At 38.9% G+C, this 50035-nt stretch carries 43 protein-coding genes; 10 read left to right on the top strand and 33 right to left on the bottom strand.

The window, feature by feature from the left end; genetic code table 11:
• Positions 1-33 precede the first annotated feature (33 nt).
• On the bottom strand, positions 34-222 hold the full coding sequence (locus tag Q0625_RS13495) for a hypothetical protein (protein ID WP_298828332.1): 189 nt from the start codon (positions 220-222) through the stop codon (positions 34-36).
• Between the two features lie 40 nt (positions 223-262).
• Positions 263-1057 (bottom strand): DUF2797 domain-containing protein, encoded by a 795-nt coding sequence (locus Q0625_RS13500; RefSeq protein WP_298828335.1) that lies wholly within the window; start codon positions 1055-1057, stop codon positions 263-265.
• An 82-nt stretch (positions 1058-1139) separates the two neighbouring features.
• On the opposite strand from Q0625_RS13500, the gene Q0625_RS13505 reads away from it, so the two are divergent.
• The 6 genes from Q0625_RS13505 to thrC all read left to right on the top strand — a co-directional run bounded on the left by Q0625_RS13505 (position 1140) and on the right by thrC (position 6873).
• Positions 1140-2660 (top strand): GH3 auxin-responsive promoter family protein, encoded by a 1521-nt coding sequence (locus tag Q0625_RS13505; protein ID WP_298828338.1) that lies wholly within the window; start codon positions 1140-1142, stop codon positions 2658-2660.
• 88 nt (positions 2661-2748) lie between these two features.
• The gene (locus Q0625_RS13510) at positions 2749-3237 is read left to right on the top strand and encodes a hypothetical protein (protein WP_298828341.1); all 489 of its coding nucleotides are present in this window, start codon (positions 2749-2751) and stop codon (positions 3235-3237) included.
• A 303-nt stretch (positions 3238-3540) separates the two neighbouring features.
• Positions 3541-3987, top strand: coding sequence for a hypothetical protein (locus Q0625_RS13515; RefSeq protein ID WP_298828343.1), 447 nt, complete (start codon positions 3541-3543; stop codon positions 3985-3987).
• Positions 3988-4003: 16 nt separating this feature from the next.
• Positions 4004-4768 carry a hypothetical protein gene (locus Q0625_RS13520; protein WP_298828344.1) on the top strand — a complete coding sequence of 255 codons (765 nt, stop codon included), beginning with the start codon at positions 4004-4006 and terminating at the stop codon, positions 4766-4768.
• Between the two features lie 206 nt (positions 4769-4974).
• Positions 4975-5508: a hypothetical protein gene (locus Q0625_RS13525; RefSeq protein WP_298828347.1), complete on the top strand. Its 534-nt coding sequence runs from the start codon at positions 4975-4977 to the stop codon at positions 5506-5508.
• An 87-nt stretch (positions 5509-5595) separates the two neighbouring features.
• Positions 5596-6873 carry a threonine synthase gene (gene thrC, locus Q0625_RS13530; RefSeq protein ID WP_298828350.1) on the top strand — a complete coding sequence of 426 codons (1278 nt, stop codon included), beginning with the start codon at positions 5596-5598 and terminating at the stop codon, positions 6871-6873.
• 3 nt (positions 6874-6876) lie between these two features.
• On the opposite strand, the gene Q0625_RS13535 is transcribed toward thrC, so the two are convergent.
• The 15 genes from Q0625_RS13535 to Q0625_RS13605 all read right to left on the bottom strand — a co-directional run bounded on the left by Q0625_RS13535 (position 6877) and on the right by Q0625_RS13605 (position 23908).
• On the bottom strand, positions 6877-7581 hold the full coding sequence (locus Q0625_RS13535; RefSeq protein WP_298828352.1) for a phosphoribosyltransferase family protein: 705 nt from the start codon (positions 7579-7581) through the stop codon (positions 6877-6879).
• A gap of 77 nt (positions 7582-7658) precedes the next feature.
• Complete coding sequence (gene rplI / locus Q0625_RS13540; RefSeq protein ID WP_298828355.1) at positions 7659-8111, bottom strand: 50S ribosomal protein L9; 453 nt, start codon at positions 8109-8111, stop codon at positions 7659-7661.
• Between the two features lie 16 nt (positions 8112-8127).
• Positions 8128-8421 carry a 30S ribosomal protein S18 gene (rpsR, locus tag Q0625_RS13545; protein WP_002670530.1) on the bottom strand — a complete coding sequence of 98 codons (294 nt, stop codon included), beginning with the start codon at positions 8419-8421 and terminating at the stop codon, positions 8128-8130.
• A gap of 3 nt (positions 8422-8424) precedes the next feature.
• Positions 8425-8766, bottom strand: a complete 342-nt coding sequence (rpsF, locus tag Q0625_RS13550; RefSeq protein ID WP_298828365.1) for a 30S ribosomal protein S6 — start codon at positions 8764-8766, stop codon at positions 8425-8427.
• An 89-nt stretch (positions 8767-8855) separates the two neighbouring features.
• On the bottom strand, positions 8856-10091 hold the full coding sequence (locus tag Q0625_RS13555; protein ID WP_298828368.1) for an esterase: 1236 nt from the start codon (positions 10089-10091) through the stop codon (positions 8856-8858).
• A 1-nt stretch (position 10092) separates the two neighbouring features.
• Positions 10093-10581 carry a dihydrofolate reductase gene (locus tag Q0625_RS13560; RefSeq protein ID WP_298828371.1) on the bottom strand — a complete coding sequence of 163 codons (489 nt, stop codon included), beginning with the start codon at positions 10579-10581 and terminating at the stop codon, positions 10093-10095.
• A gap of 194 nt (positions 10582-10775) precedes the next feature.
• Positions 10776-11219, bottom strand: a complete 444-nt coding sequence (locus tag Q0625_RS13565; protein WP_298828373.1) for an SMI1/KNR4 family protein — start codon at positions 11217-11219, stop codon at positions 10776-10778.
• A gap of 192 nt (positions 11220-11411) precedes the next feature.
• A complete protein-coding gene (locus Q0625_RS13570; RefSeq protein ID WP_298828376.1) occupies positions 11412-12782 on the bottom strand; it encodes a TlpA disulfide reductase family protein in 1371 nt (456 codons plus the stop codon).
• A gap of 35 nt (positions 12783-12817) precedes the next feature.
• On the bottom strand, positions 12818-14266 hold the full coding sequence (locus Q0625_RS13575) for a RagB/SusD family nutrient uptake outer membrane protein (RefSeq protein WP_298828379.1): 1449 nt from the start codon (positions 14264-14266) through the stop codon (positions 12818-12820).
• A gap of 11 nt (positions 14267-14277) precedes the next feature.
• Complete coding sequence (locus Q0625_RS13580) at positions 14278-17331, bottom strand: SusC/RagA family TonB-linked outer membrane protein (protein WP_298828382.1); 3054 nt, start codon at positions 17329-17331, stop codon at positions 14278-14280.
• An 817-nt stretch (positions 17332-18148) separates the two neighbouring features.
• A complete protein-coding gene (locus tag Q0625_RS13585) occupies positions 18149-19513 on the bottom strand; it encodes a TlpA disulfide reductase family protein (protein ID WP_298828384.1) in 1365 nt (454 codons plus the stop codon).
• Between the two features lie 53 nt (positions 19514-19566).
• On the bottom strand, positions 19567-20505 hold the full coding sequence (locus Q0625_RS13590) for an AAA family ATPase (protein WP_298828386.1): 939 nt from the start codon (positions 20503-20505) through the stop codon (positions 19567-19569).
• A complete protein-coding gene (locus Q0625_RS13595; protein WP_298828389.1) occupies positions 20502-21686 on the bottom strand; it encodes a hypothetical protein in 1185 nt (394 codons plus the stop codon). Before Q0625_RS13595 ends, Q0625_RS13590 begins: the two co-directional genes overlap by 4 nt.
• Positions 21687-21752: 66 nt before the next feature.
• Complete coding sequence (locus Q0625_RS13600; RefSeq protein ID WP_298828393.1) at positions 21753-22304, bottom strand: hypothetical protein; 552 nt, start codon at positions 22302-22304, stop codon at positions 21753-21755.
• A gap of 221 nt (positions 22305-22525) precedes the next feature.
• Positions 22526-23908: a TlpA disulfide reductase family protein gene (locus Q0625_RS13605; RefSeq protein ID WP_298828396.1), complete on the bottom strand. Its 1383-nt coding sequence runs from the start codon at positions 23906-23908 to the stop codon at positions 22526-22528.
• A 205-nt stretch (positions 23909-24113) separates the two neighbouring features.
• Between Q0625_RS13605 and Q0625_RS13610 the strand changes: the two genes are divergently transcribed.
• The 4 genes from Q0625_RS13610 to Q0625_RS13625 all read left to right on the top strand — a co-directional run bounded on the left by Q0625_RS13610 (position 24114) and on the right by Q0625_RS13625 (position 27565).
• Positions 24114-24473 carry a hypothetical protein gene (locus Q0625_RS13610; protein WP_298828398.1) on the top strand — a complete coding sequence of 120 codons (360 nt, stop codon included), beginning with the start codon at positions 24114-24116 and terminating at the stop codon, positions 24471-24473.
• A 37-nt stretch (positions 24474-24510) separates the two neighbouring features.
• Positions 24511-26082, top strand: coding sequence for an NAD(P)H-hydrate dehydratase (locus Q0625_RS13615; RefSeq protein ID WP_298828400.1), 1572 nt, complete (start codon positions 24511-24513; stop codon positions 26080-26082).
• 136 nt (positions 26083-26218) lie between these two features.
• The gene (locus Q0625_RS13620; protein ID WP_298828402.1) at positions 26219-26851 is read left to right on the top strand and encodes a hypothetical protein; all 633 of its coding nucleotides are present in this window, start codon (positions 26219-26221) and stop codon (positions 26849-26851) included.
• Between the two features lie 255 nt (positions 26852-27106).
• Positions 27107-27565 carry a hypothetical protein gene (locus Q0625_RS13625; RefSeq protein ID WP_298828405.1) on the top strand — a complete coding sequence of 153 codons (459 nt, stop codon included), beginning with the start codon at positions 27107-27109 and terminating at the stop codon, positions 27563-27565.
• A 752-nt stretch (positions 27566-28317) separates the two neighbouring features.
• Here Q0625_RS13625 and Q0625_RS13630 read toward each other — a convergent pair.
• The 16 genes from Q0625_RS13630 to Q0625_RS13705 all read right to left on the bottom strand — a co-directional run bounded on the left by Q0625_RS13630 (position 28318) and on the right by Q0625_RS13705 (position 49702).
• The gene (locus Q0625_RS13630) at positions 28318-29187 is read right to left on the bottom strand and encodes a DMT family transporter (protein WP_298828408.1); all 870 of its coding nucleotides are present in this window, start codon (positions 29185-29187) and stop codon (positions 28318-28320) included.
• An 18-nt stretch (positions 29188-29205) separates the two neighbouring features.
• Positions 29206-30228, bottom strand: coding sequence for a dTDP-glucose 4,6-dehydratase (rfbB, locus tag Q0625_RS13635; RefSeq protein WP_298828409.1), 1023 nt, complete (start codon positions 30226-30228; stop codon positions 29206-29208).
• A 1-nt stretch (position 30229) separates the two neighbouring features.
• Positions 30230-31099 carry a dTDP-4-dehydrorhamnose reductase gene (rfbD, locus tag Q0625_RS13640; protein ID WP_298828410.1) on the bottom strand — a complete coding sequence of 290 codons (870 nt, stop codon included), beginning with the start codon at positions 31097-31099 and terminating at the stop codon, positions 30230-30232.
• A gap of 10 nt (positions 31100-31109) precedes the next feature.
• A complete protein-coding gene (gene rfbC, locus Q0625_RS13645) occupies positions 31110-31676 on the bottom strand; it encodes a dTDP-4-dehydrorhamnose 3,5-epimerase (protein WP_298828412.1) in 567 nt (188 codons plus the stop codon).
• A 7-nt stretch (positions 31677-31683) separates the two neighbouring features.
• Complete coding sequence (gene rfbA, locus Q0625_RS13650; protein ID WP_298828415.1) at positions 31684-32562, bottom strand: glucose-1-phosphate thymidylyltransferase RfbA; 879 nt, start codon at positions 32560-32562, stop codon at positions 31684-31686.
• A 196-nt stretch (positions 32563-32758) separates the two neighbouring features.
• Positions 32759-33682 (bottom strand): hypothetical protein, encoded by a 924-nt coding sequence (locus Q0625_RS13655; RefSeq protein ID WP_298828417.1) that lies wholly within the window; start codon positions 33680-33682, stop codon positions 32759-32761.
• A 12-nt stretch (positions 33683-33694) separates the two neighbouring features.
• Complete coding sequence (locus Q0625_RS13660) at positions 33695-34774, bottom strand: DUF4625 domain-containing protein (RefSeq protein ID WP_298828420.1); 1080 nt, start codon at positions 34772-34774, stop codon at positions 33695-33697.
• A gap of 31 nt (positions 34775-34805) precedes the next feature.
• A complete protein-coding gene (locus tag Q0625_RS13665) occupies positions 34806-37112 on the bottom strand; it encodes a TonB-dependent receptor (protein ID WP_298828423.1) in 2307 nt (768 codons plus the stop codon).
• Between the two features lie 96 nt (positions 37113-37208).
• Complete coding sequence (locus Q0625_RS13670) at positions 37209-37559, bottom strand: hypothetical protein (protein ID WP_298828425.1); 351 nt, start codon at positions 37557-37559, stop codon at positions 37209-37211.
• 48 nt (positions 37560-37607) lie between these two features.
• A complete protein-coding gene (gene mreD / locus Q0625_RS13675) occupies positions 37608-38117 on the bottom strand; it encodes a rod shape-determining protein MreD (protein WP_298828428.1) in 510 nt (169 codons plus the stop codon).
• Positions 38110-38952, bottom strand: coding sequence for a rod shape-determining protein MreC (gene mreC / locus Q0625_RS13680; protein WP_298828431.1), 843 nt, complete (start codon positions 38950-38952; stop codon positions 38110-38112). Before mreC ends, mreD begins: the two co-directional genes overlap by 8 nt.
• A complete protein-coding gene (locus tag Q0625_RS13685) occupies positions 38953-39981 on the bottom strand; it encodes a rod shape-determining protein (RefSeq protein ID WP_009641709.1) in 1029 nt (342 codons plus the stop codon). It lies immediately after the preceding gene.
• A gap of 310 nt (positions 39982-40291) precedes the next feature.
• Positions 40292-41725, bottom strand: a complete 1434-nt coding sequence (locus Q0625_RS13690) for a RagB/SusD family nutrient uptake outer membrane protein (RefSeq protein WP_298828435.1) — start codon at positions 41723-41725, stop codon at positions 40292-40294.
• 12 nt (positions 41726-41737) lie between these two features.
• Entirely contained in the window at positions 41738-44821 is a 3084-nt protein-coding gene (locus tag Q0625_RS13695) for a SusC/RagA family TonB-linked outer membrane protein (RefSeq protein ID WP_298828437.1), read from the bottom strand.
• 334 nt (positions 44822-45155) lie between these two features.
• Positions 45156-46619, bottom strand: coding sequence for a RagB/SusD family nutrient uptake outer membrane protein (locus Q0625_RS13700; RefSeq protein ID WP_298828440.1), 1464 nt, complete (start codon positions 46617-46619; stop codon positions 45156-45158).
• An 11-nt stretch (positions 46620-46630) separates the two neighbouring features.
• Entirely contained in the window at positions 46631-49702 is a 3072-nt protein-coding gene (locus Q0625_RS13705) for a SusC/RagA family TonB-linked outer membrane protein (protein ID WP_298828442.1), read from the bottom strand.
• Positions 49703-50035 lie beyond the last annotated feature (333 nt).

Genomic DNA, 50035 nt, shown 5'->3' on the forward strand with positions numbered 1-50035 from the left:
TAAAGAATTTCAGCTCTTTTGTCAAGTACCTTATTATTTTTTGTCGTGTATTAAACCTACTGACAAAAGCTTATTTAAATCAGTCGTAGCTTCCTCAGAATAATAATTGAAAAAGCCAAAATGAAATCTTCCTAGCCAACAAACATAAATGTATTTATTGTTAGGTAGTATAATCTCATATACATTCCCATATTTTTTGGCTTTTCCTTTTTCTGTATTCATAATCTTTGATTACATCTCTGCCAGAGGCTGCCCCTTATCCTTAAAAACTAATTTCCACTACAAACCCCTCGTGTCCGCGTACATTAAATACTGTATTATCCTCAAAGAGGAGGTATTGCCCTTTGATTCCCATAAGCCTGCCCTGATATTGTAGGGTCTTGGGCATGGTGAGGCTTGTCACTTTGGTAGGATACCTAAGGACGGGATAGTTGATATGATAGATAGGTACTTCTTCGCTAAAGTAAGACAAGGTCTCTTGGGGTAGAAATGCTTTTAAGCCTTGTTTGATAATATTGAGATTCACTACTTGTAGGGTATTGGTCAGCATCTTCCGCCAATTGGTCTTATCAGAGATATGCGCCTTGAGGGCGACCTCCCCTATCCCCGCCAAGTAGCGGTTGGGCACCTCCAACATCACCAAAGCCTCATGAGCGCCTTGGTCTATCCAGCGGGTAGGCATCTGTGTTTTACGGGTAACCCCTACTTTTACCTCACTGGAGTTGGCCAAGTAAAGCAAGTGCGGTTGTAGCTGTACCTGCTGTTCGTAGGCCAAATCTCTGTCTTCTATACCCAGATGCGCCTTGCTCAGTTCTGGGCGGATGATCCACTCCCCCACCTCAGGAGCTTCAAAGAAACACTTCTTACAGAGTCCCTGCCTATAGATTTCCTTGGGTTGCCCACAGTGCAAGCAGTGGTAACCCGCAAAGCGCAAAGAGAGCTGTTGCCCTAATAGGTCGTTCATGGGTAGCTCTCCCTCTTCTAGGGAAAGGTAATACTGTACAGGCGTTTGCGCCTCGGTTCGCATTTTTCTTAAAACCGTTTGGTAGGTATTCATATTTTTTGTACTTTTACGTCCGCTATACTGATTGACAAAAGTAGTAAAAATAAACCAAACCCTGAACATTTTTTCTCAAAATATGGCTTTAACGATTATCCATTCCATTGCCTCTTGGTTTTTGCGCAAACGTATAGACCAGATAGAAGAATTCATCAAACGCCCTCACGAGGTACAGGAAAACGTATGTGCCAAGCTCTTAGAAGCTGCACAGAGTACCGAAATGGGTAAGCAATACGACTTTATTTCCATTCGCAACTATGAGGATTTTGCCTCGCGTATCCCTATCTCTATCTACGAGGATATAGAGCCTATGATAGAGCGTGCCCGCCGTGGAGAGCAGAACCTTTTTTGGCGTACCCCTATCAAGTGGTTTGCCAAGAGTAGTGGTACGACCAATGCCAAAAGCAAGTTTATCCCTGTAAGTGAAGAAGCCCTTCAGCATTGCCACTACAAGGCAGGGAAGGATATGCTTTGCTTGTACCTGAATAACAACCCCGACTCCAATCTATTTACAGGAAAGAGCCTACGCCTTGGGGGTAGTAAGGAGTTATATGAGGAAAATGGGACTATCTTTGGTGACTTATCCGCCATACTCATAGACAACCTGCCTTTCTGGGCAGAATTCAGCTGTACCCCCTCCACCAAGGTGTCCCTAATGAGTGAGTGGGAAGCCAAAATGAAGGCTATTGTAGCGGAATCCTCACGAGAGAATGTAACTAGCTTGGTAGGTGTTCCCTCATGGATGATGGTACTCTTAAGGCAGGCACTCGCCTATACAGGCAAAGAAAACATACTAGAGATATGGAAAAACTTAGAGGTATATTTCCACGGTGGAGTAAGCTTTGTCCCCTACCGAGAGCAATATAAGCAACTGATCCCCTCCGATACGGTGCGCTATTATGAGACCTACAATGCCTCTGAAGGTTTCTTTGCGATACAAGACAGAAACAACAGTGACGAAATGCTGCTGATGCTGGACTATGGCATTTTCTATGAGTTTATCCCTATGGACAGCTTTGGCACTCCTGCCCAGAAAGCCATTCCGCTATGGGAGGTAGAGGTAGGTAAGAACTATGCCATGGTCATCACCACCAATGCAGGGCTTTGGCGTTACCAGATAGGCGATACGGTACGCTTTACCTCCACCTCGCCCTATCGTATCAAGGTCACAGGACGTACCAAGCACCATATCAACGTATTTGGAGAAGAGCTTATCATAGAAAATACTGAGGAAGCCCTCAAAAGAGCCTGTCATGAACACTATTGTAACGTGATAGAATACACGGTAGCACCTATTTTCATGCAGGGCAACAAGAGCGGCGGACACGAATGGATCATTGAATTCGAAACCGCCCCTGAGGATATAGAAGCCTTTACCCGCACCCTAGACACTGCCCTGAAAGCCCTTAACTCGGATTACGAAGCCAAGCGCTATAACGATATGACCCTTGCTATGCCTAAGATTCATATTGCCCGAAAGAACCTCTTCCACGATTGGCTCAAAGAGAATGATAAGTTAGGAGGTCAACATAAGATTCCACGCCTTTCCAATAGTCGAGATTACTTCGAGGCAATCTGGAAGCTAAAGGATAGTAATTAAACTGAACCCTTTGAAACTTTTTCCGGTATCACCCAAGCAAAGAAAAGATAATGAGGCTCTTTTTAAGAGATATATAATAAAAATTACTATGAAGAAAAATATCACCAAAATACTAATTACATTAGGATTGTTGCTCTTTATTGTATTTGATATTATGTATCTTATAGGGTGTTATGTATCCGTAAAATTCCAAATAGAAGACCATATTAGCTCTACAACCACAGATGTAATATATAATTTCGCTGATAAAGTTGCCTTTTTTTCCATCATTAATGCTTTAATCATCTTCCTATTGGGGGGATATATTCTTTTCAGAAACAAGAGCAATACAGTTAAGAGAAAAAATAAGTCTATCCCTATTTTTGCTTGTATATACATTATCCTGCAATTATCTGTTGTATTTTATAGCTACTATGGATTAAAATCCAATAGTAAGCAAGATATAATAGAAACCAATGTTATGAAAAGTATAAATGATATGACCATAGGACTTTTTACATCTCTCATTTTTAGCTTGATTATATGTTGTTTTATGACACTATTTATCCATAAAAGACCTATAACTAATGATAAATAATTCAATAAAAGTCTTTTGGAAATATAATATTTCAATAGCCATTGTGCTTTTTGGAGTCTATCTTATAGCGGTTTGGGGACTTTTAAGGTATAATAATAGCAAGTTTGCCTATCCTATTCAGATTATATTGCCTATTACTGTCTTACAATTACTGATAAGTATCATTTTTTGTATATTATTCTGGAGAAAACACCGCAAAACGCGTAGCTTATGGCTCATTATGCTAATAGGGTTGCTGTTATTCTTAGAATTACTTTGTATTCCACTAATAGCTATGTATGGAATAGCTAAAAAATGATTTTTATGAAACCCCTTAGTATCTTGTTTTACTTCCTCTGCTTTCCTGCTTTTATGTATAGTCAAAATGAACCTTTTTTGAATGTAACACTAAGAGTACAAGAGCATACACCCCTTATGGAGATTAGAAATACCACTGCGGATACCATACAACTATTTTCTAAACTGAAAAAAGAAAGCAAAGAAGCAAGTACTCATATCTTGGGCTTTAGGAAAGAGGGAAAACGCTATATCGGAGGAGGATTAGATAACTGTTATGATTGCTCTGAGAACTATCTCTTTTTAGGAAATACTGAAAAACCTTACATAAAGATAGCACCACAGAGCAGTATCAGTACTTATTTTCCTTATTTATCCTCTGGAACCTATTATTTTGAGATACAAACTTTCTATATCTACCAGAAAAAGCGTTATGACTTGAAGGTAACAACCCCTGAAATCAATATCAACTAAATTTTCCTATAAGAATATGACAAAATACCTATACCTTTTCCTTATACCTTTCTTCTTGGGCTGCCTACAAAGGACAAAATTTGTAAAGAATACTCCCTTGCTCCCCAAAAAAGAAATAATTGTTCCCCAAAAAGATAGTCTCCCTACTATAGATTCATTAGCCAAGTATTATTCCTATAGCTCAGGGAACATAAATCCAAAAAATTTTGAAGAGGTTGTCTATGAGATTATTCAATGTTACAACAAAAAGGATACTACTGCGCTAAACAAACTCATACACCCCGATATTGGTTTGTATTTCTTGTACAAACCTGGGGGTGATGTCTATTGGGCAAACCAAAAACGGATATACCTCGACACGCTCTACCAAGAGAAGGAAAAAACTTTTATTGATGGATACAACCGAAAAGTATTGGCTATGGGAAAAATAGGCGTAGGAAAAGTACCTATTGAAAAAGTAACAGAAAATATCGCCCCTGACGAATACAGCTCACTCACAGGTATCTTTTTTGTTGCACACCCCGAAGCTCAGAAAAAACTATCTTATTACATAACAAGTTCTCTAAGCACCCTCCCTTTGACAGCAAAAGAAAAACAAGAAGCCCAAAGAGCTTTAAAAAAAGCTAAAGAAATAGAGAAAACTACCCGTTGTATTATGACAGCTTGGAAAGAAGTATCTTCTTTTAGTAATAGTACCTACACAAACCATTTTATTTTTTACGTGACAAAAATAAAAGAGAAATGGTACCTGACTATGATAGATTTTTCTTGGATTGCTTAGAAGAATCACATTGTCTGGTATAAAAATATTTCATCTCAATTTTATAATTCTTCATTATTTTCAGAAACAACTCATCATAATTATAAACCAATGCAATTATGTCCCCAAAAAGAAGAATCAAACACTATATTTTCGTATTTTTGTTTTCATTAGTTCTGTTTTCTTGTAAGAGAACAATCCCTGATACTACGTCTGATGAAAATGTATTGAGAAAAGATACTGTTATCACAAATATCCTCACCAGTGAAAAAGAAGATAAGGTTACAGAAGAGGAAAAAATTAATGATACAGAACTCTCCTCTTTTCTGGAAGAACTTCAAGTGTGCTTATCACAAGGACAGGTCACAAAAATTGCCGATACTATGGTACATTATCCCCTCAATGATGAAGGACCGCTTTATGAAATGCTATATGGAGATATAGTTTATAGAGATGACTTTACAACAGAAGACAAACCCATTGTCAGGGAAGACTTTATAAAAATCTACCATAAATTATTTCCTAGGAAGTATATAGCCCTTTTTGAGAAATTAAACATAGAGAAGATTGTCCAAGATAAAGAATTTGAGTGGTGGAATAAAGAAAAAACGGCTCTTATTGATTTTTCTTTCTTTACAGAGGATTCTTTTCAGATAAGTATCAGCTTTATGGAAGAGGACGTTATAGGGGGATATAGCATCAAATATCTTTTTAAGAAAATCAATGGAAATATTCTACTGTATTTGGTACGCAGTATATAATTTCTGCTCATGAAACAAATATAAGAAACACCTTGCAAAGCCGTCAGAAATATCTTATCTTTGTGCCTTAAAGAAAACTAACACATCATGAACTATTATAATATCAAGCATAAGGACGAGATAGTTTCCTTCAAAGAAGCTACCCTAAGAGGATTGGGAAAGGACAAAGGACTTTTTGTTCCCGAACATATCCCTACCCTACCTGCTTCTTTCTTTGAGGAAATTACTCAAAAAAGCAATATAGAAATCGCTACAGAGGCACTTTACCCCTATGTAAATGACAGTTTTAGCCGTGAAGAACTCCAAAAGGTCTTGGAAGAAGTCTTTGTCTTCGATACGCCTGTAAAAGAACTCTTAAGTAATACCTCTGTACTAGAGCTATTCCATGGACCTACCATGGCGTTCAAGGATGTAGGGGCACGCTTTATGGCGCGTTGCTTAGGCAAATTCTCCGATAAGGATAACCCTACTACGGTAGTGGTGGCTACCTCTGGCGATACAGGGAGTGCCGTAGCCAATGGCTTTTACAAAGTGGAGGGTGTAAGAGTGGTGATTCTTTTCCCCAAAGGAAAAGTAAGCCCTTTCCAAGAATACCAAATGACCTCCTTAGGAGCCAATATACAAGCCGTGGAAGTGGAAGGAACCTTTGACGACTGCCAAGCTCTTGTCAAGCAAGCCCTTTCCGATGCTTCCCTCAAGGCAGAACGTGTGCTAAGTAGTGCCAACTCCATCAATGTAGCCCGTTTTCTCCCCCAAATGCTTTACTACTTCTTCGCTTACAAGCAAGTAAAAGACCTCTTGGACGGTAAGGATTGGGTGCTGGCTGTACCTAGTGGAAACTTTGGTAACCTCACCGCTGGCCTATATGCCCACGCTATGGGACTACCTGTAAGCAAGTTTGTAGCCGCTAACAATGCCAATGATACCTTTGCCCTCTACCTACAAACAGGAAGCTATCAGGCCAAGGCCTCAGTGCCCACCCTCTCCAATGCCATGGACGTAGGAGATCCGAGCAACTTTGTACGTATACAAGAGCTATTTGGCTGCAACCTTGAGGCCATCCGTAAGATGATTACCGCTGTGGTCATCTCCGACAAAGAAACCTTGGACGAAATCGCTTATATACATAATACCTTAGGATATACTCTTGATCCTCATTCAGCAGTGGGGCACTTAGCTTTGCAAAAATCCCTACTTCCTTCCCAATACGGCACTGTACTAAGTACCGCCAGTCCTAAGAAGTTTGATGAGGTAATCCGCCAAGTAATTCCTAGTTTCCCTGTCCCAGAAGTGGATTTGAGTACTTGTCATAAAAAGAGCATAAGCAATTCATACGAAGCCTATAAGGATATACTCCTTAGTTAATTTTTATTCGTTATTACTATAAGCCATACAAGCAAAACTCACCTTAGCTCCTGTGGCTATCAGCAAGGCTGCACACTGGGCGAGGGTGGCTCCTGTGGTTACGATATCATCTACGATAAGGATATGCTTACCTGCGATCTGTTCTGAAGAGGTAAGAACAAAAGTTTCGGCAGTGGTTTTCTGTCGCTCTAGCCAGTGCTTTTTGGCCTGTGCGGAGTTGTAGGTTTGCTTGAGTAATATATCCTCACGATAAGGCACTTGCAAGGTTTTTGCAAGTGTTTCCCCAAAGAGTGTTACTTGATTGTAACCTCTTTTTTTCTTTTTCTTAGGATGTAGGGGAACCGGCAATACCAAGTCTACCCCGGCAAAATAGCCCGTTTGGGCAAGTTCGGTAGCGTACCACTGTCCTAGCCAAAGCCCTACCTGCTGCCTATCATGATACTTAAGAGCATGAATAAGCCGCTGAGATACCGCCCCCTTTTCATAATAGAGCAAGGCGGCTGCTTTCTGTACCACTACCCTGCCCCAGAACTTCCTTATCATAGGGTTACGCTCTTGAGAAAGTAGGTGAAAGTTTGTCTGCCTGAGCTCGTGGCGACAGGCTACACAGAGAAATTGTTCTTGATGGCTGATTATCTGACCACAACCCAAGCAATAGCGAGGGAATAGGAAAGCGCCTATATCCTTAAAAATAGAGAAGAAAGTCATAGGAGTAGGTTATATGAAAAAAACCACCTCACAAGGAGATGGTTTTCGCTTTAAATCCAAAATCTATGAATAAAACTTTAGTTGTTTTCGGCTACTATTTCAAAAGGTAAAGATACGATTACCTCTCTGTGCAAACGTACAGAAGCCTCATACTTACCTGTTTGCTTGATATTGCCACCTGCGATATAGATATATTTCTTATCTACTTGGTGTCCAGCCTTAAGGAGTTCTTCAGCAAGGTCATCGTGGTTTACAGAACCGAACAATTTGTTGCCTACTCCAGCCTTAGCAGCAATTTTTATTTCCAATTGTTGGAGTGCTTTGGCTAATTGTTTTGCGTCTTCAATAATTTTCTTTTCCTTGAAAGCTCTTTGTTTTAGGTTCTCAGCCAACACCTTTTTAGCAGAAGGAGTCGCTAGCTGAGCAAGGCCTTGAGGAATAAGATAATTACGCCCATATCCGTTCTTCACGGTTACTATATCGTCCTTGAACCCTAGGTTAGGGACATCATTTTTAAGTATAATTTCCATTGATTCCTTGAATTAATTATTTTAACAAATCGGCTACATAAGGCAATAGAGCTAAGTGACGAGCGCGCTTAACAGCTACTGCGATCTTTCGTTGAAACTTCAGAGAAGTACCTGTGATACGACGAGGCAACAACTTACCTTGTTCGTTAATAAATTTCAATAAGAAATCAGGGTCTTTGTAATCAATATATTTGATACCTAATTTTTTAAAACGGCAATATTTTTTATTTTTGTTGGTATCTATATTCAATGGGGTAAGATATCTGATATCTCCCTCTTTTTTTCCTTTTGCTTGTTGTTCGATAGACATGTTTTAGGCTTTTTTACTGTTCAACTTTGCTCTTCTTTTCTCAGCCCATGCAATAGCTTCTTTCTCGAGCTTTACAGTGAGGTAACGCATTACGCGCTCATCACGGCGGAATTCTACTTCAAAGCTTTCGATAATATCGCCTGGTGCTTTGAACTCAAATAAGTGATAAAATCCACTCTTCTTGTTTTGAATGGAATAGGCCAATTTCTTTAAGCCCCAATCTTCTTTTGCTACCATTTCAGCACCCTTTGAGGTTAAGAAATTTTCAAATTTCTCAACTGCTTCCTTTATCTGAGTTTCAGATAAAACGGGATTCAAAATGAAAACAGTTTCGTAATGATTCATAAAACTTTTTATTTAATTTGAGGTGCAAAGATATAACATTTTTGAATATGCACCAAATATATTTTGAACATTTTTCCTCGTTGCCCTATTTACTGCTGTCCTTCAGTAGGAGTTTGAGCGCTAGAATCCTCTGTTTCAGCAGGTTGTTCTTTTAGCTGTTCGCTTATAACAGCATCTCCTTTTTTAGCTTTTAGCTTACCTCGGTATTCTTTTTGGAGTTTTTCAAGGGTCTGGCTCACCAATTCCTTGGTTACAAAATCTATTTCCTTAGCTCCATAAGCACGCTGAAGTGAGCGAAAAGCCTTCTGTGGTTCCTGAATACGTTGGTAGTAATCTCCTTCTAAGTAGTCAGGTAGTGCTGTGTTCTTATAATAAGGCTTGATATACTTAACCAATATAGGGATGGACTCGAAATCCGCATTCTTGAGAATAGCAGCATAGATAGCCTTCACGTCCTCCAAGAGAGGTTCTTTGTCTATTCCATACAGGTCTTTGATTTTCTTATATTTATCTTCCAAGTACTGAGTTGTATTACTCTGAATCTTAAGCACCTTTTCAGCATATTCGCGCATGGTAATAGGGCGATATTCCTCAAAGAATAGGTTCAAAGCCTCGGAGATCCCCATAATAGAAACAGCACTAGTGGTAACTTGAGGAAAGGGTTGAGAGAAATAGAAGCTACGTTCCAACTTCTTGACACTCATAAGCTTGTCCAAGTCGGTTATTTTCTTTAAGGTTACATTGTCCTCGTCCTGAGTCCATCCAAGATAGTAAAAAATAGGCGTCTTGAAGGAAGCTAATTGTTCTGGGATAGAGTTAGTTATCTTCTCAGTCATATTAGGAGAGAGAGATATATAAGCGTTGAAAAGGGAATTTTCCTTGAGCAGATAGTAGTTGATAAAGTTAGCCCCTTCGCCATCGGCAATAATTCCTTTGAAACCATTGGTAGCATATTTGCTTTGTACATGTGGGATTACTACCTGCCCTACGAACTCAAAGAAAACAGCTGTATCGTTAAAAGGCACTCCTGTTTCCTGTGGTATGGTTACATCGTCTTCTTGGTTGTATATCCCCACAATAATAGAGGGAGGCACCTCACCTGTACGGGCGAAATAGCGTAGGCTTGTTACCGTAGGCTCCAGTAGTCGGCTGGCATTGAGCACTACAAAGAGTGGGTATTTTTGTCGTTTGTCATAGCCATCGGGTAGGACTATGGTTATCTTACGAGTATCATCCATATCCTTGGAGCCAAGGTTTTCGGAGATTATTTGTGCTCCCACTCGGGCAGAGAAGAGCACCAAAAGCGTTAGTAATAGCTTTTTCATCTTATAAAAGTTTATAGGTTTCGAAATAAAAGTCGTAGGGGTGCCTTTCGTCTTTGGGGTGAAAGTCTTGCCTTACGAGTTGCCACACTTGGAGGTCAATCTCTGGAAAGAAGGTATCCGCCTGAAAGTGCGCTTGTACACGTGTGAGTTCAAGGGTAGTTGCATAAGGCAATGCTAGCTTATACACCTCTCCCCCACCTATGACAAAGGGGTGTTCGTCCTGCTCATGAGCCACGGCAATGGCCTCCTGTATAGAGGATACCATTATACAATGTTCCCTCTGATAATTTTTGTCTCGAGAGAGTACAATATGAGTGCGCTTGGGAAGGAGCTTAGGAAGGGACTCCAAGGTTTTACGTCCCATAATCACACAATGCCCCATCGTAAGGTGCTTAAAGTGCTGAAAATCATCAGGCAAGTGCCATAGTAGTTGGTTTTCCTTGCCTATTCCATTGTCAAGGTCTAAGGCAGCTATGAGCGTTAAGGACATGGTTGTGCTTTTAGAACGAGGCAAATATACAATTATTTATTTATTTTTAACTCTTTAAAATGTTAAAGTTTCATCCGTTTGAAAAATATTTAGTTCCAAATAAAAAAGGCTGTCCGAAAAGTTTTTCTGGACAGCCTCTCTATCTCTGTTTGATAAATTCGCAAACCATTTCTTTTTGGAAATAAATAAACTTGCTATTTCAATAGTATGCTAAAAAAATGTTCTAAAAATTCTTGAAAGTTATTGGCATATAGATGATCTTCATTCATCATATAATCTCGAATGTAAACAGAATATTCATTAGCTTGACCTACTTCCTCAATTTTAAAGAAATAAGTCTCTTCATCCATCTCTAAGAAAGCCAATTCATCTTTTCGGAATAGATTATTTTGCAAATTTACTTGATAAGTATAATAAATATCAATATCAGCATCTTCTTGATATTCAGGTGGAGCAATAGTTTTAAAATCAATTCCACAGACAGAGATAAATTCATAGTTTAATAACATCTCTTTATAACTATCAGGCAAAGAAAAGCCTAATTTCTTTTTGGTTTGCTCTATCCAAGTTATATTTATAAAGCCTTTAGTTCCTACAACTATTCTATCTTTATACTTTTCAATAATAGATTGTATCATTTTCTACAATATTATTTAATGTGAGTTCGATATAACGAAAACTCCTTCGGATTTTCACAGATTTTCTATGTCTGTGTAATTGTACTGTTTCGATTTACACAGTTTTTTATAAGACCAAAGATCTTATTTATCTGTGAAAATCCATGGAGTCTGTGGGATAAAAAATATAATTTCGCTTACGCCGAACTCACATTATTTTAAGAGCTTTTCTAAGACTTCTGCCAATTGAGGATCAGAAGGGCGTGGGGCGTCGGGATCTATAATTCTTCCTTCTTTGTCTATAATCAAAAAAGTAGGTATTTGATTAATGGAATAATCTCGTATAAATTGAGACTCAAAAGCCTTATCAGCAATAAGCTGTACTCCTTTGAGTTCTCTTTCTTTTACTACCTTACGCCAAGCTTCTTTATCTTCATCTATGGAAATACTTACAAACTCTATATTTTTGCCCTTGAGCTTATCATGTAAGGCTTTTAGCGCAGGAATTTCAGCCAAACAAGGGCGACACCAAGTAGCCCATACATCTACATATACGAGTTTTCCTTTGAAATCAGAAAGGGAATTAGTACCCCCATTGGCATTTTCATAGTTGGTAAATACAGGAGAGGGAGCACCCACAGCCAATTTTGTAATTTTGTCATAGGTCAACTGAGCGGTTTGTTTGACTTCCTCTTCTTTGGAATTAGCCAATACAAAATCTAAGATTTCCTTATTCTTTGGATTACTTGGATGGATCATGGAAGCTAAGCCCTCTGCAAAATCAGAACGGATGTTTTCAGACTTGAGTGCTCCTATGGTCTTAATAAAGTTATCCAATTGAACTGGATCTTCAAGATCTCCTATTTGTTGGAAATATTTCCTTTGTACTAAGTCACTATAAGCTTCATTGGAGTCATATTCTTGTGCATTATCAAAATCAATTCCTTTTATTTCCTCATAAAAATCCTCTGGAAGTACAGGTTGGGTACCTACAAAGTAATTATAGGAATTAGGATAGTCTACCAAACACTCTGCAAACTTATATTCTATCCATTTTTGTTGTTTTTCGAGAAATTCTTTATCAAATTTGTAACTATTCAGCTTTGTTCTAAGCTTCTCAAAGTATTTTTTTATATTCTCCTTGAACACTTTTGGTTCCTGCTTGAAAAGTTCAGCATCAGAACGGAATATTTTATTATTAACTATTACTTCTCTTTCTAATAGATATTGATTTTTTTCTTTTTCTGTACCTGAAAGAACCGTCTTTTCCAAATCTTTATCGAAAGTTAGCTCCAAATTGGTTTGTTTGTCTAAATAGATAGGAATCTGTAATATAGAACTTTCGAAGAGGTAGTAATAATGGTTTTCTGTTATAGGCCGTATAGTATCTTGGAAAAAGCCACTGGGACTTACAGGAATTTCTTTAACGACTTCGTTGTTCTGTGCGAGCAATACTTTCTCAATTTCTCCAGGAGTAGATACCCTTCCCGAGATAATTGCATAGTTATCTTCTCCTTTTGTTGTTTTCTCACTACATGCAGCAAGCAAAGTCATGACAGTGAGTGTTGTAATGATTTTCTTCATGTTATTTTTGATATTTAATATGTTTCACTTAATGTTTAGTATCCCTCGTTTTGCTGTACTCCCTTACTATTAGGGCTCATTCTCTCCGTTTGAGGGATCGGGAAGGCAAAGAGTCTGTTAGGTACTGTTTTATTATTGCTTGGAGAAAAAGAGCCATCTATATTGCCCTGAGGAACCGTATCTCCCCAGCGCAATAAGTCCCAATAGCGGAAACCTTCACCCAAGAGTTCTCTTACGCGCTCCTTCTTGAGTTCATCCAAGGAGACGGAGGTAACCTCCGAAAGACCTCTCTGACCTCTTAGCTCGTTGTAGAGGGTCAGCGCTGTTTCATCATCTCCGCTGTGTAGGAGTGCTTCTATGGCGTTGAGCAATACCTCTTCATAACGAATTACCTTTATATTACTATTTCCTTCTAGGTCAGAGAATTTATCATTCAAGAAATACATATCTATACCAATGATATCATCTGTCTCTATCAAGGAAGCTCTTACATCGCCAGGTTCGTAAAGTTGTTGTGCCTGGCGAGACACTGCCATTTCGCCTGACCCTTTTGAGTTAATCAAATAGTCATAGGATTGAGTAGAGAGTGTACCATTAATCCCTACGGTAAGTTCGAATATACTATTAGGTGCATTTGCTTTTTGGAAAGAACTTTTCAGTTCAGAAGCAGAAGCTGACTGGTATATTCCTGAGAAGATTACATCTAGAGCACATCCAGCAGCTCTTGTCCATTCGCTTTTATACAAGTAATATCTTGATTGTAATGCTTTTACAGCCAAGGGGGAGATATAATTCCTGTGATCAGTATCTACCAAATTTTCCAAAGGAACCCCTTGTGAATGAGCTACTTGTTCAAATAATTCAATTGCTTTTTGGAAATCTGTCTCTATTTGGGACTCTGTTTGAGGAATAGTAGCTCTGGTGGAATGTGCATTGGCATCATAGCGTATCGGTAGCACTACCCCTAGAGTACCTCCAGCATATTTCTGTCCATAGAGTCGCAATAGGTCAAAGAATGCTAAGGCTCGTACAGTATAGGCCTGTGCCTTGAGTTTTTTTATTTCATTCGTTCTTTCTTGAGGTGTATTTCCCTCACCCCAAGGAAGATCATCTGGAGCATTGATCACAATATTGGCAGAAGCTACCACCTGATAGATGGTCTTCCAAGTAAACTCCGTAGGACCATAAGCATCTTGACCACTAAGGGTATAAGTAGCCACCTCTGTCAAGGAAGGTGAGTTAAAGAGGTAATGCATTTCATCCGAACGTATTTCGGCATAAGCTCTGTAATTACATCCCAAGTAGTTGGCATCCCTCATGCTTACATAAGCCCCCCTAAGAAGAGAAGAAAGCTGTTCTACAGAGGAAATGCCTTCGTCAGCTCTATCTTCTTGAAAGAATTGTGTCTCGGTAAATTCCTTACTACAAGAGGAAAATAGTATAAAGAAAACTATAAGTGCTAAGTGATAGATGTTCTTCTTCATTTTTTTGTGATTTAAAAATTAATATTTATTCCGAAACTGAGAGTTCTGAGAGTAGGAAGGACAAAATCCACTCTTCCATCGGCTTGTGCTTCGGGATCTCCCTTGAATCTTTTATCAAAGTTATGAGTCCATAGGTTGTCCCCAAGTACATAGCACTGCAGCTGCTTGAGGTAGGTACCTTCAAGCCAGATAGTTGGAAAGTCATAGGAGAGTTTCAGCGTCTGTAGGCGCAAGTAATCTCCGTCATATAGGTAGCGGGTAGAGGCCTCAGCAGACTGTGCATTGCCATCCCAAATTGGTTTAGGGTTCTCACTATTGCGATTTTGAGGTGTCCAATAGGATTCTACCTGAGAGGCATAACCTGGATACAGATAGGTAGTCTTCCCATCATCCTTCGCCCAAGAAGCAGAGGAATCGTAGAGCTTGTTCCCAAATCCATAAGCAAACTGAGCTAAGAGGGATAGGTTCTTATAGGAGATTTTGGTATCAAATCCTCCATAGAGAGAAGCGAGATAGCTTCCCTGTATAGCTTCCTTGGCTTCACTATAGACAGAGGTAGTCTCACCATCTTTTCCATTCTTATACCAAAGAGGAGCTCCCGTATTTGGATCTACCCCTGCCCATTTTTTTAGGTAAAAAGCCCCTACATTTTCTCCTTTTTGGAGGATACGATTGGTGAATGTGATAGGGGCATCATCATACATTTGAGTAATTTTGTTTGATAGAGTACTTATGTGCCCTCCTAATTCCCAATTCAGTCCCTCTTCGTTCTTTATCAGTTCTGCATTGATTGCTAGTTCCCAACCCTTATTCTCCATTTCTCCCACATTCACCTGTTTGGTAGCGGTATAAGAACCCTGAGCAGTAGAGAGTGGTAGTGAGAAGATCATATCCTTAGTTTTCTTTATAAAATAAGCGGTAGAAAGGGTTATTCTATCGGAGAAAAATCCTATATCTAAGCCTACATTCAGAGGGTAAAGAGTCTCCCAGCGCAGATCAGGATTATCCACCCCTATAGGAACACCCGCCGCTTTGTTGTCATAATTAAATCTATACTGATAACCTGCATAAGGGGAGACATAGACCATATTCCCTAAACGCCCATAGGAGGTAGAGAACTTCAGCTGTGAGAGTTGTTTTGTCTTACTAAAGGATTCCAAACGTGCTAAATCCACCCCTAATCCTACTGAATAGAAATAACCTGTACGGTTCTCTTCCCAGAAATTGGATAATCTATCCTGTCTACCTGCGAGGTCTAACAGGAATAACTTATTATAATCATAGTGTAAGGTTAGGGCATAGCCCTCACGAGAATTAATTTCCCTAGTACCAGAGATAGAAACAGGCTTAATAAAGCTAGATAGCGTCTTAAGCTTATTAGAACCTGCGGTAAAAACAACGGCATCTATATTCTTCTGATCAGAGCGATATGCTTCCTGAATAAGACTTGCCGAGAGGTGATTCTTTTCCTTTATAGTCAAGTCATAGGAAAGGATATTCTGTAGATTGAAACTAAATATACGTGTATTGAACCAATCGGCCTCTCCTTTGGTATAGAAAGCATCTCCATGTACGGGGGATTTATAACCATCTTCCCCTAGATCAATATACTCAGGAGCAAAAACAAACTTATAAAGTAGGTTTTTAGCCAACTGGTAGTCCAATTGGAAATTAGCAAGTGCCCTCATTGTTTGGTTTTTGTTATAGTTCAATTTTTGTAGTGCTACTATATTATAAGTTCCATTAGAGAGCATACCATATTGACCATAGTTAAGGGAACCATCTGGGTTATAAGCTCTTTCTGTAGGTCGGATCATATATTGTCCATATACAGGATCGGAATATTGTGGCCCTTCTGGCTGTGCTAGTGTATTGGCATAAGAGAGCTGAATATTAGTGGAGAGACGTAGCTTGCTGGTTGCTTGGAAGTCAATCTTATTGCTACTGGTTACTCTCTCGAAGCTATTTTCCTTGACGATACCATCTTCCTTGAGGTAGCCAAGGGAAGAATAATAGGATAGTTTATCATTTCCGCCAGAGACAGTGGCATTGATTTCTTGGTAGAGCGCCATTTTATTCTCCACGAGCTTTCTCCAATCGGTATTAATGTGTCTTTGTTTATAGATATCTTGTAATATATATCCTCCATTACCTGTGGAGACATTTCCTGCCTTAAGATCAGCCAAGAGAGCCTCTTTGTTGGGATAAGCAGCAGAGCCTTCTTCACTATTGAGATAAGCATCATATAGGAAACCCAGCCACTGTTCTGTAGTGAGGGGTTTTTCCCCTACTGCAGCACGAGAGACAAGTCCTACTTCACTTGAGATACGAAAGTTAGCAGCTCCCTTCCTGCCCGATTTAGTAGTAATAATCACCACTCCAGATCCTGTATCAGCACCATATATGGCGGTAGATACTGCATCCTTGAGAATGGTAACACTCTCTATATCATCATTATTCAAACCTGCCAGTACATTATTTCCTCTTGTATTTTGTGCGTGGTCACCATGGGTAACTCTCACCCCATCTATCACATAGACCGGTTCGTTACGCCCATTGACCGAAGCCACCCCACGGATACGAATGGTAGCAGCACTTCCTGGCTGTCCAGAGACAACTCCTCCTTGCACACCTGCTACCCTACCCAAGAGTACTTTATCTACCGAAATGGAATTATTATCCGATACATTATCCAGCTTGCTCACCGCACCAGTAAGTTCCTTAACCGCTTGTTTCTTTCCGAAACCTACCACCACCACTTCTGGAATCTTCTCTACCTGCAAGGATAAAGAAACATCCAGTTTTTTAAGATCAGGAGTTACCACATGATGTAGTGTTTGATAGCCAACGGAAGAGAAAGTCAGTACCTGACCATCTCTCACCTCCAAGAAATAGGTACCATTGATATCGGTAGCTACCCCTTTGCCTGTACCCTCTATCATGACAGTCACACCTAAGAGAGGTTCATTTTTTTCATCTTTGACCGTTCCCAATAGGAGACGTTCTTGGGCTGTAACTATTGTAGAGAGTCCCAATAGCAAGTAAAGAAAGTAGATTTTTCTCATAAGTTATATAGTATTTGTAGTGTAAAATAATGCAATTTATATTAAAACAGAGAATATTTAAATAGGATACAAAGGTATGAAATATAAATGTGAAATAATTGCCAAATGAAATAAATTTGTTGTTAAATATTAAAAAGTGAGAAAATATAGAATTTAAGAAGGTATAGCTAAAACCTGATTAATGGACAAAAATGTTGCTCAAAAGTTGTGTAATTCCTTATTTTATCTACCTTTATAGCTATTTGAAAAGAGGGGAAATATGCTTTTACACGGCAGTAAAATAGCCAAGAAGGATGGTATTAAAGAAAGGGGACAACGATACAAAAGTCATGCTTGTGGAAAGACTTTTCCTTAAAAAACAAATAAACTTATAGTCAATTGTCCGAAAGATATAGGTATTCTACAAAAACAACCCAAAGAAAATTAGATAATTATTCTGTCAAAAACAGCTTAAAAATAGTTTGAAAGATGATTGTTCTGATGAATATAACTTATTGAGGAAAGGAGAGAAAGAAATTATTGTTAGATATTTAACCAAGGATCCTAAACTTTCTGCTGCACAAGAACAGATGAAGATAGTGAATTTAAAGAATAAACTAAAGAATCATAAATATTGAAAAAAGAGGTTGTCCCAAAAAGAAACAACCTCTTTCAACATTTTATACAATATTTGGTATTATCCCTAATAGATGGCTCCCTAGTAGTGCCTATTCGTTTATGCAGATAGGGAAAAGGAAGGTAGCTTTTTGTTTTATCCAAATACCTATCTAAAAAAGAAACACCTTTGTCCATGGGAAGCTAGGAGCCTATAATTCTTCTAGTTTTTACCTGTTAGGATTTTCTCTATATCAGGGTCAGAAGGACGGGGTGCATTAGGACTCACAATTTTTCCATCCTTATCTATGATAAGAAAAGTAGGAATCTGGCTGATACCATAGTCTTGAATAAATTGAGATTCAAAAGCCTTATCAGCAATGAGTTGTACCCCTTTGAGCTCTCTTTCTTTTACTGCCTTGCGCCATGCTTCCTTGTCTTCATCTATGGAAATACTTACAAACTCTATATTTTTACCCTTGAGCTTATCATGTAAGGCTTTTAGCGCAGGAATTTCAGCCAAACAAGGGCGACACCAAGTAGCCCAGACATCTACATATACGAGTTTTCCTTTGAAATCAGAAAGGGAATTAGTACCTCCGTTAGCATTTTCATAGTTGGTAAAGACAGGAGAGGGAACACCCACAGCTAATTTTGTAATCTTGTCATAAGTTGCTTGTGCTTCTTGTTTTACTTTTTCATCCTTTACATTACTAAGTACAAAATCCAATACCTCTTTGTTCTTAGTATTACCCGGAATAATAAGTGTAGCTAACTCTTTTGCAAAATCAGCACGAATATTTTCTGACTTAAGGGCAGATACGAGTTTTATAAAGTTTTCTACCTGTGCGGGATCACTAGCATCGCTTAGCTGAGAATAATATTTACCTTGTACCAAATCCCTATAAGCCTCATCGGTCTCATATTCCTTGGCATTATCAAAATCTATTTGGTCTCTCTCAGCAAAGAAATCTTGAGGTAGCGTGGGTTGCTTTTTTAAGAAGTATTCATACGAATTGGGATAATCCGTTAGTGCTGCTATATACTTATATTGAATCCATTTTTGCTGGCGCTTCACGAAATCCTCGTCAAGGTTATACCCTTTTAGCTTGGTTTCGAGTTCAGCAAAGAACTTTTTAAGACTTTCCTTAAAAGCCTGTGGTTCTTGCTTGAAGAGCGCACCGTCGGATCGGAATATGTTCTTATTGACAAAGAGTTCTCTCTCTATAAGGTATTGGGTTTGCCCTATTTGAGTACCAGAGAGGGTCACCTTGGAGAGGTCTTGGTTGAGGGTGAACTCTATTTGAGTCCCTTTATCCAAATAAAGAGGCACTAACAGCTGAGGATTCTCAAAGAGGTAGTAGGCATGATTGTCGGTTATAGTGCGTATGGTATCTCGGAAAGTACCATCAGAGGCTATAGCAATGTCCTTAATCACCTCGTTGTTATGAACGAGCTGTATTTTCTCGTTTTCGGTAACCGATACCTTTCCAGAGATCACCGCATAATCAGCCTTTTCCTGCACTGATTTTTCACCACAGGCAGCAAGCAAACCGATGGTAATTACACATGTAATGATTTTTTTCATGATTATTTATTTGTATTTTAATAAGTTACAATTAATTTTCTTATTTTTGATTATTAAAAATCACCATAATTCACTTGGAAACAAGGCAGCTGTAAGTCCTTACGCCACATATCCACCACTTGGTTACGGTCATCCAAGAGGAACTCTATAAAGTACTTACCCGCTATTTCTTGTTGGAAAAGCTCTTTCTTGATGATGTTGTCTTTCCTATAATCATTGGTTGTACGCATAAGCAATAGGTCATAGGCGATTTGGTATTTCGAAAGAAAACGCTCGGTAGGTTCCCTATAAAGCTGTTCCCGCCCTGAAAGAAGTATCACCTTGTAACCCTGTGCTTTAGCCATTTGTAATACCCGTGCTACTGGAACATTGAGCAAATCCTCATCAGCCGAAGAAGCATCATAAGGGTCACGACCATTAAGCAAAGAAAGGGTACCATCCAAATCACAAATTACAGCCTTAGGCAAAGTGCTATCCTGCGCAGTATAGGTGAGTGTAGCCTCCTTCACTGTACGAGGAATAGGCTTGAAATCAAATTTTTCTTTAGTGTATTGTAATTGAGTTACATGCTTTTCTATAGCGCTCTTAGGGATAAACTTACCTGTTTGCTCATAACGCTTATCACAGCGCTTGACAAGTTCCTCCACCGAAAGGTCAAAAACTTTAAAGGAAATATCTGCATATTCGGTATAGGTACGCACCATATCCTCAAGGGTACGCAAGGAGCTATTGGTAGCATCTATAATCACATTGGTATGATTTTTCAATAGGGTAATAACGGATGCCTCCACCATTTTGGTAATACGTTCCTCATAGAAGGGTGACATAAGCGTATCACCGAACTGCATTAGGCGGAAATCATCACGATTGACACGCACCCAATTATCCTCTGTACGGATAAAGTAGCGCGCAAAGGTAGATTTGCCTGACCCTGGTGCTCCCACCAGAATAAGGAGTTTAGGAAAGTAATGGGGATTATTTTTTGTACTCATAGTCTGCTATCTAATTGGTTTTCTATTTCTTCACCTAATATACGATCAAGTACCAAATTCTTCAACTCGTAGTTTTCCTCGTGTAAGTCACTATAAGGGATTGCCAATAGCTTGGCATTGATCGCCCAGTCATTGATAGAACAACGAAGTTTCCCTTTGATATTTCTTCTGGCGATTTGCTCCTGAAGTTGGTCTTGGAAATCCACTCCATAGACAAGAGTTAGGTAATCATTGTTACGTACCTTGAAGGCAGGCGGCATGCTAGGAAGGAAGGCTGTACGCGGCTTAATAACCACCCCTTCCTCATCGCTCTGATTGACCTTATCCACCCAAGCACGTATCTCAGGGTACTTAGCCTCAAAATCTGTCTCATCAGTGAAAAGGTAATGTAGGCATTTATCATCATTCACCTGACGGAAACTAAGATTGTCATTGACAAAGTATTCACTGCCATCACTACGCACTTCCTTGAGAATATTAAAAGGCTTGAAGAATAGTTCTGCTTCCTTACCAAAAATATCCAATTGTCGCTTAAAGAGCGCTATATTCTGTTGATAATGAGGTAAATCCAAAAACTTAAAATCACGCACCGATTGGTATTGGCGAATGATATGGTTAGGATATTTCTCCTTCAACTCCTTAGGGGAAAGCTCCTTAGCATCACTGATAAAAGCCTGATACTCTGGAGTCTGCTGTATCTTATAGAGTTTTTCATACAAATTACTCTTTTCCAAATAGTTAGCATGTATCTCATGAGAGATATAATAAGCAGCAAACTCATTGTTAATAAGACCTTTTCCTAAGACAGACCAAGGCATCAGCTCCGATTGGATAATCCTTAACTCCACCCCTTCCCAAGAAAGACGAGCATGCAAGGGGCGCAAGGCTGTAAGGCATTTTTCCTTGTCCAAATAGTTAATTTTATAACCATTCCTACTTACCAAATAACTCTCTTCCAAGTGCTTATGTAGGTAAATATCACAATAAGAGCCCATATATTTTTTTTCAATGACCACCTCTCGTACGCCATTACGGACAAACCATAATAGTCCCTCATAGAGGCTTTCTATCTCATTGCGCTCCACTGACTTAGGAGCAGGAGAAATGGTAGGTGAAAAGGCATTGATTTTGTTTCTACAAAACCAATCTATACGTTTTTTGATTAAAGCTTTATCTTCCATACTATATAAAGTAAAAAGTAAAAGATTCGTATGCCTAGTAGTTTTCTAACATTCAATTTGTTAGCACTAACTTACGAAACTTGAGTTAGTAATTTTCAAAAGTTGGTATCCTATATATTCTTTTAGGTTAGGGTAAAGCGTTCTATAATAGCAATCCCAATAGCTAACCATACGGCTCTCTATTCGTTTTTTGAAAAGAGGGTTTTCAGTCAAAAAGTTCCTGAGTTTTTCCTTATTCTTATTAGAAAGACTTTTCTCAAGTACCTCCAATATTTCATACACATAGTCACCGAATAACAACGCTATATAGGGTAAGGTAAAATCCTCTTTCGCTTGCAGAACCTTCCTAAGATAGGCTTCCCTAAGGAAGCCATTATGATGACACAAATACAAGCAATTGAGCATCATCTCCTGCAAATAAGTAAGAGATTGTGTATGGTATTGACCAAAATACACTCTCTTAGGAATGATAAGACTCTCACCCCTGAGCACCACCCTCTCTTCTGCCAAGACATCCTCAAAGCAAGCCTCTCTTTTGATAAGAAAGTTGACCAACATGGCGGCATCTTGATTCAGATAAGAAGGAAAAGCCTTGGAAATTAGCTGTTTTTCAAACATGAGTTCTTTTCTTTACGTGTGCAAAGATACGATGTCGTTGCGCAATGTTTTTGCACAGGCAAAAGTTTAGATATTTTTTAACTATTAGGAGTAGAGGAATACAGGAGTTTAGATACCTCACTAGAATACTGAACCCTCTTTATCTTTCACTTTTTACTTTTTATCCAAAAAAAGACTGCCCTTTGGGGACAGCCTTTTTATAGGTGTTAAAATTATGTCTATTACTTTTTCAATAAGCCTTCCAATAAGCCTGTAATTTCTTCACTTGAAGGACGTGGCGCATCTGCATTGACAATCTTACCTTCTTTGTCTATAATAATAAAAGTAGGAATTTGTCGGATACCATAGTCTTCGATAAACTGTGCATTAAAAGCACCATCAGCAATAAGTTGTACGCCTTTTAGGTCTTCATTCTTAACGAATTGCTTCCAATCCTCTTTGTTTTCATCTATAGAGATACTTACAAAAGCAACATCTTTTCCTTGGAATTTCTTTTCCAATTCCTTAAGCGCTGGGATTTCCCCACGGCAAGGCAAGCACCAAGTAGCCCATACATCTATATAAGTTACTTTTCCTTTGAAATCGTCCAAAGAGGAAGTGCCTCCGTTGAAATTCTCATAATTAGAGAACTTAGGAGAAAGCTTGCCTGCTGCAAGTTTGCCTGCTACCTCATAGGCTTTTTTTGCTGCTTCTTTTACTTTTTCGTCAGTTACATTCTTATTGATAAAATCGAAAACTTCTTTATTCAAGGGATTGTTAGCAGAGAGTAAAGGGACCATTCCCTTAGCCAAATCCGCACGAATATTATCGGATTTCAAAGCATTAACGGCAGAGATAAACTCCTTTATATTTTCTGGATCGTTAGGATTGGTGATAATTGAATAGAACTTATTGCGTACCAAATCACGGTAAGTATCTATCAAGCGGTACTCCTCAGCATTATCATAGTCAATAGCATCTCTTTCTGCATAGAAATCATCCGGTAAGATCACATCTTTTCCTGAAACATATCTATTGTAAGTAGGGAATGCAGTTAGATATTCCACAAACTTATACTTAGCCCATTTTTCTTGATTCTTCACGAACTCATCATCAAAACCATAAGCCTTTAGCTTAGCATTAAGCTCTGCGAAGAAAGTTTTGATATTTTCCTTAAATTCAGGTGGTTTTTGTCCAAAAAGATTGGAATCAGCCCCATTGATTCGGTCACTGACAAAGGCATTACGTTCTATTAGGTACTGAGTTTGTTTTGTTTCGCTACCAGAAACCATAGTTTTGCTCACTTCCTCATTGAGGGTAAGCTCTATATTGGCTCCATTAGCTAAGTAAAGAGGGACTTGTACCACAGGATTCTCAACAAGATAGTAGAGGTGGTTATCTCCTATTTCACGAATAGTATCACGGAAAGTACCATCAGTCTGCACAGGAATTTCTTTTATTACCTCATCATTCTGAAGTAAAAATACCTTTTGACCATCCTCTTTTGCTCCTACAGAGGATACCTTACCTGAGAGTACTGCATAATCTACCTTTGTCTCAGCAGCTTTTTCGCCACACGCAGCGAGCAAACTAATAACAGCTATGCTTGTAACAATTTTTCTCATTATTCTTCGTTTTTCTATTTCTAAACTGAACTACAAAATTAGAAAAAAAAATTGAGAAGACCAACAGTCTATAAAAAATAATTTTACAACACAACACAACTAATTGATTTTCAATTTATAAAAGTTTTTAACAAAATAATAAAAACTGTTCATATCTCTAAATTGGACAAAAATTAGTATATTTGCTCTCCCTTAGAACAACCATGTGACAACTGAAAAAACACTTAGCGAACAGTGGGAAATCTTAGCCCAAAAGCTGGTCAAGGATTTCTCCCTGCCTATGCAATTGGATATAGACAGAGTCCTTTATCTGATAGGGATTCAAGAGCTTGGCAAGCCTCATGAGGTATTCTCCAAAGAGGACAAAGTCAACCTCATACATATAGCCACCTGCTGTGTATTGGCTCCCTTCGGATATTACTTTTTTGAATACAAAGACAAAGAAGGTTGGCCTTTTTATAGAAGAATCAAGGATCACTTGACCTTGCCAGAGGAAGAACAACATACCTTACTAAAGCAAGCCATATTGTCCTATTTTCGAAACATAGATTATTTATCATCTTAAAACAGAACATTTTACTAATTCTTTAAATAATTCACTTATGAAAATACTTACTAATGAGCAAATGCGCGCTGCGGACGAGCAAACTATTCAGGAACAACAAATTACCTCTTGGGATCACATGGAAAGAGCCGCCAACAACCTTATGGCTTGGATCAAGAAAAACCTCCCCAACGACAACCCCTACCATATCTATGCAGGGGTAGGCAATAATGGTGGTGATGGTCTCGCCCTAGCACGCCTACTTTCGCAAACTGGTAAAAAAGTAAGAGTAACTCTAGTTCCCTTCAGTGAAATCCATTCGGCGGACTTTACCAAGAACTTAGAACTTCTCAAGGAAAATTTCCCTCAAGTGGAAATCACCTCGGTTTCCCAGCCAGCGACCTCCGAAGATTACCTACAAGCCAACGACAAGCACTTCCAACCCATCAAAGGTAAACCCGCTAAGGGGTTTGAAGACTTTGTTGCCAACAAATACAATGGCACCCAGCCTATCACTATTGATGCTATCTTTGGTATAGGGCTCTCTCGCAGAGTTTCTCCTTGGGTACAACGCGTATTTGAAGAAATCAATCGTCAAAAAGGACTTATTATCAGTATAGACGTGCCTTCAGGCCTGTTCTTAGGCGGTGATAGGGAAGAGAAAGATGTATTTGTAACTCCACATGTGGTACTGACATTCTTTGCTCCCAAACTCCCTTTCCTCCTTCCTCAGACAGGACGTTATATCCCCTATTGGGAAGTGTTGCCGCTACCCCTCTCCTTCGACTACCTCAAGGAAGTGGCTACCGAATATGATTACACCACAGAAAAAGAACTCAAGCGCCTACTGCGTACCCGCCATCGCTTTACCAACAAAGGTACATATGGTCATGCCCTTATAGTAGGAGGTAGCTATGGCAAGATAGGTGCTCCCCTCTTGAGTGGTAAGGCAACCCTACGCAGTGGAGCGGGCTTACTAACCCTTCTTCTACCCAAGTGTGGCTACCAAATAGCACAGACTGCTCTTCCAGAGGCTATGGTACTCACCTCCTCCCAAGAAGAAGAACTCTCCCCTACCGATATTCCTTTCTCTCCCAATGCAATAGGCATAGGTATAGGAATGGGTACTTCATCCTCTGCTCAGGGTACACTTGCTTCCTTGCTTAGAACATTCCCTAATGTCCCCTTCGTCATTGATGCTGATGCACTCAACCTTGTTGCCTCCAGCGAAGACCTCCAACGTGCACTACCTAAGAACGCTATCCTTACTCCTCACCCTAAGGAATTGGAACGCCTCATCGGCAAATGGTCGGACGACCTTGACCGCCAGGCAAAAGCCAAAGAGTTTGCCAAGAAACACAAAATCATCTTGGTTCTTAAAGGAGCTTTCACCATGATTACTGACGGAGATCATTTCTGGGTGAACTCCACCGGAAACCCTGCCCTTGCTACCGCTGGTAGTGGTGATGTACTTACTGGGGTCATCACGGGGCTTTTATCTCAGGGCTATACCCCACTCAATGCTGCTATTGTGGGAGTTTATATCCACGGAAAAGCCGCCGACACCTATGTAAGAAATACCAAGAAGAACACGATGATTGCTAGCGATATCATTGACTTCCTTAGTTAGTGGCTAATGACTAGTGACTAATAATCTATAACGCCGATAATCCTTTTTATTATCGGCGTTCATCTTTTAAACACAGAGAAATATGAGTGAATTTGATGAATATTTTGAATGATTACATCAATCAAAAGTAACTTTTATGCAACAGAAAATAAAGATATTAGAAGACTTAAAGGATAAATTATACCTTTGGGAATCATATAATGAAGAGGATTTGGAGAAAATAATGTCTGCTTTTGAAAAATTCCCAAGAAAAGAGTTTTCTACATTCTACATTCCCATACTAACAGATACTCTTTTGGCAGAACACTTAGTTGCTATAGGGAAAACATTCCCAACCAATACATGCATGCTAATTAATATTATATCAAGTATAGGGAATATGGTTTGGCGATATAAGCTATATCCTACTGATAAAGTATTTGAGTTATTTAAGGAAGCTGCCTCTCATAAAAAAGTGAATTACTATGTATCCTTAAATATATCCCATTTTCCACAATATATTTCTTGGAAAAGAAGATGGGATTATTTGATTTCGATACCTAATATAAGTCCTAAAACGAAATCAATCGAAAATTTTCATACAGAAGTAAAAAAAATACTATCCACTAAAGAAAAAATTCCTATTCAAGTAACAGAAGAGTTATTGACTATATTAAAGAACTATATAAATACAACAAAAATGAGTGTTTACCTTATAGAAAATTACTTAAACACAATTCACAAATTAGAACAAGAACTTAAACACTCTTATGATAGCGTAAGTTTGTAGCTTATACTTCGTAATTTACCACAAATAGAACTAAAAATACTATAACATAAATAACTCTATCCTCTAACGTCTATTCTTTTTTATAAAATCTTATAAATAAAAGCATCTTTATAAAAGTACTGTCATATACGCTTCATAAAATTTTTATTGAATTAGCTAAAAAAAATATGGACACCAATTTAAAAACACAGAACAGATAGATTATTGAGTATACTATACAATATAACTCTCATTAACAATCAAACACCTAATAAAATGCTATATACCATAGGCACTTCCAACAATTACCCAAATAGAGCATACGGTGCTTTTCAGTCTGTAAAGGGTTCTATTACTGATTATATTATGTTCAGAAATCCTGAGCCTATACACTTGAACATTCGGATTGACTTTACCGACTTCGAAGCTATTGCTGCCAAATGGGATTGTATATCCATTGATAAAGTGTATATCTATTTGCTAAACAAAAGGGCAATGGATTTCTTTGAAAAACATTGTCCCGAAACATTTGAATGGGTACCTGCAAAGATATATTCCAATAATACCCTGATAGAAACAGAGCATAAGTTACTACATATCACAAATCACTCTAAAGAAGGTACCTTATTCTATAATAAGGAGAGTCTTCGTAGCATATGGGTAGAGGAAGCTTTTATGAAAAAGTATAAGAAGGAGAAACTCAAAGGATGGACTTTTTATCCAGAAGAATGTTAATATATTATTTAGGTTCCTTCAATAGTACGAGCTGGTAATTCGTACTTTAATAATCTATAAAACAAATCTTCATACACTACAGATATCTTTAACTCCCAATTTCTATTCTTTTCTACAGCCTCTCATAAAGAGAAGTATCCCCATAAAAGTACTGCCACATACGCCTTATAAGGTTGTTATTGAATTAACTGAAAAAGATATGGACACCAATTTAAAAATACAGAACAGATAAATTATTGAGCATACTATACAATATAACTCTCATTAACAATCAAATACTTAATAAAATGCTATATACCATAGGCACTTCCAACAATTACCCAAGTAGAGCATACGGTGCTTTTGAGTCTGTAAAGGGTTCTATTACTGATTATTTGATGTTTGAAGATCCTGAACCTATACACTTGAACATTCGGATTGACTTTACCGACTTCGAAGCTATTGCTGCCAAATGGGATTGTATATCCATTGATAAAGTGTATATCTATTTGCTAAACAAAAGGGCAATGGATTTCTTTGAAAAACATTGTCCCGAAACATTTGAATGGGTACCTGCAAAGATATATTCCAATAATACCCTGATAGAAACAGAGCATAAGTTACTACATATCACCTATCATGCTAAAGAAGGTACCTTATTCTATAATGAGGATAGTCTTCATAGCATATGGGTAGAGGAAGCTTTTATGAAAAAGTATAAAAAAAAAACTCAAAGGATGGACTTTTTATCCAGAAGAATGTTAGTGCCTTATTTAATGCTTTCTAAAGACAATATCTATCAGTACCCCAGCGATGATGACCATACCGCCTATGATAAGGGACGAGGTAAGGGCTTCTCCGAAGAGTCCTACACTGATAAGCACCGCCACAATAGGCTCAAAAGCGCCCATAATTGCTGTGGGAGTAGAACCTATATAACGTACGGCATACACTAAAGCAACCAAAGAAAGAGAGGTGGTGATAATAGCAAATAAAGTGATGTCTCCTACCAAGGATAAGGAAGGAATTGCTATGCTTTCGCCCAAAATAAGAGTCTTCACCCAGAAGTATAGCGAAGAGAAGAGCATGGAATAGAAAGAAATCTTCACCCCAGAGGCTTCTATACGTACCTTATTGATAATCAAAATATAAAGTGCATATACTAAGGCTCCAAGCAAAGAGATACCCAATCCTATATAGTTAATTGTACTACCTTCCTTGATACTCAACACTCCTACTCCTGCAACGACTAAGAGCAACGAGAGAATGGTTGGGAAGGTAATTTTCTCCTTATAGAAGAGTACCAATACCAAGGCTACAATAATCGGATAGCTAAAAAAGATAGTGGAGGCTATACCTGGACTAAGGTAGTCATAAGCTAAGAACAAGAACTCAGCTGAGAGTGCATAGAGTAATCCCAAAACACTCATAATCAATCCTTCCCGAAGACTAATGCGCAACCGTTGTTTCTGGTAGCAAAGAAAGAGGAGAATAGCACCGCTAGCGATGAGGAAGCGATAAAAAAGAGTGGCATCTACCGAGAAAGATTCCGCTTTCTTGATAGGAATCATAAAAAGCGGAATCAGTCCATAAGTAAATGCCGAGATAAAGGCACATAAGTAGCCTTTGACAATATCTTTCATAATAAAAAGCCTTTGAGACTATAGCAAATCCTTAAAATAAGAGAGATACCAATCAATAGTTTTGACAATCCCTGTCTCAAAGTTTTCCTGTGCTCGCCAGCCCAATTCAGTTTCAATTTTGGTAGCATCAATAGCATAACGACGATCGTGCCCTGCTCGGTCTTTGACAAAGGTAATCAAGTCTTTGTAAGACTTACCCCCTGCCAAAGGTCGTTTTTGGTCTAACAATTCACAGATATGTCCTGCAATAAAGAGGTTGTCACGCTCGTTACGCCCTCCTATATTGTAGGTCTCCCCTGCTCTTCCCTTATGATATACCAGATCGATCCCTGTACAGTGATCCAATACATAAAGCCAATCGCGTACATTCTTACCATCCCCATAGATAGGAATCGCTTCTCCCTGTAGCGCCTTACGGATAATGGTTGGAATTAGTTTTTCCTTATGCTGCTTAGGTCCGTAGTTATTGGAGCAGTTGGAAGTGGTTACATTCATTCCATAGGTATGGAAGTAAGCCCTCACAATCATGTCCGAAGAGGCTTTGGAGGCACTATAAGGTGAGTTAGGTGCATAAGGAGTTGTCTCAGTAAAGAGACCTGTCTCCCCTAAAGTACCATATACCTCATCTGTAGAGATATGGTGGAAACGTGCTTCTTTATAGGCTTCTTTCACTACAAAAGGAGCTTCCATCCAATGGTGACGTGCGACATCCAAGAGGGTAAAAGTCCCGTGTATGTTGGTGGTGATAAACGCATCAGGATTAGCAATAGAGTTATCCACATGAGATTCGGCAGCAAAGTGAATCACTCCTTGGAAATCATATTGCTTAAAGAGAGACTCTATAAGTTTTCTATCACAGATATCTCCTTTCACAAAAGTATAGTTAGGGGCATGCTCTACCTCGGTAAGATTAGCCAAATCTCCTGCGTAAGTGAGTTTATCCAAATTCACCAAGTGATAATCGGGATATTTCTGTGCAAAATAGACTACAAAGTTAGCCCCGATAAAACCTGCTCCGCCAGTAATTAAAATATGCTTCATCTTATATTAATACGGTATTATGAGACATCAAGGATACTAAAGAATCTCTCCAATAAGGAACGAAGAAATTGAAATCCGTTTTGAGTTTGTTTTTATCCAATACAGAATAGGCAGGACGTGCCGCAGGAGTTGGAAAATCTTCTGTTCTACAAGGAATTACCTTGCAATCGCTACCGGCGAGTTTGAGTATTTCTACTGCAAAATCATACCAAGAGCACACCCCTTCGTTAGAGAAGTGATATACATCTTGTCTGCCCCTATATAGTTTATTTTCAATAACAAAGATAATAAAACGCGCTAGATCTTTGGCATAAGTAGGCGTACTCACCTGATCAAATACTACCTTGAGTTCTTTACGTTCTTTACTGATGCGCAAGATATTTTTTACAAAGTTATTCCCAAAGGCAGAATAGAGCCAAGAGGTTCTTAGAATTAAGAAATCAATATCAGAATGCTGCAAAGCACTCTCTCCTAACAACTTAGTTTGCCCATAAGCTCCTAGTGGAGAGGTCGCATCAGTTTCTGTATAGGGTATATTCTTATCTCCTGCAAATACATAATCCGTAGAGAGGTGGATACAAGCACTATTATGATCTGTACAGACATTAGCTATATTTTTTACTGCAAGGTGGTTCACAGCATTAGCTGTTTCTTTATCTATTTCAGAACCATTAACATTGGTATAAGCTGCACAATTGATAACTAGTTCTATCTTATGTTTCTTAAAGAAAGCATTTACCTTATCAATATTGGTTACGTCCAACTCATTTCTTGTGGTAAAAATATAGTTATTTGTAACGTTTTGGTTCAATTCTTGATGAATTTCCATAGCAAGTTGCCCGCTTGCTCCTGTAATGAGTATATTTTTCATATATGATGTTTTAATATAATTTTTCTTTGTAATCAAATAACCATGCATCCTTTAGAAGAGGGCTTTGCTTATCCTTTGCAGAAAGAATAACATCTTTGGTAGGGATTTTCCAATCAACAGCGATGGTACCATCACTCCAAAGGACACTACCCTCATGAGTAGGTGCATAATAAGCATCACACTTATATTGGAAAACTGCTTCCGGACTTAGTACCACAAAACCATGTGCAAAACCGCGCGGTATAAAGAACTGTCGCTTGTTCTCTCCTGTAAGTTCCACTCCTACATAACGTCCAAAGGTAGGAGAACCCTCTCGTATATCCACTGCTACATCCCATACCGCACCACTGACTACTCTAACGAGCTTAGACTGAGCATAAGGAGGTTTTTGGAAGTGTAGTCCCCTAAGTACCCCATAGGTAGATTTGGATTCATTATCCTGAACAAAGGTGGTACTACATATATTTTCTATAAATCTTTGTTGAGAGAAGGACTCAAAGAAATATCCCCTATCATCAGCAAATACTTTGGGTTCTATAATAACAACGCCTTCTATGTCTGTTTGTATAATATTCATTTTTCAACTATTTAGATTTTACTAAGTCCAACAAATATTGTCCATAACCATTCTTAGAGAGTTCCTGAGCAAGTTCCTTGAGTTTTTCCTTACTAATCCAGCCTTTATGGTAAGCAATCTCTTCCAAACAGGAAATTTTTAATCCTTGTCGCTTTTCCAAAGTCTCCACAAAGTTGGTAGCCTCTGTTAAGGAATCATGAGTTCCTGTATCTAGCCAAGCAAATCCACGTCCTAAGAGCTGTACCTTAAGTTCTTTTGCTTGTAAAAACTCTTGGTTTACTGAAGTAATCTCCAGTTCTCCTCGTGCTGAAGGTTTTATCTGTTTGGCTATTTCTATGACCTTATTAGGATAGAAATATAAGCCTACAATGGCATAGTTAGATTTTGGTTTTTTAGGTTTTTCTTCTATAGAAAGGACATTACCCTCCTGATCGAACTCAGCTACTCCATAGCGTTCAGGGTCTTTCACATAATAACCAAAAACTGTAGCCTTTTGTTCTTGCTGTACATTGGTCACCGCTTGAGAGAGCATTTGAGAAAAATGTTGACCATAGAAAATATTATCTCCCAAGATAAGACACACATCATCCTTTCCGATAAATTCCTCTCCGATAATAAAGGCTTGTGCTAAGCCATCAGGAGAAGGTTGTTCAGCATAAGAGAGATGAAGACCAAATTGACTCCCATCCCCAAGCAAACGGTGGAAAGCAGGAGCATCTTCAGGGGTAGTGATAATAAGTATATCCCTAATACCAGAGAGCATAAGCACTGATAATGGATAATAAATCATAGGCTTATCATAGATAGGAAGCAACTGTTTAGAAACCCCTTTGGTAATAGGGTAAAGCCTTGTACCTGAGCCTCCCGCTAAAATAATTCCTTTCATACTGAATTTTTCGCAAAAGTAAAATAAAAAAACGGATTAACAAGCCGCTTTATACTTTATTTATGAATAAAATTAATAAACAATTAACAAGCCATCTATGATTAGTGATTAGAGGTTAGTGGCTAGTCATTTAGAGTTAGAACTAAAAGCGATAAGGGCGAATTGTCATTCGCCCTTACTACTATTGTTCTCTATCCTACATCCAGTAAGTAGCAGAATCATGTTTATCTCGTGCCTCATCTATAAGTGCTTTCACTCTTTCAGGAGTAATGCCATAGTAGTCAGCTATCTCTTTGTAATAGCGAGCAGTGTCTTCTTCCCCTCCTGAGGAGATAGAAGTAATCACTTGTACTGGTATCTTCTGAGAGAAATCGGTAGTACTACGTGCTTTCAACTCATCACCAGGGGCATTGAAAGGATAAAATTCCCCTTGTTGATTATTTTTATTCTTAGTTCCTCTTAATACATGGAAAAGACTTATTCTTATATCATATTTTGCATAGGCTTTTCCAGGAGCAAAATAGCCTTTTAATCCCAAAGGGTTATCAGTAAGTACAGAACGTTTGGTACTATTTTTTTCATCAATTAAGTCTCCAATAGGTACTTGTTCAGGATCTGTATCACGATAGGTGTAAGTAAATAAAGAAGCTGTATCAGTACTTTCTTGTTGGGTTTTGGTATCGGTATAGCTTTTTACTTCAAAGAAGTGCTGGTGGATAGGGAGCATCTGTGCACTAGTAAATTCGTGATTCATACGCTCGCCTTTGCTATTGTAATAGACAATTTCCATGGCATAGTGTGCCCCCTCTATCATTACCACAGGAGAGGCGTCGGTTAGTATCTTCCCATCCATATCCTTACGTACCCAGTTTTTGGTCGTTTGATCCAGTTCAAACTTGAACCTTTGTACAGGTGCTATGATACTTTCAGGATCTCCATGGAAGCGTACCCCATGAAGGTGTCCTCTGCGGATAACAAATTCTACTCTAGTGGGATCCTCATGACCTTTGTCCTCTTTTTCATTGTTAGGCTTTTGAGGCTCTTTACTGCATGAGGTAATTGCTATCCCTAAAAGAGTGGCTGTTAGTACTGTTTTTAGTGTGCTTAATAAGTGTTTCATCTTGTTGTTCTTTTAATTTTGTTTTAGGTTGTTTGTATAATCAGCAGGTCGGTTGAACTCAAAAGAAAGTTCATAAGTATTACTCTCGTGCTTGTATTTTAGCTTCACAATAGGCGTATTTTTTGCTTTAGAGCTTTCCAAAGCAGGCTTATTAGGATTTGCATTCCAAAGGATCTCTGCGTCTGTTTCTTTTAGCTCCTTGTTAGAGAAAGTAGCGTAGAACTCTTCCTTAGTAAAGTTTTTCACAGAATACCCCTTGTCATCATTTTCTCGGATATATTGATAAGGTTTGGTACTGAAGAAAGAGATATACTGCTCAAAATACTCAAAAATCTCTTTAGGCTGGTCATTCTTAGCTTCTTCCCCTGTAGCATCTAAGGGAGTGATGGTAATACTATCCACTCCTTCGTAGCTTTGGTAAGGGCGAATATCTAAATCAAATACATTCGCAAAGCTAACCGCTACTTTATATTTTGCAAAAGGTGCTTCTTGGCGAGTGGCCTCATACACCAAGGGTTCAAAAGGATTGGACTGCTCATAAGCAACATTTCCATTGCTGAATTTGGCTATAAAATCATCCTTCTTTAAAGCAATACTTTTGTTTAGCACCCCTAATTGTAAAGTCGCAAGTGAAAGAGTTTCATTCTCAGTGAAATCTCTTTTCTTCTCTACCTTCAAGACTTCTTTAACAGAGGTTGTTTGACCATTTTGATCGGTAACAGAAAATAAGAAATCATAATTCCCCTCTTTAGCATCGGCAGGAATATCCACATGTTTGTGTATTTTTCCTCCTTTTTTCCCTACAAATTCAGTAGAAATTTCTTCTATCTTGAAAGAAGACTTTCCGCTGGTATAAGTAATCTGTAGTTTGGTCTCCTTAATCATTCCTTCAGCAGAGAAAAGAGCTTCTATATGTACATCATCACCTATATGACCTATTTTAGAGTTTTCATGTCCTAACTCCAATTCTTCTATTTTAGGAGCTGGTGTAGTTATTCCATTTTTTTCATCCTCTTTAGAGCAAGCAAAGAGTAAAGTTGCAGAAAGTGCTACAAAAGAGAGTTTTTTAAGTACATTCGTTATTTTTTTCATTTTTTTCTAATTTTAGTATTCAACAATCTTTTTAAAAGTTATAATTCAATCTCAGATATACATTACGCCCCAAGTCATGCGCGTAATAGCGGAAACGGTTGGTGTATTCCTTATACAGTTGATTGAAAAGATTTTCAGCAGAGAGCCTTACTGAGAGGGTTTGCTGCTCACCTATAGCAATAGTACCTCCTATGGCTGCCTCAAAAAGGTGATAGGCATCGGGAGTGGTGGCTACCAACTCCTGCGAAGGCTCAAAACGCGTTTGCTTAGCTACAAAGGTATGTCCTATACTTGCCTCGAGACTCTGAAACAAACCCTTGGGTTGGGATTTCCATTCCAAAGATTGACTCAAGCGTGGGGTTGGAATAAAAGGAAAATATCTATGAGTCTTCAGCTCATTGGCAAATACTACCGAGCCTCTTAGCCCATAAGACAGACTCTGGGCAAGTGCCCCCCACTTGGCAAGCCTTACCGAGGCATCTATATCAACTCCACGGAAGAAAGCATCCGCTTGAGTATATTGGAATATAGGATATACCCCAGAAAATAAAGTGCGTACTTCACCCGTAGGATAGTCATAGATATAGTTCTTGATAAGCTGCACATAAGCATCAGCTGTAAGACGTACCCCCCTATCTGGATGGTTATAGCTTAAAGAGGTAATCCATTTGGCACCTGTTTCAGGACTCAGTGAGGCCTCTCCCAGATTATAAGTACCTGCTCCATGATGCAAACCACTGCTATAGAGTTCATTGACCTGAGGTGCACGCCACGCCACTCCTATATTGCTACTAAGTGAGCTATGAGGTGTAGCCTGCCAAGCCCCTCCTAAGCTATAGGTGATATTATGAAAATTATGTTCACCACCATAACGCTGGGAATACATATCATAACCATCTGCACTAAGATACTTATAATCATAACGCAATCCTGCCTCAGCATTCCAATTATCCTTGTGATACTTCTCTATAGCAAAAGCTCCATAGCCCACTGAGGCAAAGTTCGGTATCACAGGCACCACCCCTGTTCCAGGTTGGTTATAGTTATCCTGCAAGGAAAAACTACCCCCTAACAAAGTTTTCCAATGAGGTGCATCCATATTCTCCCAAAAGACCTCCGCCAGATGGGTAGTTAACCACATATTAAGGGCTGGAATACGAGTTCTATCCAATCGGCGCACACTGAATTCCTGTCGGATATCCTTTTGGAAAGCATACTGGGCAGTGAGTTTTCCTCCGAAAGGGAGGAAATAGTAAGCCTTCGCCTTGAGCAGGTGATGAACTACTTTCTGCTTGGGCGCCTGTATACTATAAGAAAAAGGATAAGTGGTCAAGGGACGACCTATCTCAAACCGAGCTAATAAATCATCTAAGTTACCTATATGGGATCCATAGAAGACACTACTTTCATTCTCGTATCGGCTATAGAACAGTTCTGCGGCTACTGTTTCTTGTTGCATGCCTATGGCTGCAGAGAAATTGGCCTCTGCTGCAGCTGTATTATTCAGCATATAATCTGCCGTATGGATATCTCCAGAACGCTTAAGGGTGCCTTGTAGGCGCCATGCCCAATGGTGTAGATGTGGCACACCACTCTCTAACTTTAAAGTGGTGGCCGTTTTTCGTCCATTGGAAGCAAAGGAAGGAGAGATCTGCCCATGCAATCCATCTCCATAAGGAAGTTTATTGGGAGTAATCACCACAACACCCCCTAAGGCATCAGAGCCATAACGAACTGCATCAGCTCCCTTAACTACCGCAATCCTATCAGCCACGGCTGGGTCTATCTCAGGGGCATGATCTGCTCCCCATTGTTGTCCCTCCTGGCGTACTTCGTTATTGAGAATTAAGATACGATTGCTATGTAGGCCATGAATAACTGGTTTGGCTATGGTAGCTCCTGTTTGTATCATGGAGACCCCCGTTACCGTAGTGAGCACCTTGGCCAGCTCTTCCCCTGATTTTTGTTGGAGCTTGGGTTTATCTATGGCTACTGTAGCTGTTACAGGTTTGGCTACATGCCCTATAAGGGTTGTTCCTGCCAACTGATTGACCTCCTCCTGCATGGTTACTCTATAAGGGTTAGGTGCAGGAATGGTTATAATAGCTTCATAGTCCAAGAATCCTAAGTAATTTACCTTAATAGGGTATTTCCCTTGGGATAATTTGGGAATGCTTACTTTACCATTGGAATCACTTACAAAATGTTTGCCTACAAAATGGACTACTGCACTGGGTAAAGGCTGTCCTCCTTTGTCCTCTATTATCAGGTTAAGCGTCTCTTGCCCATAGAGAGAAAAGGTCACAGCAAAGAGAAAAAGACTCAATAGCTTTTTCATAATGACAAATTACAATTAATGATTAATGTCAAATAATGACTAATGCCAATAACTACCAATGATTAATAATAGTACTAATCATTGAACAATTGACAATTAACAACTAACCATTAAAGAAGGAGGTCCTCTGGTGAGAGGTTGAATAAAAGAAGATTGTGTTTTTTCCTCATGTAAGAAAAAAACATCTGTTACATCTGTTGATAAAAGATGATAAATAAAAGTAGTAAAGATGAAGTTTTGGTGCAACTGGAAAAACATACAGTCATGATGCTTTTCCGCTTGAGAGATATGGGTATCATGATCGCACTTCTTACCATGAGCATAAGTACATAACTCCTTTCCTGAGTAGTGATTATGAAAAAATTCACCTACAGGAAAAGCTATTTTCAACATGCTTAGCAGCAGTAAAAAAGCAAAAACATGAATATGTAACTTCCTCTTTTTCATTGAGACCGCAAAGCTACAAAAATAATATGGTAAAAGCAAGAGATTTCTTTAATACTTCACTTCCTTGCGGCTTGAGATAAGCTGTGACACTAATAGACAGACAATAGACGTAAAGGTCACATTGACCAATGTCTTATTCAATGAATAGAGCCATAGCTGCCATTGGAAAGTCTCTAATAGAGAAAAAATAAGATGGAAAATAAGGGAGAAAGAAAGTATATAAAGCATTCGCAGCGTAAAACTTACTTGTAACAAGCCCACCGCTTGACCTTCAAAATTCTGACCAAAAAACAAACGGATTAGTAAAGGGCGAAGAAAGACGATACATAGAGTAGCACAGCCATAGATTCCACTGGTATTGGAAAGTATATCTATGGCAAGACCGGAGAGGGTAGCTAAAAGTAGTAAGAGCGCTTTATTCTCTACCACTGGATAGGTCATGAAGAAAAGCAAATATACGGCAGGATTGGCATACCCAAACAAGTTCATATTGTTCAGGAGTATACCTTGCAAAAGTACCCAACCTATGAGTTGTAAAATATAAGACAAACTATTCATCTGCTTGCTCTTGTATCTGTTCTTCTAATTGTTTGATAGGGATTTGCTCTTTGTTTTTGATAATATATACATGTTGCAATTGCTGCATATCTGTAAATAACTTCACTTGGGAGAGCAGAGAGTTATCCCTTGTGTTAGCATTGACATTGAGCACCTTTCCTATGGGAATACCTTTTGGGAATATGCTCGAATGTCCAGCAGTAACGATAGAATCGCCTACAGAAATGGGAGCAAGGCTTGGTATATCAGTTAATTGTACTATAGTGGGATCCTTCCCATCCCAAGAGAGCGTACCATAGTAGCCCGACTTCTTGTGGGTGGCACTAATCTTGGAGAGTGTATTGAGTACGGACTGTACTGAGGCATACCGAGAGGTAGCCTTGTCAATGATACCTACAATTCCCTTAGGAGAAACTACTCCCATATCCTGATGAATACTATCGCGTGTTCCCTTATTGATTATCAGATAGTTTTTGGACAAATGATAGCTATTCTTTATAATCTCTGCCCTATATACCGCATATTGCTCTGGGGAATATAGCAGTATAGGTTCTTTAGAGAGTTCTTCCAGCTTTTGGGCACGCTCCTTAAGTAGTTGCTCGTGCAATTGCCTATTCTCCTTGGCTAACTGCTCGTTCTGTTGCTTGAGGGAGAAATACTCCTGAACCCCATTGCGTAGAAGATAAACATCCCCTACTACATCAGTGGCTATATATAGGAACTTGGACTGCTGGAAAGAATTTCCATTGAGCACAAAAGAAAAAGAAAAAGCAAATAAAAGCAGGAAAAATAGGAAATCTTTTTGTCGCTTAAAAAACAATAAAATCAGCCGCATCTATTTCATCAAAATAGTTTTGAACTTCTCTATATTTTTGAGTGTAATTCCTGTTCCTCTTACCACAGCACGTAGTGGATCTTCGGCTACATATACAGGCAAGTCGGTACGCATAGAAATACGTTTGTCAAGCCCACGTAACATAGAACCACCCCCTGCCATATAGATACCTGTATTGTAGATATCCGCAGCAAGTTCTGGTGGCGTTTGGGAAAGTGTTTCCATAATAGCGTCCTCTATACGTAGGATCGATTTGTCCAAGGCTTTTGCCACCTCTCTATGAGAAATCTCTACCTGCTTAGGCTTTCCTGTAAGAAGGTCTCGCCCCTGTACAAGCATAGGATCAGGTGGAGAATCAATATCCTCGATAGCTGCTCCTGTGTTTATCTTAATATTCTCGGCTGTAGTCTCCCCTATATAAAGATTATGTCGGGTACGCATGTAATAGATAATATCATTGGTAAAGACATCCCCTGCAATCTTCACTGACTTATCACAAACAATACCTCCTAAGGAAATCACCGCAATCTCGGCAGTACCTCCCCCTATATCAATAATCATATTACCTTTGGCTTGCATAATATCCAAACCTATCCCGATAGCTGCTGCCATAGGCTCATAGATGAGGAATATTTCCTTACCATTGACCCTTTCACAGGATTCACGTACAGCACGCATCTCTACCTCGGTAATACCTGAAGGGATACATACTACTATCTTAAGTGAAGGAGAGAAAAAGCGCCTTTTAAGCGGTGGAATACTCCTAATAAAAGCATTGATCATCTGCTCTGAGGCGTCGAAGTCAGCAATGACCCCATCTTTAAGTGGGCGAACTGTCTTGATACGTTCGTAGGTCTTTCCCTGCATGAGTTGCGCTTCCCTACCTACTGCAATAATCTTATTAGTGCTTAAATCACGAGCCACAATAGACGGACTATCCACCACTACCTTATCCTTATGAATAATCAGTGTGTTTGCTGTCCCTAAGTCAATGGCTATCTCTTCTGTTAAGAAATCAAAAAATCCCATTGTAAAATCTTTTATCTATGTTAAATAAATATATATTATTACGACAAAATCTAAAAGTTATCTCGCTTGTAGAGTGATAACTCTTTTTAGCCGTCAAAGGTATGAAAAAAAAATCAAAGAAAAACCTATAAAAATGTTTTTTATTAATAAAAATATCAACATTTCTTATTTTACTGCTTTTCCCATTTGGAATATTCGTGTAAAAGCATAGATACCTTGCCTCAATATCAAAAATACTTGAAATAAAAAAGCCGTTCCCTAAGACAAGGAACGGCTTTTGGAAAATAATATAAGGAAACCTGCGATGTTATTAGTATCCTTCATTTTGTGATACACCTGCACTATTAGGGCTATCTACCTCTGACTTAGGTATAGGGAATGCCAATAACTTATCACCTATATTTCGGCTTCGGATAACACTACCCGCACTATTAAGTTGCGGAATGGCTACTCCCCAACGGAGTAAATCCCAATAGCGTTGCCCCTCACCTACAAGCTCTCTTACACGCTCTTTCTTGAGATCATCCAAGGTTACAGCAGAAACTGCTGCAAGACCTCGTTCGTGGCGGAGCCTATTGTAATAACCCTTGGTTTTATTACCTGTACCTCTGCGGTCATCAGTATTAAGATGGGCTTCTATGGCATTGAGCAATACCTCTTCGTAACGAATTACCTTGATGTTATTACTTCCTTGTAGCCCATAGAACTTATTATTAAGGAAATACTTAGTTTGCCCTCCTAAGCTACCGGAGGTAATCAGATTCTTTCTCACATCTCCTGCTTCATAGAGATTTACTGCCTGCTCAGATACCGCCAATTGGGCATAACCTGGAGAGAAGTGTACCAAGTAGTCATAGGCATCAGAACTCAAAGAGCTGCTAGTTCCTACCGTAAGTTCAAAGATACTATTGGCGGCATCGGGTTTAGAGAATGAGCCTTGTAAGTCATCCTTGGCAGCTACTGCATACTTCCCTGAATTGATAATTGCATCGGAAAGTTCAGCTACTTTAGCATAATCATGTTTGTAAAGATAGTAGCGAGAAGCGATTGCCTTGAGTGCCAAGGGAGAAATATAGTTTTTCTCGGACGAACTGGTCTGCTCTACCACATCACCTATGGATTCAAATAAAGCACTGGCTCGGTTAAGATCACTTTCTATCTGCGCCTCTGTTTGTGCCACAGTTGCACGAGTAGAGTTAGCATTAGGATCGTACTGCAAAGGCACAGGCACTCCTAAAGTACCAGAGGCATATTGCTGACCATAGAGGCGAAGCAAATCAAAAAGCGCTAAGGCACGTACCGTATAGGCTTGTCCTTTAAGTCGCTTGATCTCATTGGCTGTCTCCTGTGGATCATTACTTCCTCCCCAAGTGAGGTTATCAGCTGCATTGATAGCAATATTGGCATTCCCAATCACCCTATAAATGGCCTTCCATGTATTTTCTCCATCAGAATCGGTTGTCTTCATGGTATAGGTAGAGATTCCTAAGAGACGACCTGTTTTTTCGGTATTATACATCTCATCAGAGCGTATTTCTCCATAGGCACGATAATAAGACCCTAAGTAATAGACATCACGCATCTTTACATAAGTTCCATTGACAAAAGAGGTAAGCTGCTCTACGGAGCTGAGCGGTGCCATTTGTTCTCCTTGGTGGAATTGGGTTTCTGTAAAGTCCTTACTGCAAGAGGTCAGTGCAAAACCTGTAGTAAGAGAAAGGAGGGTATATATAATTTTTTTCATTGTATATCTGTATTATAGGTTAACATTTACTCCAAAACTTACGGTTCTAAGGGAAGGAAGTCCAAAAGCTGTTTGTCCTCCTACAGAATAGTCTGGGTCTCCCTTGAAGTTCTTATCAAAATTATGTGTCCAAAGGTTGTCACCCAAGGCATAGAACTCTAAGCCCTTGAAATAAGTCTTTTCTAACCACTCTGTTTTAAGTTTGTAAGAAAGCTTTACAGTTTGTAAGCGTAAGTAGTCACCTTTGTATAGGAAACGAGAGGATGACTCAGTAGACCCTGTATTTTTACCCCATATAGGTTTAGGGTTATCAGAATTACGATTTTCAGGTGTCCAATAGTTGTTATATTGAGACTTGTAACCTGGGTAGATATGAGTAATTCTACCATCGCTACGTCCAAATTGACCTAAAGCATCATAGATTTTGTTACCAAAACCATAAGAGAATTGTGCCAAGAGTGTCCAGTTCTCATAAGAGAGTTGGGTATCAAATCCACCATATAGGGTAGGAATAGCGCTACCTTGTACGGCTTCATGAGCTTGATTATAGTCTTCGGTGGTTGCTCCCCCTTCTCCATTGATATACCAGCGAGGATTTCCATTTTCAGGATTGGCACCTGCCCATTTCTTAAGATAGAAAGAGTTCACCGCTTCTCCCTTACGAATAATACGACGACCTGTGATGATATCATTCTCATCATACATCTTGGTAACCTCATTCTTTAGTGTACTGATATTTCCACCAAGGCTCCAGTTCAGTCCGTTTTCGCTTTCAAGTATTTTGGCATTGAGGGTAAATTCAAGCCCCTTATTCACCATTTCCCCTATATTAATGAATCTTACTGCATCTTCTGTACGTTCATCATAAGCCCCTTGAGCGATAGAAAGCGGTGAGGCAAAAATCATATCCTTGGTTTGCTTATTAAAGTAAGCCACAGACAAGGTAATTCTGTCCTTGAACAGTCCTAAGTCAAAACCAATATTGAGAGGAGAGAGCGTTTCCCAACGTAAATCCTTATTATTCACCCCTACAGGATAAGCTCCTGGGGCATTGTTATAGTTGTAACTATATCGGTATAGCGCATAAGGAGAAACATCCACCAAGTTACCTACTTGTCCATAGGAGGCTGAGAGTTTCAATTGGGATATTTTCTTCCATTGTTTAAGCGCCTCCAAGCGAGCAAAATCAAGTCCTATCCCTACGGAACCAAAATAACCTGTTTGATTCTCTGTCCAGAAGTTGGACACACGGTCTTGGCGACCAGAGAGGTCTAGTAGGAAGAACTTATCATAGTCATAGTGAGCAGTGAGGGCGTAACCTCCGCGAGAATCCACATTATCAGTACCTGTAGTACTTACGGGAGAGATAAAGTTATATAAGGATTTGAGCTTATCGGAACCTACTTGTTGTGCTTTAGCTCCTAAGACTTGCTTATCGGTACGATAAGCCTCTTGAATCAGGTTCACAGAGAAATTGTTCTTATCCTTGATCTTGAAGTCATAGGAAAGTATGTTCTGTACATTGAAGCTAAAGATACGAGTAGCATACCAAGTACTTTCTCCTCTGGTTTCCTTACCATCCCCATGCAAAGGAGAGAGGTAACTCTTTTGGGTAAGATTAATATACTCAGGGGCGAAAACAAACTTATAAGTAAGGTTATCCCAAAGCTTGTAATCAGCTTGGAAGTTACCAAAGCCTCTGACTGTCTCAGCCTTATACTGGTTGATACCTTGTAGTGCTGCCACATTATGGAGTCCGTTTCTCAATTCCCCATTAACCCCATAATTGTAAGTACCATCAGGGTTATAAGCCCTGTCAATAGGCTGCAAGAGGTATTGTCCTAAGATAGGGTTTCCGTAATTTGCCCCATCAAGTTGGGTAACTGTTTGCCCATAAGAGAGCTGAATATCTGTAGCCAAAGTAAGGCGATCACTTGCTTTATAATTGATTCGGTTAGAGTTAGTTACACGGTGAAACCCTGTTGATTTCACAATACCATCTTGGTTATAATATCCCACAGAGGAGTAGTAGCTTAACTTATCATTTCCTCCAGATACAGAAGCATTGATTTTCTGCATAAGAGCAGCAGCATTTTCAGTAATTTTTCTCCAATCGGTATTAATGTGTCTGTTGTTATAAAGTTCTTGTAAGGATTCCCCTATATCTCCTGTAAGTGTACCTGCATTAAGAGCTGCTAAGAGCGCTGTTTTGTTATTATTTGGGAAAGCAGCCGCTCCTTCAGCGGAATTAAGATAGGAATCATATAGGATACTGAGCCACTCGGCTGTGGTAAGGAGTTCTTCCCCTGCCGAAGCACGAGAAACTAGCCCTACTTCACTGCTTAGATTGTACTTAGCATCACCTTTTTTACCTGATTTGGTGGTGATAATAATCACCCCTGTACCTGCATCTGCTCCATATACAGCGGTAGAAACGGCATCCTTGAGGACGGTTACACTCTCTATATCATCATCGTTGAGGTTGGCCAATACGTTAGTAGAGTAGATATCTCCCTGTGAATGGTTCCCTTGGTTCACACGTACCCCATCAATGATATAAATAGGGTTGTTGCGCCCATTGACAGAAGCCTGACCACGAATACGTAGATTGGCATTACCCCCAGGTTGTCCAGAGGTCACCCCTCCTTGTACCCCTGCTACTTTTCCAGAGAGCGCTTTATCCACAGAGGCAGCGGCGCTATTGGAGATATTATCCACTTTTCCTATGGAACCTGTAGCCTCCTTTACAGCTTTTTTCTGTCCAAAACCAACGAAAACAAACTCATCGATTTCTTTCACATCCAAGAGCAAGGCCACATCCAATTTTCGGGTCTTACCCGTTACCTTGTGGTCTTGAGACTTGTATCCGATAGAAGAGAATTCCAGTACATCTCCCTCTTTTACTTTAAGGGAGTAAGCACCATTCTCATCCGTAGAAACCCCTTTGGTAGTACCCTTGACAATGACAGAGGCACCTAGCATAGGTTCTAAGTTCTCGTCCTTCACCACTCCTGAGACTGTTTTCTCCTGAGCGAAGGACACTTGTAATACTCCTAAGAATAGAAGCAATAAATAAGCAACTTTTTTAATTCTCATATATCAACTATTTAACGACGTTGCAAAATTACATAAAATATTCTAAACAGAATTATTTTTTACATTTATTTAAATACAAAGATTTTTAACCTATCAATAATCATATATTAAAAATAATTTACTAACCTCTATCATTTAATACCTAAATGATTGATTATTATTCTTTTACAGAAGAAAAAAGAGTCTTTTTCATACATAATAAAAATAAATTCTACAAGATATATTATAGATAGAAAAAATATCTTATATTTAATACATATTCAAAAAACAAGAAAACTGTTCCATAAGAAGGAACAGTTTTCCGAACTAAAGTATAAAGGGATTGCTCTTTCGTTTAGTATCCGGGATTCTGGGTAACATTACTGTACTCACTATCTATCTCGGACTGAGGAATAGGGAAAGCAAAGAGCCTATTAGGTACTGTCTTGTTATTAGCTGCGTCCGCCACTCCTGTCTTATTATATTGAGGAATTATTATAGTCTTGGTATGGTTATCCTTTTCATAATAACTCCAACGAAGTAAATCCCAGTAGCGGAAGCCCTCTCCTAAGAGTTCTCGACTACGTTCCTTGGTAAGTTCTTCAAAACTAACAGCAGTTGTTGTGGCGGTAAGTCCTCTTTTTTGTCTTAATGTATTATAGTATCCCTTAGTCTTATCACCACCACCTGTTGGATCATCACTACGCAAGTGTGCTTCTATAGCGTTGAGATAAACCTCTTCTATACGAATGAGTTTGATATTGGATTGTCCTTTTAGATCTGTGAATTTGTTATCTAAGAAATACTCTCTTTTTATACGTGTCAAAAGATTCTTTCTTACATCATTACTTGCATAAAGGTTTACCGCTTGTGGTGTTACTCTCAGTAATCCATATCCATTACTATTAAGAAGAAACTCATAGGCACTAACCCCCAAGCCCCCTGTAGCTCCTACAGCCAATTCAAATACACTATTAGATGCATTGGGTTTGCTGAAAGAAGTAGACATATCCACTCCTGGAACAATTTCATATTTGTTAGAGTTTATCACCTCATCAGAAAGAGTTGCTGCTTGTCCAAATTCTCCCTTATACATATAAAAGCGTGACAAGAATACTTTTACGGCAAGAGGAGAGAGATAGGTCTTGTCTGCAGTATCTACCAATGTATTGAGATTTCTTCCTGAAGCTACTTCTGTAAAAAGTTCTAAAGACTTTTTAAAATCAGCCTCTATCTGTGCTTCCGATTCGGCAAGGGTAGCACGTGTAGATGTTGCTGTAGGATTAAAATCCAATGGTAGAGGTATTCCCAATGTACCTCCCGTATATTTTTGCCCATAGAGGCGAAGTAGATCAAAAAAGACAATAGCACGAATAGCATAAGCCTCTGCCTTAAGAGTTTTTATCTGTTTGACCAATGCATCAGGCGTATTATTTTTCATAGAGGTAAGCGCATCAGGAGCGTTAATCACCTTATTAGCATTTCCTATAACTCTATATGCACTATTCCAAGTATTGGTTGGGTCACCCTTGGTTGGGTCCAGCATATAGTCAGATGTATAGGTCATACGCTCAGTAGATTGAGAATTGTACATCTCATCGGAGCGTGCTTCTCCATATCCTAAGTAGTAACAGCCTAAATAATTTACATTACGCATTCTTGCATAAGCACCCTTGACAAAAGAATTTAGCTCTTCAAGATTCTTAATAGGTGTTGCTTGTGTCTGTTGGTAGAACTTTGTTTCTGTAAAATCCTTACTACAAGAGATAAGAGTAATACCACCAGCAAGGGAGAGGAAAGTATATAATATTTTTTTCATTTTCTTACGATTTATAGATTAACATTTACACCAAAACTTACAGTTCTAAGTGCAGGTAATACAAAATTAGCTACACCACTGGAGGAAAGATCTGGATCCCCCTTGTAGTTTTCATCAAAATTATGAGTCCAAAGATTGTCCCCTAGAGCATAGAATTCTAAACCTTTCAAATAAGTTTTTTCAAGCCATTCAGGTTTTACCTTATAAGAAAGCTTAAGGGTCTGTAGGCGTATATAATCTCCTTTGTATAAGTAGCGAGAGGAATCAGAGGAAGAGTTCCTATTACCTCTTCCTAAGATAGGCTTAGGATCCCTTGCATTTCTGTTATCCACAGTCCAATAATTACCTGCTTGGGAAGCATATCCTGGATAATTAAGCAAACGGCGTCCGTCTGTTCTTACAAAACCTCCAAAGTAATCCAATATCTTATTACCTCCTCCGTAAGAGAACTGAGCTATAAGCGTAAAGTTTCGGTAAGAGAGTTTGGTATCAAAACCACCAAATAAGGTAGGAATATGGCTTCCTTGTATTCCGTAACCAGCCTTGCTATAATCATTAGTTGTTTCTCCTCCTTCTCCATTGACATACCATAGAGGATCACCATTCTCAGGATCTACTCCTGCCCATTTCTTCATATAGAAAGAATTGACTGGTTCTCCCTTACGGATAATACGTCCTCCACTTATGATATCCTTATCTCCATAGAGCTTAAGTACTTCATTCTTTAGAGTAGAAAGATTTCCATTGACTTCCCAGTTGAACCCGTCACCATCGTTCTGAATAAGCTTAGCTCCAACAGTAAATTCCAAACCATAGTTGACCATTTCGCCTATATTCTTATATACACTTGCGCTGGAAGAGCCTTGTGCGTTGGAAAGAGGTACAGCAAAAATCATATCAGAAGTTTTCTTATAGAAATAAGCCACTGATAAGGTATATCTGTCATTTAGGAATCCTATATCCAAACCTACATTGAAAGGAGAGAGCGTTTCCCAACGAAGGTCTTTGTTATTCACCCCATTTTCATAAGCTCCCACTTGGTTGTTATAGTTAAGTAAATAAGCATAAGTTGCATAAGGTGATACATCTACCATATTTCCCACAGAACCATAGGAAGTTGATAGTTTCAATTGAGATATTTTTTTCCACTTTTTAAGGGCATCCAAGCGGGCAAAATCAAGTCCTACTCCTATAGAGCCAAAGTAACCCGTCTTATTATCCTCCCAAAAATTGGATATCCTATCCTGACGACCTGATAGATCAAGTAGGAAGAACTTATCATAGTCATAGTGAGCTGTAAGAGCGTATCCACCTCGAGAGTTTACAATTCTGTTTCCTGTAGTACTATGAGGAGTGATAAAGTTGGACAAAGAAGTAAGTCCGCTAGGGCCTGTCATACGAGCTTCAGCTGACAAACGCTTAGAATCAGAGCGATAAGCCTCCTGGATAAGATTAACAGAGAAGTTATTATTATCCTTGTACTTGAAATCATAAGAAAGTATATTCTGTACATTGAAATTGAATACACGTCTTACACTCCAAGAGCTAGCCCCTCCTTTGGTAAAACCATTTCCATGCAAGGGGGATTGGTATTGATCTTCATACACCTCTATATATTCAGGAGCGAAGACAAACTTATAATTAAGATTTTTCCATATCTTATAATCAGCTTGGAAGTTAGCAAATCCCCTAGTTGTTTGGGCTATATTATAACTGAGCTCTTGTACAGCTACAGCATTGAACAGACTATTAGAGAGCTTTCCTCCTGCATCACCTAAGTTAAGGGTACCATCAGGATTATAAGCACGGTCGGTAGGACGAAGCATATACTGCATAAGGATAGGATTGGAGTAAGTTGCTCCATCGGTCTGTGCAGTTGTCTGTCCATAAGAGAGTTGAATATCAGTAGCTAAAGTAAGTTTGTCACTTGCTTTATAGTTGATTTTATTAGAATTAGTTACACGATGAAAACCTGTTTCTTTTACAATCCCATCTTGATTGTAATATCCTAAGGAAGAATAGTAGCTGATTCTATCATTTCCTCCAGATACAGTCCCATTTATTTTTTGCATTAGGGCTGCTCTGTTTTCAGTAAGAGCACGCCAATCGGTATTGATGTCTCTATCATTATAAAGTCCTTGTATATAAGCACCATACCCTGTACTTAATGATTTGTTATTAAGTGCATTCATAAGTGCTTCTTTGTTATTATTAGGGAAAAGCCTCATACCTTCTTGTGAGTTAAGGTAAGCATCATAAAGGAGGTTAAGCCACTGGGGGGTGGAGAGTGGTTTTTCTCCAGCTACACCACGAGTAACAAATCCTACTTCACTGCTCAATTTGTACTTAGCTTCTCCTTTTTTACCAGACTTGGTAGTGATGATGATCACCCCTGCTCCTGCATCTGCTCCATAAGCAGCTGTAGAAACCGCATCCTTAAGGACGGTTACACTCTCTATATCATCATCATTGAGGTTCGCCAAAATGTTAGAAGAACTTGTTTGACTAGAGAGGTCTCCTTGGCTGACACGTACTCCATCTATGATATAGATAGGATTGGTACGCCCATTGACAGAGGCTACCCCACGTATACGGATATTAGCGGCACCTCCAGGTTGTCCTGTAGTTACCCCTCCTTGTACCCCTGCGATTTTCCCTGAAAGGGCTTTGTCCACAGAGGCAGCCGCACTATTGGAAACATTATCCACTTTTCCTATGGATCCTGTAGCCTCCTTTACAGCTTTTTTCTGTCCGAAACCAACGAAGACAAACTCGTCAATTTCTTTTACATCCAAGAGCAAGGCAACATCCAACTTACGAGTTTTACCTGTTACCTTGTGGTCTTGAGATTTGTATCCGATAGAAGAGAATTCCAACACATCCCCATCTTTTACTTTGAGGGAGTAGGCTCCATTCTCATCGGTAGAAACCCCTTTGGTAGTACCCTTGACAATAACAGAGGCACCCAGCATAGGTTCTAAGTTCTCATCCTTCACTACTCCTGAGACTGTCTTCTCCTGGGCGAAGGACACTTGTAATACTCCTAAACATAGGAGTAAAAGATACAACACTTTAGTTCTCATATATCAATTATTTTAACAAAGGACAAAATTACAAAAAACAAATAGAATGGAATTATTTTTTAAATTATATTTAACTACAAAATACAATAAATATCAACTCATCAATTTATATAATTATTTTTTGATTAGTTTATTTTTTTACCGTATTTTTCAAGTAATCAATGGATTAACAAGTGTGAAAAAGTGATAAATAAGAAAAAACAACCATCTATATTGAAATAAATAAAATATTTTAAATATTAAACTTCTTTCTTTCAGTCTTTACTCTTTTTAATTGTTTCGTTTATCTTGCTATTTCTATTAAAATGGTAATTTTTATATGAGAGTTCAGTA

The sequence above is a fragment of the uncultured Capnocytophaga sp. genome, assembly GCF_938029845.1.
In the GTDB taxonomy this organism is placed as follows: domain Bacteria; phylum Bacteroidota; class Bacteroidia; order Flavobacteriales; family Flavobacteriaceae; genus Capnocytophaga.

Excerpts from the sequence above, each read along its gene's own strand:
- Q0625_RS13495 (WP_298828332.1), bottom strand. The coding sequence starts at position 222 with ATGAATACAGAAAAAGGAAAAGCCAAAAAATATGGGAATGTATATGAG.
- Q0625_RS13500 (WP_298828335.1), bottom strand. The coding sequence starts at position 1,057 with ATGAATACCTACCAAACGGTTTTAAGAAAAATGCGAACCGAGGCGCAA.
- Q0625_RS13505 (WP_298828338.1), top strand. The coding sequence starts at position 1,140 with ATGGCTTTAACGATTATCCATTCCATTGCCTCTTGGTTTTTGCGCAAA.
- Q0625_RS13510 (WP_298828341.1), top strand. The coding sequence starts at position 2,749 with ATGAAGAAAAATATCACCAAAATACTAATTACATTAGGATTGTTGCTC.
- Q0625_RS13515 (WP_298828343.1), top strand. The coding sequence starts at position 3,541 with ATGAAACCCCTTAGTATCTTGTTTTACTTCCTCTGCTTTCCTGCTTTT.
- Q0625_RS13520 (WP_298828344.1), top strand. The coding sequence starts at position 4,004 with ATGACAAAATACCTATACCTTTTCCTTATACCTTTCTTCTTGGGCTGC.
- thrC (WP_298828350.1), top strand. The coding sequence starts at position 5,596 with ATGAACTATTATAATATCAAGCATAAGGACGAGATAGTTTCCTTCAAA.
- Q0625_RS13535 (WP_298828352.1), bottom strand. The coding sequence starts at position 7,581 with ATGACTTTCTTCTCTATTTTTAAGGATATAGGCGCTTTCCTATTCCCT.
- rplI (WP_298828355.1), bottom strand. The coding sequence starts at position 8,111 with ATGGAAATTATACTTAAAAATGATGTCCCTAACCTAGGGTTCAAGGAC.
- rpsR (WP_002670530.1), bottom strand. The coding sequence starts at position 8,421 with ATGTCTATCGAACAACAAGCAAAAGGAAAAAAAGAGGGAGATATCAGA.
- rpsF (WP_298828365.1), bottom strand. The coding sequence starts at position 8,766 with ATGAATCATTACGAAACTGTTTTCATTTTGAATCCCGTTTTATCTGAA.
- Q0625_RS13555 (WP_298828368.1), bottom strand. The coding sequence starts at position 10,091 with ATGAAAAAGCTATTACTAACGCTTTTGGTGCTCTTCTCTGCCCGAGTG.
- Q0625_RS13560 (WP_298828371.1), bottom strand. The coding sequence starts at position 10,581 with ATGTCCTTAACGCTCATAGCTGCCTTAGACCTTGACAATGGAATAGGC.
- Q0625_RS13565 (WP_298828373.1), bottom strand. The coding sequence starts at position 11,219 with ATGATACAATCTATTATTGAAAAGTATAAAGATAGAATAGTTGTAGGA.
- Q0625_RS13570 (WP_298828376.1), bottom strand. The coding sequence starts at position 12,782 with ATGAAGAAAATCATTACAACACTCACTGTCATGACTTTGCTTGCTGCA.
- Q0625_RS13575 (WP_298828379.1), bottom strand. The coding sequence starts at position 14,266 with ATGAAGAAGAACATCTATCACTTAGCACTTATAGTTTTCTTTATACTA.
- Q0625_RS13580 (WP_298828382.1), bottom strand. The coding sequence starts at position 17,331 with ATGAGAAAAATCTACTTTCTTTACTTGCTATTGGGACTCTCTACAATA.
- Q0625_RS13585 (WP_298828384.1), bottom strand. The coding sequence starts at position 19,513 with ATGAAAAAAATCATTACATGTGTAATTACCATCGGTTTGCTTGCTGCC.
- Q0625_RS13590 (WP_298828386.1), bottom strand. The coding sequence starts at position 20,505 with ATGAGTACAAAAAATAATCCCCATTACTTTCCTAAACTCCTTATTCTG.
- Q0625_RS13595 (WP_298828389.1), bottom strand. The coding sequence starts at position 21,686 with ATGGAAGATAAAGCTTTAATCAAAAAACGTATAGATTGGTTTTGTAGA.
- Q0625_RS13600 (WP_298828393.1), bottom strand. The coding sequence starts at position 22,304 with ATGTTTGAAAAACAGCTAATTTCCAAGGCTTTTCCTTCTTATCTGAAT.
- Q0625_RS13605 (WP_298828396.1), bottom strand. The coding sequence starts at position 23,908 with ATGAGAAAAATTGTTACAAGCATAGCTGTTATTAGTTTGCTCGCTGCG.
- Q0625_RS13615 (WP_298828400.1), top strand. The coding sequence starts at position 24,511 with ATGAAAATACTTACTAATGAGCAAATGCGCGCTGCGGACGAGCAAACT.
- Q0625_RS13620 (WP_298828402.1), top strand. The coding sequence starts at position 26,219 with ATGCAACAGAAAATAAAGATATTAGAAGACTTAAAGGATAAATTATAC.
- Q0625_RS13625 (WP_298828405.1), top strand. The coding sequence starts at position 27,107 with ATGCTATATACCATAGGCACTTCCAACAATTACCCAAATAGAGCATAC.
- Q0625_RS13630 (WP_298828408.1), bottom strand. The coding sequence starts at position 29,187 with ATGAAAGATATTGTCAAAGGCTACTTATGTGCCTTTATCTCGGCATTT.
- rfbB (WP_298828409.1), bottom strand. The coding sequence starts at position 30,228 with ATGAAGCATATTTTAATTACTGGCGGAGCAGGTTTTATCGGGGCTAAC.
- rfbD (WP_298828410.1), bottom strand. The coding sequence starts at position 31,099 with ATGAAAAATATACTCATTACAGGAGCAAGCGGGCAACTTGCTATGGAA.
- rfbC (WP_298828412.1), bottom strand. The coding sequence starts at position 31,676 with ATGAATATTATACAAACAGACATAGAAGGCGTTGTTATTATAGAACCC.
- rfbA (WP_298828415.1), bottom strand. The coding sequence starts at position 32,562 with ATGAAAGGAATTATTTTAGCGGGAGGCTCAGGTACAAGGCTTTACCCT.
- Q0625_RS13655 (WP_298828417.1), bottom strand. The coding sequence starts at position 33,682 with ATGAAACACTTATTAAGCACACTAAAAACAGTACTAACAGCCACTCTT.
- Q0625_RS13660 (WP_298828420.1), bottom strand. The coding sequence starts at position 34,774 with ATGAAAAAAATAACGAATGTACTTAAAAAACTCTCTTTTGTAGCACTT.
- Q0625_RS13665 (WP_298828423.1), bottom strand. The coding sequence starts at position 37,112 with ATGAAAAAGCTATTGAGTCTTTTTCTCTTTGCTGTGACCTTTTCTCTC.
- Q0625_RS13670 (WP_298828425.1), bottom strand. The coding sequence starts at position 37,559 with ATGAAAAAGAGGAAGTTACATATTCATGTTTTTGCTTTTTTACTGCTG.
- mreD (WP_298828428.1), bottom strand. The coding sequence starts at position 38,117 with ATGAATAGTTTGTCTTATATTTTACAACTCATAGGTTGGGTACTTTTG.
- mreC (WP_298828431.1), bottom strand. The coding sequence starts at position 38,952 with ATGCGGCTGATTTTATTGTTTTTTAAGCGACAAAAAGATTTCCTATTT.
- Q0625_RS13685 (WP_009641709.1), bottom strand. The coding sequence starts at position 39,981 with ATGGGATTTTTTGATTTCTTAACAGAAGAGATAGCCATTGACTTAGGG.
- Q0625_RS13690 (WP_298828435.1), bottom strand. The coding sequence starts at position 41,725 with ATGAAAAAAATTATATATACCCTCCTTTCTCTTACTACAGGTTTTGCA.
- Q0625_RS13695 (WP_298828437.1), bottom strand. The coding sequence starts at position 44,821 with ATGAGAATTAAAAAAGTTGCTTATTTATTGCTTCTATTCTTAGGAGTA.
- Q0625_RS13700 (WP_298828440.1), bottom strand. The coding sequence starts at position 46,619 with ATGAAAAAAATATTATATACTTTCCTCTCCCTTGCTGGTGGTATTACT.
- Q0625_RS13705 (WP_298828442.1), bottom strand. The coding sequence starts at position 49,702 with ATGAGAACTAAAGTGTTGTATCTTTTACTCCTATGTTTAGGAGTATTA.